General features: G+C 56.6%; 44 protein-coding genes and 2 tRNA genes (1 of these 46 running past the window's edge). 22 read left to right on the top strand and 24 right to left on the bottom strand.

From position 1 onward, the window contains the following. Window positions 1-634: 634 nt before the first annotated feature. Window positions 635-889 carry a hypothetical protein gene (locus tag P1X16_RS11190; protein WP_277228805.1) on the bottom strand — a complete coding sequence of 85 codons (255 nt, stop codon included), beginning with the start codon at window positions 887-889 and terminating at the stop codon, window positions 635-637. Window positions 890-1,144: 255 nt separating this feature from the next. Then, window positions 1,145-2,149, bottom strand: coding sequence for a chemotaxis protein CheB (locus P1X16_RS11185; protein ID WP_277228803.1), 1,005 nt, complete (start codon window positions 2,147-2,149; stop codon window positions 1,145-1,147). 226 nt (window positions 2,150-2,375) lie between these two features. Between P1X16_RS11185 and P1X16_RS11180 the strand changes: the two genes are divergently transcribed. Beyond that, on the top strand, window positions 2,376-5,429 hold the full coding sequence (locus P1X16_RS11180; protein ID WP_277228801.1) for a CheR family methyltransferase: 3,054 nt from the start codon (window positions 2,376-2,378) through the stop codon (window positions 5,427-5,429). Between the two features lie 365 nt (window positions 5,430-5,794). Beyond that, the gene (locus tag P1X16_RS11175; RefSeq protein ID WP_277228799.1) at window positions 5,795-7,786 is read left to right on the top strand and encodes a PAS domain-containing sensor histidine kinase; all 1,992 of its coding nucleotides are present in this window, start codon (window positions 5,795-5,797) and stop codon (window positions 7,784-7,786) included. Window positions 7,787-8,190: 404 nt separating this feature from the next. Here the strand turns inward: P1X16_RS11175 and P1X16_RS11170 are convergent, their stop codons facing one another. Both P1X16_RS11170 and P1X16_RS11165 read right to left on the bottom strand, forming a co-directional pair. Further along, window positions 8,191-8,481: a GIY-YIG nuclease family protein gene (locus P1X16_RS11170; RefSeq protein ID WP_277228797.1), complete on the bottom strand. Its 291-nt coding sequence runs from the start codon at window positions 8,479-8,481 to the stop codon at window positions 8,191-8,193. Window positions 8,482-8,801: 320 nt separating this feature from the next. Then, on the bottom strand, window positions 8,802-10,958 hold the full coding sequence (locus P1X16_RS11165) for a hypothetical protein (RefSeq protein ID WP_277228795.1): 2,157 nt from the start codon (window positions 10,956-10,958) through the stop codon (window positions 8,802-8,804). 477 nt (window positions 10,959-11,435) lie between these two features. On the opposite strand from P1X16_RS11165, the gene P1X16_RS11160 reads away from it, so the two are divergent. Then, window positions 11,436-11,945 carry a YetF domain-containing protein gene (locus tag P1X16_RS11160; RefSeq protein ID WP_277228793.1) on the top strand — a complete coding sequence of 170 codons (510 nt, stop codon included), beginning with the start codon at window positions 11,436-11,438 and terminating at the stop codon, window positions 11,943-11,945. 97 nt (window positions 11,946-12,042) lie between these two features. Here the strand turns inward: P1X16_RS11160 and P1X16_RS11155 are convergent. Together P1X16_RS11155 and P1X16_RS11150 are read right to left on the bottom strand one after the other, a co-directional pair. Next, window positions 12,043-12,114 (bottom strand) — tRNA-Glu (locus P1X16_RS11155). A 66-nt stretch (window positions 12,115-12,180) separates the two neighbouring features. After that, on the bottom strand, window positions 12,181-12,879 hold the full coding sequence (locus P1X16_RS11150; RefSeq protein ID WP_277228791.1) for a TVP38/TMEM64 family protein: 699 nt from the start codon (window positions 12,877-12,879) through the stop codon (window positions 12,181-12,183). A 245-nt stretch (window positions 12,880-13,124) separates the two neighbouring features. On the opposite strand from P1X16_RS11150, the gene P1X16_RS11145 reads away from it, so the two are divergent. Beyond that, window positions 13,125-14,909, top strand: coding sequence for a glycoside hydrolase family 15 protein (locus tag P1X16_RS11145; protein ID WP_277228789.1), 1,785 nt, complete (start codon window positions 13,125-13,127; stop codon window positions 14,907-14,909). A 98-nt stretch (window positions 14,910-15,007) separates the two neighbouring features. Here the strand turns inward: P1X16_RS11145 and P1X16_RS11140 are convergent, their stop codons facing one another. The 4 genes from P1X16_RS11140 to P1X16_RS11125 form a co-directional block, all read right to left on the bottom strand. Beyond that, entirely contained in the window at window positions 15,008-17,182 is a 2,175-nt protein-coding gene (locus P1X16_RS11140; protein WP_277228787.1) for a bifunctional alpha,alpha-trehalose-phosphate synthase (UDP-forming)/trehalose-phosphatase, read from the bottom strand. 150 nt (window positions 17,183-17,332) lie between these two features. Beyond that, window positions 17,333-17,698: a DUF4260 domain-containing protein gene (locus P1X16_RS11135; protein WP_277228785.1), complete on the bottom strand. Its 366-nt coding sequence runs from the start codon at window positions 17,696-17,698 to the stop codon at window positions 17,333-17,335. Between the two features lie 70 nt (window positions 17,699-17,768). Further along, window positions 17,769-18,362, bottom strand: a complete 594-nt coding sequence (locus tag P1X16_RS11130; RefSeq protein WP_277228783.1) for a Crp/Fnr family transcriptional regulator — start codon at window positions 18,360-18,362, stop codon at window positions 17,769-17,771. Window positions 18,363-18,465: 103 nt separating this feature from the next. After that, window positions 18,466-18,537, bottom strand: a tRNA-Glu gene (locus P1X16_RS11125). Window positions 18,538-18,786: 249 nt separating this feature from the next. Between P1X16_RS11125 and gap the strand changes: the two genes are divergently transcribed. The 4 genes from gap to P1X16_RS11105 all read left to right on the top strand — a co-directional run bounded on the left by gap (window position 18,787) and on the right by P1X16_RS11105 (window position 21,946). After that, the gene (gene gap, locus P1X16_RS11120; RefSeq protein WP_277228781.1) at window positions 18,787-19,794 is read left to right on the top strand and encodes a type I glyceraldehyde-3-phosphate dehydrogenase; all 1,008 of its coding nucleotides are present in this window, start codon (window positions 18,787-18,789) and stop codon (window positions 19,792-19,794) included. 259 nt (window positions 19,795-20,053) lie between these two features. Next, window positions 20,054-20,920: a diacylglycerol kinase family protein gene (locus P1X16_RS11115; protein ID WP_277228780.1), complete on the top strand. Its 867-nt coding sequence runs from the start codon at window positions 20,054-20,056 to the stop codon at window positions 20,918-20,920. A 121-nt stretch (window positions 20,921-21,041) separates the two neighbouring features. Next, the gene (locus P1X16_RS11110; RefSeq protein WP_277228778.1) at window positions 21,042-21,386 is read left to right on the top strand and encodes a translation initiation factor; all 345 of its coding nucleotides are present in this window, start codon (window positions 21,042-21,044) and stop codon (window positions 21,384-21,386) included. A gap of 110 nt (window positions 21,387-21,496) precedes the next feature. Further along, on the top strand, window positions 21,497-21,946 hold the full coding sequence (locus tag P1X16_RS11105) for a DUF1622 domain-containing protein (protein WP_277228776.1): 450 nt from the start codon (window positions 21,497-21,499) through the stop codon (window positions 21,944-21,946). 4 nt (window positions 21,947-21,950) lie between these two features. Here P1X16_RS11105 and kdsB read toward each other — a convergent pair whose 3' ends face one another. Then, window positions 21,951-22,706: a 3-deoxy-manno-octulosonate cytidylyltransferase gene (gene kdsB, locus P1X16_RS11100; protein ID WP_277228774.1), complete on the bottom strand. Its 756-nt coding sequence runs from the start codon at window positions 22,704-22,706 to the stop codon at window positions 21,951-21,953. Between the two features lie 225 nt (window positions 22,707-22,931). Between kdsB and P1X16_RS11095 the strand changes: the two genes are divergently transcribed. The 5 genes from P1X16_RS11095 to rlmF all read left to right on the top strand — a co-directional run bounded on the left by P1X16_RS11095 (window position 22,932) and on the right by rlmF (window position 29,295). Beyond that, window positions 22,932-23,990, top strand: coding sequence for a LysM peptidoglycan-binding domain-containing protein (locus P1X16_RS11095; RefSeq protein WP_277228772.1), 1,059 nt, complete (start codon window positions 22,932-22,934; stop codon window positions 23,988-23,990). 157 nt (window positions 23,991-24,147) lie between these two features. Beyond that, on the top strand, window positions 24,148-24,906 hold the full coding sequence (locus tag P1X16_RS11090) for a TIGR02757 family protein (protein WP_277228770.1): 759 nt from the start codon (window positions 24,148-24,150) through the stop codon (window positions 24,904-24,906). A 126-nt stretch (window positions 24,907-25,032) separates the two neighbouring features. Beyond that, on the top strand, window positions 25,033-27,450 hold the full coding sequence (locus P1X16_RS11085) for a Smr/MutS family protein (protein ID WP_277228767.1): 2,418 nt from the start codon (window positions 25,033-25,035) through the stop codon (window positions 27,448-27,450). A 229-nt stretch (window positions 27,451-27,679) separates the two neighbouring features. After that, window positions 27,680-28,324 carry a Pr6Pr family membrane protein gene (locus P1X16_RS11080; RefSeq protein WP_277228765.1) on the top strand — a complete coding sequence of 215 codons (645 nt, stop codon included), beginning with the start codon at window positions 27,680-27,682 and terminating at the stop codon, window positions 28,322-28,324. Window positions 28,325-28,368: 44 nt separating this feature from the next. Next, window positions 28,369-29,295 (top strand): 23S rRNA (adenine(1618)-N(6))-methyltransferase RlmF, encoded by a 927-nt coding sequence (gene rlmF, locus P1X16_RS11075; RefSeq protein WP_277228763.1) that lies wholly within the window; start codon window positions 28,369-28,371, stop codon window positions 29,293-29,295. Between the two features lie 80 nt (window positions 29,296-29,375). Here rlmF and P1X16_RS11070 read toward each other — a convergent pair whose 3' ends face one another. Both P1X16_RS11070 and murB read right to left on the bottom strand, forming a co-directional pair. Beyond that, complete coding sequence (locus P1X16_RS11070; RefSeq protein WP_277228761.1) at window positions 29,376-31,655, bottom strand: phospholipase D-like domain-containing protein; 2,280 nt, start codon at window positions 31,653-31,655, stop codon at window positions 29,376-29,378. A gap of 542 nt (window positions 31,656-32,197) precedes the next feature. Further along, on the bottom strand, window positions 32,198-33,220 hold the full coding sequence (gene murB / locus P1X16_RS11065; RefSeq protein WP_277228759.1) for a UDP-N-acetylmuramate dehydrogenase: 1,023 nt from the start codon (window positions 33,218-33,220) through the stop codon (window positions 32,198-32,200). Between the two features lie 192 nt (window positions 33,221-33,412). Between murB and dctA the strand changes: the two genes are divergently transcribed. After that, window positions 33,413-34,717: a C4-dicarboxylate transporter DctA gene (gene dctA, locus P1X16_RS11060; protein WP_277228757.1), complete on the top strand. Its 1,305-nt coding sequence runs from the start codon at window positions 33,413-33,415 to the stop codon at window positions 34,715-34,717. A gap of 286 nt (window positions 34,718-35,003) precedes the next feature. Here dctA and P1X16_RS11055 read toward each other — a convergent pair whose 3' ends face one another. The 3 genes from P1X16_RS11055 to P1X16_RS11045 form a co-directional block, all read right to left on the bottom strand. Beyond that, on the bottom strand, window positions 35,004-36,425 hold the full coding sequence (locus P1X16_RS11055; RefSeq protein ID WP_277228755.1) for a sugar MFS transporter: 1,422 nt from the start codon (window positions 36,423-36,425) through the stop codon (window positions 35,004-35,006). A 153-nt stretch (window positions 36,426-36,578) separates the two neighbouring features. Further along, complete coding sequence (locus P1X16_RS11050; RefSeq protein WP_277228754.1) at window positions 36,579-37,055, bottom strand: hypothetical protein; 477 nt, start codon at window positions 37,053-37,055, stop codon at window positions 36,579-36,581. Between the two features lie 167 nt (window positions 37,056-37,222). Then, the gene (locus P1X16_RS11045) at window positions 37,223-38,248 is read right to left on the bottom strand and encodes a hypothetical protein (protein WP_277228752.1); all 1,026 of its coding nucleotides are present in this window, start codon (window positions 38,246-38,248) and stop codon (window positions 37,223-37,225) included. Between the two features lie 112 nt (window positions 38,249-38,360). Here P1X16_RS11045 and P1X16_RS11040 point away from each other — a divergent pair, with 112 nt between their 5' ends. Next, on the top strand, window positions 38,361-39,542 hold the full coding sequence (locus P1X16_RS11040) for a THUMP domain-containing protein (protein WP_277228749.1): 1,182 nt from the start codon (window positions 38,361-38,363) through the stop codon (window positions 39,540-39,542). A gap of 63 nt (window positions 39,543-39,605) precedes the next feature. Here the strand turns inward: P1X16_RS11040 and P1X16_RS11035 are convergent, their stop codons facing one another. Continuing rightward, complete coding sequence (locus tag P1X16_RS11035) at window positions 39,606-40,118, bottom strand: hypothetical protein (RefSeq protein WP_277228747.1); 513 nt, start codon at window positions 40,116-40,118, stop codon at window positions 39,606-39,608. 260 nt (window positions 40,119-40,378) lie between these two features. Here P1X16_RS11035 and P1X16_RS11030 point away from each other — a divergent pair, with 260 nt between their 5' ends. Beyond that, entirely contained in the window at window positions 40,379-41,761 is a 1,383-nt protein-coding gene (locus P1X16_RS11030; protein WP_277228745.1) for a DEAD/DEAH box helicase, read from the top strand. 383 nt (window positions 41,762-42,144) lie between these two features. On the opposite strand, the gene P1X16_RS11025 is transcribed toward P1X16_RS11030, so the two are convergent. After that, entirely contained in the window at window positions 42,145-42,651 is a 507-nt protein-coding gene (locus tag P1X16_RS11025) for a gluconokinase (protein ID WP_277228743.1), read from the bottom strand. A 166-nt stretch (window positions 42,652-42,817) separates the two neighbouring features. Further along, window positions 42,818-44,134, bottom strand: a complete 1,317-nt coding sequence (locus tag P1X16_RS11020) for a gluconate:H+ symporter (RefSeq protein WP_277228741.1) — start codon at window positions 44,132-44,134, stop codon at window positions 42,818-42,820. A 569-nt stretch (window positions 44,135-44,703) separates the two neighbouring features. Here P1X16_RS11020 and P1X16_RS11015 point away from each other — a divergent pair. Next, window positions 44,704-45,645 carry a TIM barrel protein gene (locus P1X16_RS11015; protein ID WP_277228740.1) on the top strand — a complete coding sequence of 314 codons (942 nt, stop codon included), beginning with the start codon at window positions 44,704-44,706 and terminating at the stop codon, window positions 45,643-45,645. A 297-nt stretch (window positions 45,646-45,942) separates the two neighbouring features. On the opposite strand, the gene P1X16_RS11010 is transcribed toward P1X16_RS11015, so the two are convergent. Then, a complete protein-coding gene (locus P1X16_RS11010; protein ID WP_277228738.1) occupies window positions 45,943-47,454 on the bottom strand; it encodes a biopolymer transporter TolR in 1,512 nt (503 codons plus the stop codon). A 184-nt stretch (window positions 47,455-47,638) separates the two neighbouring features. Here P1X16_RS11010 and P1X16_RS11005 point away from each other — a divergent pair, with 184 nt between their 5' ends. From P1X16_RS11005 to P1X16_RS10990, 4 genes are all read left to right on the top strand, one after another. Beyond that, a complete protein-coding gene (locus tag P1X16_RS11005) occupies window positions 47,639-47,989 on the top strand; it encodes a protein tyrosine phosphatase (protein WP_277228736.1) in 351 nt (116 codons plus the stop codon). A gap of 87 nt (window positions 47,990-48,076) precedes the next feature. Then, on the top strand, window positions 48,077-49,021 hold the full coding sequence (locus P1X16_RS11000) for a zinc-dependent peptidase (protein WP_277228735.1): 945 nt from the start codon (window positions 48,077-48,079) through the stop codon (window positions 49,019-49,021). A 121-nt stretch (window positions 49,022-49,142) separates the two neighbouring features. Then, window positions 49,143-50,999: a M2 family metallopeptidase gene (locus tag P1X16_RS10995; protein WP_277228734.1), complete on the top strand. Its 1,857-nt coding sequence runs from the start codon at window positions 49,143-49,145 to the stop codon at window positions 50,997-50,999. 189 nt (window positions 51,000-51,188) lie between these two features. Beyond that, window positions 51,189-52,046, top strand: a complete 858-nt coding sequence (locus tag P1X16_RS10990; protein ID WP_277228733.1) for an alpha/beta hydrolase-fold protein — start codon at window positions 51,189-51,191, stop codon at window positions 52,044-52,046. Between the two features lie 170 nt (window positions 52,047-52,216). On the opposite strand, the gene P1X16_RS10985 is transcribed toward P1X16_RS10990, so the two are convergent. The 3 genes from P1X16_RS10985 to recQ form a co-directional block, all read right to left on the bottom strand. Beyond that, window positions 52,217-52,936, bottom strand: a complete 720-nt coding sequence (locus P1X16_RS10985) for a pirin family protein (RefSeq protein ID WP_277228731.1) — start codon at window positions 52,934-52,936, stop codon at window positions 52,217-52,219. A gap of 275 nt (window positions 52,937-53,211) precedes the next feature. Continuing rightward, window positions 53,212-54,015: a LexA family transcriptional regulator gene (locus tag P1X16_RS10980; protein ID WP_245118429.1), complete on the bottom strand. Its 804-nt coding sequence runs from the start codon at window positions 54,013-54,015 to the stop codon at window positions 53,212-53,214. A gap of 371 nt (window positions 54,016-54,386) precedes the next feature. Beyond that, the gene (gene recQ, locus P1X16_RS10975; protein ID WP_277228729.1) at window positions 54,387-56,636 is read right to left on the bottom strand and encodes a DNA helicase RecQ; all 2,250 of its coding nucleotides are present in this window, start codon (window positions 56,634-56,636) and stop codon (window positions 54,387-54,389) included. Between the two features lie 170 nt (window positions 56,637-56,806). Between recQ and P1X16_RS10970 the strand changes: the two genes are divergently transcribed. Next, on the top strand, window positions 56,807-57,139 hold the full coding sequence (locus P1X16_RS10970; protein ID WP_277228727.1) for a four-helix bundle copper-binding protein: 333 nt from the start codon (window positions 56,807-56,809) through the stop codon (window positions 57,137-57,139). A 70-nt stretch (window positions 57,140-57,209) separates the two neighbouring features. Here P1X16_RS10970 and P1X16_RS10965 read toward each other — a convergent pair whose 3' ends face one another. Beyond that, window positions 57,210-57,671, bottom strand: the end of a protein-coding gene (locus tag P1X16_RS10965) for a YihY/virulence factor BrkB family protein (RefSeq protein WP_277228725.1). 474 nt of this gene lie beyond the right edge of the window; the window shows 462 of its 936 coding nt (coding positions 475-936); the start codon falls outside the window, past its right edge; it ends in the stop codon at window positions 57,210-57,212.

Here is a 57,671-nt window from a genome sequence, read left to right as displayed (position 1 = left end):
AAGCAAGGCTATCAATCCGCGGCCCTGATTTCCGTTGCGTCCGCAACAGATACAGCAATGAAATGCGGCGGAGAAGTAGGGAATCATCTTGTTAAGGAGCTTCCTCTACCAGCAGCTGGCTACCCTTCGTGACGGGAACTGCTACTCCGGCCGCATTTCGGGTGGGCAGCCAGCTCGCTCCTTAAACGCAGCCCTACCCTCGAAAAGTGGCTGAATTAGTACGGAAATAATCCTGTTAAAAGCACGTATTTTTCAACTCTGTGTTATGTCGCTTTTGCAGTTACGTTAAGTTATTTCGAGTATCAAATTTCCGACGACATCAAATCTGACGCCTCTTGGCTGTCGCTGGTCAGTATATCACGCAGCGCGCAGGTGGGCAGCGCCACAACAAAAAGGTTTCTGCTGTCGAGCTACCTCAGGGCACATAGTGTGGGAAGTCGTATCTGCGTTTCAAATTCTGTCAGCACTCAACCCGGCAAAGCAGTATAGTACGATTTGGCGGACAAGACCGCAGCGCACGCACATGGAGCGCTGTTTTAGACACGAATCCGCAGGCTATTAATTACTAGCCTGTGGGACCAATGGGCTAGGCAGCTATAGGTGTGGGTAGTAGGCGGGGGTAGCAGCTAGCTGCTTAGTTATGAACCGAGTGCAATAGGTCGCTCAGCTTGCGTGTGTCGCCAGCTGGCCAGTAGAAATAGGCTACAGGGTTTGTCCAGTCACCGATGAACGCCTCCACTTCTTCCGAATACTCAAGACAAAGCACGTAGGCCGGGCCCTTGGGCAATTCTTGCATGTATACGTCGCCGGCGAACAGCCACCCGTGCGGTGGGTGCGAACAGGGGCGGAAGCCGGCTTCCTGAAGCTGCGAAGGTGTAAGGCGTGACATAACAATAACAACTAGTTGAAGCGCAAAGCCTCAGGTAAGCTGAACGGGAGAAAAGTCCGGGCTTTGATAAGCCGTGCGGAGACCTACTCGCTTTACTTTACAATTATTCAAATAAAAACACAATTTAATCTACGTATAAACCCTATATATACTAGTGTAAATACGTATTTTCTGTACGTGGTAAATACAACGCCCCACCCAAATCGTACGTCTACGGTTTGGATGGGGCGCTGCTTATAGGCTGATAGTCAAGAGCTAGGCTTGCTCTTGTTCCGACGCTCTCGTGGCGCCGGTGGTGCCGTTGAGTAGAAACTCGCGGAGGCGGTTGATGTGGTTTTTGATTTCGTCGAGGCGCTCTTCTTGCTGCACGCTCCACTGGCCTTCGCCCCGCACGGCCATGCTGGTAAGCAGGTTTTTGCGTTCCTCCATCATGCGCAGCGCTACCCACAAGGTTTCTTCTAGGGCGTGCTTGGAGCTTTCAAACAGCGCATCGGCCGTGAAAGAGTGGCCGGTGTGGCAGCGGAACCGCAACACGTTGCCGTGCTCTAGCTTCCAAAGCGCCCCGCCACAATCAGGGCACGTAAGCGGCACTTGCTCGCCTATTTTATCGATGTCTTCCGTGCTCCCCACAACTCGTTCCGCAATAACGGCCTCCGCTTTTAAATCGTCTGGAATAGGTTTCGGAGGCGGGGCTTGGCTCGTCAACTCCTGCAAAAGGGCTCCTATATGGGAGAGTGGCACTACGTAGTCGACCTCGACGGAGCGAAGGGCGGTGTAGGGCATGCTAGGAAACTCAGCATCGTGGGGATCTTGCACTACGGCTTGGCCGCCACAACGCTTAATGAAATCGAGGCCGGCGGTGCCGTCGTGCAGCATGCCCGTCAGAATCACGCCAATAACAGCGGTGCCGTAGTTTACGGCCGCCGCCCGAAACAGGGCATCCACGGCGGGCCGGAAATTATTTTCCCGTGGGCCTTTCGTGACCAGCATCCGGCCGTCGTGCACCAGCAGATGCCGGTCAGCGGGCGCGAGGTACAAGTGCCCGGCCTCAATAAGGTCGTGATGGGCCGCCAAGTGGCAGCGCAGTCGGGTATGCTGGCTTAGGCGCGTCACCAAATGCTCCCCCGACGAGTCGGGGGATAGGTGCTGCACCACCAGTACGGCGGCGGGTAGGGCGGCGGGTAGCTGCGCTACCAATTGGGTGAGGGCCGGCATACCACCCGCGGAAGTGCCGACAACTATTATGTAAGACGGTTTCACTCAGAGAAGTTAAAGCAGGTACCAAGTCTTGATTAAGCGGTAAACCATCTGGCACGAAAGAAAGCCTTACGTACAAAAATGCGGTTTGGCTGCTCGTGCAAGCAGTTTTTTTGCAAGCTCGACTGTATCCGAGAGGTGCCAGAGCCCATTCTTTCTGCTTACTTTTGAAAAAGCAGATTTCCTGATTACTCTTTGCAGCCCCGGAAAAAAGGCTGTTTTTGTTGCTATGAAAATAAAAGCCGCGGAGTCAGATTCTCCATCGGATGCTGCCTTATCCGCTCCCAGTACATCAATCCCACTTTCTTCCGCGGCAGGTATTGAAGTCCAGCCCGGGCCCGACCGGCCCGGCTTTAGTGAGGCGCGCAACCCCATCAACTTTCCGGTGGTGTGTTTGGGGGGCTCGGCCGGTTCGCTGAGCGCCCTCGAACTTGTTTTGCACTCCATACCCGAAGGCAGCGGTATGGCCTACGTGGTGGTAACGCACCAGATGCCCAGCAGCCCCGCTGGCGAACTGCGGCAGGTGCTGCAGCACTTCACCAGCGTGCCGGTACTGGAAGTGACCGACGGGATGAGAGTGCGCCCCAACCACATCTATGTAATTCCGCCCGGCAAGGATATGTCGCTGCTGCATGGGGTGCTGCACCTCTTCGAGCCGCCGCCGGGCCGCGGCCTGCCCATCGACAATTTTCTGCAAAGTTTGGCCAAGGATGTGCGGGAGCGGGCCATCTGTGTTATTCTTTCGGGCATGGGCTCCGATGGCAGCATCGGGCTGAAGATGATTATGGAAAACTTCGGCATGGTGGTGGTGCAAGACCCCGAAACCGCCGAGTACGACAGCATGCCGCGGGCCGCCATTGCCACCGAGTTTGTTGATTATATCTTGCCTGCCGGCACCATTGTGCCCCAGATTATTGGGTACGTGCAGCAGCCGGTGTCGCGCCGCCCGCTACGCAACCTGATGTCCGCGCAGGACGCGCCGGCGTCGCTGCCGGCCCACGCCCTCCAGAAAATCTTTATTCTGATTCGCAATCAAACCGGGCACGACTTCTCGTTCTACAAGCGCAATACCGTGTTCCGGCGCATCGAGCGGCGCATGAACAGCCACCAGATCAAGGAGTTTACGCACTACGTGCGCTACCTCCAGGAAAACCCGCTGGAGGTAGAAAACTTGTTTAAGGAGCTGCTCATTGGGGTTACTAAGTTCTTCCGCGACCCCGAAGCCTACGCCGCCCTCAAGCGCCACTTGCAGCCCCTGCTGCGCCAGCAAGAGCCCGGCACGACCATCCGGGTGTGGGCGCCCGGCTGCTCGACCGGCGAAGAAGCGTACTCGCTGGCCATGACCCTGCTCGAAGCCTTTGATGCCGAACCCGACCGCAACCTTACCTTCCAGCTGTTTGCCACCGACATCAACGCCGATAGCATCGACGATGCCCGGACCGGGTTTTACCCCGCCAACATCACGGCCGATGTCAGCCCGGAACGGCTGCGGCGCTTCTTCACCAAAATCGACAACTCCTACCAGATCCGGAAGGACGTGCGCGACTCCATGGTGTTTGCCTTGCACAACATCAGCCGCGACGCGCCCTTCACCCGCCTGGATTTGCTGTGCTGCCGCAACCTGCTGATTTACTTGTCGTCGGAGCTGCAAAAGAGCTTGATTCCCGTGTTTCACTACGCCCTCAACCCCGGCGGGATTTTGTTCCTGGGACCCTCCGAGAACCTGACGGGCTTTCAGGATTTGTTTACGCCGCTGGACGTGAAATGGAAAATTTCGCGGGCCAACGAAACCGCCTCGCAGCTTGTGCGGCTGGCTAATTTCCCTTTCTCCACGTCGCGGCAGCAGCCCACGGCTCCCAATACTTCCAGCAGCATGATTCCCTCTGCCGTACCTCGCCGCGACAATTCGTTTGCTGCTCTTATTCAGCGCTTATTGCTGGCTTCCTACGCGCCGCCGTCGGTGGTTATCAACCCCAAAGGCGAGATTCTGTTCGTGAACGGGCGCACCGGCAAGTACCTGGAGCCGGCCCCGGGGCTGAGTGGCCTCAACATTTTCGATATGGCCCGCGAGGAGCTGCACTTCGAAATCAGCGACGCCGTGCACCGGGCCACGCAGCAGAAGCAGCAAGTGGTAAACGAAAATGTGAAAGTGAAAACCGAAGCCGGTTTTCAGTTGCTGCGCCTCACGGTGAAGTACCTAACCGAGCCCGATCAGCTCGCGGGCCTGCTGCTGGTGGTGTTTGAAGACACCCCTACCTCGCGCCGAGTGCGCCGCGGCAAGCCCGGCAACGACACGAACCAAGACACCCAGATTTCGTCTCTCGAAAAAGAGCTGCAATACACTCGCCACCGCCTCCAAACCACCATCGAGGAGATGGAAAGCAGCCTTGAAGAGCTGAAAAGCACCAACGAGGAGCTGCAAAGCGCCAACGAGGAGCTGCAAAGCACCAACGAGGAGGCCATGACCAACAAAGAGGAAATGCAGAGCCTCAACGAGGAGCTGATGACCCTCAACATGCAGTATCTGCACAAAACCGAGGAGCTGAGCCAGGCCGCCAACGACATGAAGAACCTGCTCGACGCCACCGAAATAGCCACCATCTTCATCGACAACGAAATGATTATCAAACGCTTCACCCCGCCGGTGGGGCGTATCATTCCGCTGATGCCCACCGACGTGGGCCGCCCTTTCACGCACTTTGCCAACAACCTGCGCTACGAGCGGCTGATACCCGACGTGGAGCAGGTGCTCGATCGGCTGGTGAGCGTGGAAACCACCATCCAAACCACTACCGGCGACTGGTACGCCATGCGCATCCTGCCCTACCGCACCCTCGACAACTACATCAGCGGCGCGGTTATCACCTTCACCGACATTACGGGGCTCAAGAAGCTCGAAGACCAGATGGAAAGCAGCCGCCGCTTTGCCGAAAGCATAGTGGAGACGGTGCGCGAGCCCCTGATGGTGCTCGACGGCGAGCTGCGGGTGCTTACCGTGAGTCCGTCGTTTGCCAGTGCGTTCGGCGTGAGCCCAACCAACGCCAAAGGCCAACTCCTTGCCACGCTCAGCAACGGGGCCTGGAACCAGCCCAATCTGCGTGGCCGCCTGCGCGCCCTCCTCGACAATGAAACCGCCTTCGATGACTTCAAGCTCGATGCCAACTTCCCCGGCGTAGGCCAGCGCGACGTGACGCTCTACGGGCGCCGCATCATGAGCGAAGGCCGCCACACCAGCCACATCCTGCTAGGCGTTCAAACCATCATAGAGCCGCACACTGCCTAGGCGGGGTGGGTTGCCCCCGAAAACACGTTTCTAGCCTCCAACCCGGCTTGCTTCGGCGTCGGCTGGTTGGGGCGCCCGGCCACCCGACACAACCAAACAAACCGACCTGCACGTAGCCGAACGGCAACGGGTTTCGTACTAGGTTTCCGCTGCGTGGCAGGTAATAGAAATGCAGGAGGCGAGGAGAGAAAGACCAGATTTTATATTGTTAGCTCTGCTCTTTAACCCCGTTCTTTCCGTTTTGCAGCGTGTTTCCTGTCTTCGGCTTTGTAGCTCAACCATGCCCCAAACAATCTGAACAAGGTAGGGAACGACTTTTCCAATACTCCGTTAGCACGTAGGTATAGCTTGTGCAGCTTCCGTCTATGAGTGACTTCAACCACAAGGGCCACATTAGTCCCAAGGAAGCCTTGTTGGCCTTGCGCGAGCGTGCCGAACGGTGGCGCAATCTCATTACGCGAGCCGTGGACGATGGCACGCCCGATGATGCCGTGCAGCGCCTCGTGCAGGAGTTGCAAACCCACCAGATCGAGCTGGAAATGCAGTATGAGGAGCTACTGATAGCCCAGAGCGAAGCGGAAACCGCCCGCGCCGAATACGTTGACCTCTACGATTTTGCCCCCATTGGCTACCTGACGCTGGATGCCCGCGGCACCATTCAGCAACTCAACCTAAGCGCGGCCCAGCTCTTAGGCGACGTCCGCCAGAAGCTGATACGCCGTCGCCTCGCCTTGTTTATTCCCGAACAGGAGCGCGCCGTATTTTACACGTTCCTCGACGCCATGCTGGCGTCGGAAGACCGGCAAACCTGCGAGCTGCGTTTCATTCGCGACAATGGCCAGGAGCTGTATGTTCAGCTGGAAGGCAACCGCGTGACAGCAGCGGAAAACGCGGTGCAGTTTCGCTTGGCCCTGCTCGACGTCAGCGCCCGGCGCGCGGCTACCGAGGCGCTGGCCATGAGCGAGGCCCGTTTTCGCCAGCTCTTCGAGCAAAGCGCCGATGCCGTGGTGCTTATCCGCAACCTGCGCATCGTGGATTGCAACGCCGCAGCCCTGCGCCTGATTGGCGCCACCGAAAAAAGCGAGCTGGTAAACAAGCCCCTCAATTTTCTGGTGCCCGAATTTCAGCCCGGCGGGGGGCGTTCCGACGACCTGATCCAGCAGCACTACAACCAGCTGCTGCGCGGCGGTGCCCACCGGTTCGAGTGGTACCGCAGCACCATGCGGGGCGAGTACAAATGGCTGGAAGTGGTAGCCACCTACATCAACGTAAACGGCGAGCAACTCGTCCATGCTGTGTGGCGCGACATCACGCAGCAGCGCGCGGCCCAGGAGCAGCTCCGCGCCGAAAAAGAATTCTCGGAGAACTTGCTCGACAACAGCGTTGATGGCATCATTGCCCTCGACCGTTGGGGCCGCGTTACGGCCTGGAACCGCGAAGCCGAGAAGTACTCGGGTTTGCTGGAAGCCGAAGTGGTCGGCCAGGAGATATTCGCCTTATTTCCGAGCCTCGACACGCCGGAGTGGCAGCAGCGCTTCGGGCAGGTACTGCATAGCGGCGAGCAGACCGTGTTGAATGGCCTTCCGTTTATTGTGCGCCCCGGCCACTACGACGCCTACCTTGTGCCCCTGCGCGGCGAGCAGCAAGACGACATCAGCGGCGTGCTGGTCGTGGTCCGCGACATGACCGAGCGCAACCGGCTCATCGAGGAAACCACCCAGCTCAAGCTTAGCCAGCAGCAAGAAGTGCTATCGGCCATTCTGACCACCGAGGAAGCCGAGCGCAAGCGCATTGCCGAAGCCCTGCACAATGGGGTGGGGCAGCTGCTCTACGCCGCCAAGCTGCACCTCGAAACCCATGCCGGCCCCGGCCGCCCGCGCCGCGACGAGGCCCACGTCCTCCTGAACGAGGCCATCCGCATGACGCGCACCATCTCGTTCGAGCTGACGCCCGGCATTCTGGAGGATTTCGGGTTGAAGTTTGCGCTAGAGGAGTTGGCCCGCCGGATTCCGCGCGGCAGCCTGTCGGTGCACCTGCACCTTTCCGGCCTCGAACAACCGTTGCCACGGCTCATGGAAGTGGCCGTCTACCGCATCGTGCAAGAGCTGTTCAACAACATCATCAAGCACGCGCGGGCCCAGGAAGCCTTCATTCACGTGGTGCGCGAAAACGATAAGCTGGCCATTTCGGTGGAAGACAACGGCCAAGGATTCGAGCCCACTCCCAACTTCGTTCCCCGCCACGGTATCGGCCTGCCCGGCCTCCAGAACCGGGTGGGGCTGCTCGGCGGCTCCTTCACCATCAACTCCCGCCCCGGCCAAGGCACCATCGTCAGCATCGAGCTACCCGTGAAGTAGACGCTAGCGCTGCCAACCCATCGCCTAATAAGCGATATCTACAAAGCAGTCAATTGTATCGTATGCTGCCGTTGTAAGGGTGCGTCATACCGAGCATATGGCGCTGGTACATCAAGCCTGAGGTGCACCAGGGGCAAAGTCAAAGCCTCTAGCGTGCCGCCGTTGCCAAAGTATACCGGTCATGCTGAGCGGAGCCGAAGCATCTCGCTAGTGTGGTAAACCCCTTATGAACTCAACGATTCGAGCGAGATGCTTCGGCTTCGTTACACTTCGCTCAGCATGACAATACTACTCTAACACAAACCGCTAGTACTAGCACTAGTACTTGAGAAGCTTGGGCTGCATCACTGGCTTGATGCGCCAATTGCTCTGGCTGTTTACTGAAACAGCCAATAAATAATCAGCTAACCTTCCCACGTCATCGGGTCAATAGTCGCCCATTCAGGATTGAAGTCAGAAATCAACTTTTCTTTCTTTGCTCGGGTCCAGCCTTTCAACTGCTTTTCCCGAGCTATAGCCTGTGCCGCGTCGGCACAATGCTCGAAATACACTAGTAAGTCAGTCTGGTAGCGGCCAGTGAATTTGCTGGTATCGCCTAGAGTGGAGCTATGCTCATAAACACGACGCTCAATGGCATTTGTCACGCCGATATATAAGACTGTGCGGATAGGATTGGTTAAGATATAGACGTACATATAACTGCCTTAAAACTACGCAGGTGCCACCGCACCAAGGTGTTCATCATAGGATCCTCTGCCACACTACCTGTCATGCTGAGCGCAGTGCAACGAAGCCGAAGCATCTCGCGTGCTGACGTTGTACAGACGATGACGCTAGAGTAACTGTCATGCTGAGCGCAGTCGAAGCATCTCGCTCGAATCGTTGCGGTAGTAAGGAGGTTACCACACTAGCGAGATGCTTCGACTCCGCTCAGCATGACAGTTACTTAGGCAATGGTAGAAGCTTCATCATGCTGAGTTTAGCATAGTAGCACGAGGCTTTTGCGCAAGTGTACCTACAGTCGTACTCCGATGCCGGGGCCTAGCAGGAAGAAGGGCTTGCCTTTCGAGAGCAGATAGCCACCGCCCAGATACAGCGGGAAGGTTAGCTTGGCTTCGCGGCGGGTGGGGTAGAGGGACCCCAGAATCACCACGCCCAGGTCCCGGTTGCCGCCTTCTTTGCTGAGGTCGAAGGCGTTGAGGGCCACGAAACCAGCGCCCACTTTGTAGGGACGCAGGCGGTTGATTTTTTCGGGGTGATAAAAGCTCAACTGCCCCAGCATGGCCAGCGAAATACCCCCGAACGACGTGTAGCTCGATTCGCCGCGATACTTAGTCAGCAAGCCGCCCGGGAAACTTACGTCGATATCAAACTTCACGCGGCGCTGCAACACCAGCTCCAGCTTCTGCGAGAAGCCCGGCTCCTGGTACTGTCCGGCCGTGTGCCTTACCGTGACAATCATGGTGCTCCAGTCGTCGAGGTCGTAGGTTTTGCGGGCGTTCAGCAAGCTGTTGAGGCTGATGTTGCCTACTTGGCACTGCTTGTCTTGGTAGAAGGCGGCGCGCACCGAGTTGTCGCCGGGGCAGACCACAATGTTGTCGATGGTACGCATCTCAATCAACTCGCCTTTGCTGTTCTGGGTGCGAATGTCGAAGGTGAGGTACTGCTTGCCGTAGAGCTGCTTGTCGGAGTCGATGCCGTTGGAATTGAAGCTGAACACCACGTCGCGGACGGTGCGGTTGTAGAGTACCGGCCCATTCAGGCGCGTGACGGGCCGGGGCGCTTCCCCAAAGGTTACGCTCACAAAGTCGAGCGGGTGCGGCCGCTGAAACTCCTTCACCGATAGGTTGTAGCCCGTCGGCTGGCCCACGTTGTAGATGGTGATACGCTTCTTGTCGATGGTGAGCGGAATTTGCACCCGGTACACCACTACGGCATCGGTACGCACGCTGGAGTCGGAAGGAACAATCTGCACGTCCTCGAAGTGAAACCGGGCCCGCTGCAACGATATTCCTTCCAGCCGCACGTCCACCGTTTCGCCGGGGCTCACGTTGGTGCTGTTCACCCAGTCGCCGCCGCGGTGCCGTACGCTCACCGTTGTGACCGTGGTTTTGGGCGAGATGTTGAGGTTGGTGATGTACTTGGCTTGGTCGTTTTCCTTGATGTAGAGGTAGCTGTCGGTGAGGCGGTGCGTGTTGTAAACGCGCAGCCAGCACAGCACCCGGTCGTTGGTCAGGTACTGGCGTGTGAACAGTTCGGCAATCAGGGCCCCGCCCGCTTCTTCCTGCTCCTCGATGCGGTAAGTCCGTCTTAGCTCAAAGGTGCGGCCGTTGTCGAGAATCAGCTCCACGCCTTTGCGCTGCGAAACATCATCGATGGTAATTTCCTTTTTATCGACGTTCAGGAAGCGCAGCCGCGACGCCTTCACCGTGAATTCCTGCCGGATGGTTGGCAGCGCGTAGCTGGCGCGGCGGTTGTTGTCGGTGAGGAAAGGCCGCTCGGTTTGGGGCCGCACCGTGAGTACCCGGGTGCCGAGGGCGTTGGGCAGCACGTGCAAGCGCAGGACGCCTTTTTCCTGCGTGATGCGGTAGTCGATGTCCTGACCTTTGGTCCAGTCGGCCCCGGCCCGAATGTTCTTGACGTTGTTGGTGCTCAGCTCGAACACCTTTTCCTCGCCCACATACAGATCGGTATCGGCGGGCCGCAAATCCAGTGTGGTGCGCGTTACGGGCAGCAGGTTCACGGTTTGCGTAACGGCGGGCCGGCCTACGGAGTCGGCGGTCTGCGTGAACGTGAACCGCAGAAACTGCACCGCTGACAACTCCTTGAACCTCACCTTGGCCCGGTAGAATTGTCCGTTTGGGGCAAGTGTTAGGGAGTCGAGTAAAGTGAAATCGGCCGAGCGGACGAGGCGCAGCGGCATACGCGGCTGTATAGGGTACACCTCTAGCTCGGCGGTTTCGTCTTCCTGGCGGTAGTAGAAGTACAAATTTTGCTCGCCTTGCACAGCTACCGTGTTGCGGCTGAGCTGGTAGCGGGTGGTATCGGTGCGCACCACCAATTCGCGCAAAAGCGGCCCGCTTTGAGCCTGAGAAGTGAGGGTGGTCAGTAGAAAACCCAATACCAGGGCTACGAAACCAAGATCAAAACGAAAGCTGAAAGGGAAGCGCACAGAGCAAACAGCGTCAGAAACCAAGCAGAAATAGCACCGCCCACAGGAAGAACGGCTCTTTAAGTGCGTAAAGTTAGCGGCTGAGCTGTTGTGACACGTAAGAATCTGTACTTTTCTTATTCTGCTATCCGTCTATGTCAAGTGCAAATTGAAATAGTACAGCCAGTGGTAATTCGGTGAGCAGCTTGGCGGTACGAAAAATAGATTTTGCACTCTACACCTGCCAGTACGAGTTTCTTGGTGGGTTGAGCGCCAAGCACAACAGTGCAGGGCAACCCGGTCCTACGCCCCAAACAGGCAACACCAACCGGCACAACCTGCGTCCGTAAGACGTCAGTCTACGGATGCTAGCTGCCGACGTGTAGTCGATTAATCACCGTCCAGGTATCGGCTCGGCAGGTCTTTTTTTCCGTGCCTCTTTCGTGTTAAGCGTGGCCGTGCCCGGCAGGCGCTAAGTCTACTTCCAAAATTCCCCGAATGGATACCAGCTTTTTCATAGAACTCTTCGGTTTGCATGCCGAAGCCAACAGCATCACAACATCACAGGTTGCCGCACGAGCGGTACTCGTTTTTTGCGCCGCCCTGGCCATGCTACGAGTGGCTGGTCCCCGCACTTTCGGCCGCGACACAGCCTTCGACCTAGTATTGAAAATCACGCTTGGCTCACTACTCAGTCGGGCCGTAATGGCAGCGTCGCCCTTGTGGTCGACGCTGCTAGCCTGTGCTATTTTTGTGGGGTTGCACCGCCTGCTGGCCATGGTGGCATACCGTTACGAATGGTTTGGCTGGCTTATTAAGGGCAAAGCCACGATGCTCGCAGAGGACGGGCAGATACTGCGCAACAAGATGCGCCAGAGCGACATAACCGAAAAGGAGCTGCTGGAAGGGCTGCGCGAAACGGCCAGTATCTCATCGTTAGACAAAGTCGAGTCGATGCACTTGGAGCGGAGCGGCAAAATCAGCGTGATAAAAAAGCAGTCGGAGTAAAATCGTATGCCAGCTGCCAGCAATTCTGCACTGGCTAGAAATGCGGCCATGAAAAACAAAAACGCCTCTCCGGTAGCGGAGAGGCGTTTAAGTAAAGTAGTCCGTAGGGGAATCGAACCCCTGTTGGCAGAATGAAAATCTGCAGTCCTAACCCCTAGACGAACGGACCGTGGTTCGTTTTGGTGGTGCAAAGATAAAGCACGAAAAAGATACGCTGCAAGTCCGTGGCAAGGATTTAGGTGCTTTTTTGCCGCCGCCGGTCCCACCACACGTAGGCCCCAAACAGCAGTAGACTTACCCCTGACACCCATAGTAGGCCGGTTTTCAGGCGGTTGCTGTCTTCGCCGAGGTAGGCTAGCAGCGCAATTAGGGGCACTACACCGACCACCGTAGCAGCAATAAATTTTAGATAGCCCATGCGCGCTACCCCGCCCACAAAGCTGATGGCGTCGTCGGAGAGGGCGGGGGAGAGGCGGGCAATGATGACGGCCCACACGCCGTAGCGGTGCACCACGTCGATGACTTTCTTCTCAGTTTTTTCGCCGAGTAGCCGGCTCACAAACGACTCACCGAGGGCCCGACCGAGCCCATAGCCCACCGTGGAAGCCACTACGCAGCCACCTAGCGCCAGCAATGATCCCCACCACGGCCCGTAGGCCAGTATGGCCACCAATATCAGCGCCACCACATTCACCACAAACAAAAACATTTGTACCACCATCAGCAGCACTAGCACCACCGGGCCCCAATACCCGAACTGTTGCATCCAGGCAGCAATGCGTTTTTGCTCGCCACTCTTAAGCACCGTGAAAGCCTCCTTGGCAGCTTCCTGAAAGGCGGGCCAAAGAAAATAGGCGCCCACGAGGGCAGCTAGCAAAGCCAGCGTGATATAAAGTGGGGTATGGTTGGTGTTTCGGGTTGAGGAGCTAGGCATGAGCAAGTTAGGTGCAGAGAAAACCGGGCGGAAAGACCACTCAGCCCCTGTACGTAGCTTCCGGCCGGAAAGCTACGGCAACCCCAACGGCCCCAATGGGGTACTTAATACCGAAATTGTGAGACAATGGCCTTGTGGAACGGTAAGTTTCGCGTTCTGGCTGCGCGCATCCGTGCTAGCCGAACGTGGAATTTGCAGGTGTACAAGCCCACTGTTTCACCTCTCCACAACTTCACCACTTCCTGATGATCAAGCACACTTACGACATGGGTCTGATTGGCAACTGCGCTTATCTGGCTCTTATTCGCAAGGATACCTCGGTGGCCTGGCTTTGCTGGCCCCGCTTCGATAGCAGTTTTGTGTTCGGCGACTTGCTCGACACCGCGAAAGGCGGCGAGTTCAGCGTGCGGCCCGGTGCGAGCGGCCCCTACGAAACGAAGCAGTATTACCTGACCAATACCAATGTGCTCTGCACCGAAATCGAGAACGAGGAAGGGCGCTACCGTGTCACCGACTTTGCGCCCCGCTTCGAGCAGCACGAGCGGTACTACAAGCCGCTCATGATTATTCGGAAGTTGGAGCCGCTGGTTGGTACGCCCCGCGTGCGCGTGACCTGCAACCCCGTGGGAGAATACGGCGAAAAACAACTCAGCCGGCGGCGTAGCTCCAACCACATTGCTTTCCTTGGCCTAGACGAGGAAATCCGCCTTACCACCGATATACCTCTTACCTACGTTCTGGAAGACGAGGATTTCGTGCTGAACATGCCGCGCTACTTGGTGCTGACCTATGGCGCGCCGCTGGAGGCTTCCTTGGAAAGCACCGCCGAGCGGTTTTTGCGGAGCACGATTGATTATTGGCGCAAGTGGGTGAAGAGCACCAGCATCAGCAACTTCCACCAGAGTGCCGTTATTCGCTCGGCGCTGGCCCTCAAAATGCACCAGTACGAAGACACCGGCGGCATTATTGCGGCCAGCACCACCAGCTTGCCCGAAGCGCCCGGCAGCACCCGCAACTGGGACTACCGCTTCTGCTGGATGCGCGACACGTACTACACCCTCACGGCCTTCAACAACATCGGCCACTTCGAGGAGATGGAGCGGTATTTCCATTACATCGCCAACATTTCCACCAAAGTGGTGGGCAAGTACCAGCCGCTCTACGGCATCAGTGGAGCATCGGAGCTAACGGAAATCGAGCTGCCGCTAGCCGGCTACCTCGGCAACCAGCCCGTACGCATCGGCAACGACGCCTTCACCCACATTCAGAACGACGTGTATGGGCAGGTACTAGTGGCCCTGCTGCCGCTCTACGTGGACTGCCGCTTCCTCGACCCCGAGCGCACCAACCCGAGCAAGCTGATCTACGAGGCGCTGCACATGATTCAGGCTACCATGGACCAGCCGGACGCTGGGCTATGGGAGTTCCGTCACATTGCGCAGTACCACTGCTATACCTACCTCTTTCACTGGGCCGGCAGTAGTGCGGCTCGGAAAGTGGCGCACTCGCTCGGCAACCCCGAAATGGAAGCGCTGGCGTTGGAACTCCAAAACGAAGCGGCCCGCCGCATCGAGCAGTGCTTTAATGAGGATCGCCAAGCGTATGCCAACGCCATCGGCTCGCCCCACCTCGATGCCAGTACCTTGCAGCTCATCATGATGGGCTACCTCGACCCCACCACCGAGCGGGCGCATACGCACCTGGCTGCGCTGGAAAAGGAGCTGATGACCCCCGAGGGCCTATTTTACCGCTACCGCCACGCCGACGACTTCGGTACGCCCGAAACCACCTTCCTGATTTGCTCTTTCTGGTACGTGGAAACCCTGGCCTGCGTAGGCCGCCTCGACGACGCCATCCGGGAGTTTGAGAAGCTGCTCACGTATACTAACCACCTGGGTTTGCTTAGCGAAGACGTAGACGCCAAAACTGGCTCGCAGTGGGGCAACTTCCCGCAAGCCTACAGCCACGTTGGTCTCGTGAATGCCGCCTACCGCATTGCCAAAAAGCTGGATCGACCAAACTTTGTGTAAAAACTAGTAGAAACTTCCAGCTTAAGACTAGTCCAAAAAAAGCGGCCGTGCATCAACAAGGATGCACGGCCGCTTTTACTTTGATAACCTACTACTGGCTACAACAGCTTCCGCAGCAACTGGCGCACCTCATTGGTGCCACGTACGTGGAAGCGGGCCAAGGACCGAGTGGCGCTACCCACTTTGATGGTGTACGCCTCAGGAGGCATGGCTCCGAAGGTATCTTCGTCGGTGCGGTCGTCGCCGATGGCAATGATGAAGTTGGGTTCGTAGTCGGTTAGCCAGCGTGAGGCCGCGGTGCCTTTGTTGATGCCCGCGTTTTTAATTTCAATTACTTTATTGCCCTCCATCACCTGCAAATCGGTGTTGGATGCCAGGAACGTAAGGTGGCTTACTAGCTCCCGGGCCCGCATGGCGCTTAGTTCGGCATCAGCACGCCGGAAGTGCCAAACCAGCGAGTACTCTTTGTCTTCGATAAAGGAGCCCGCCGTGCGGCTAACGTACAGTTCCAGAATTGGGCGCAGCTCTTCTTTCCAGTCGTTGCGTAAGGGCTGAAACAGCGTCCAGTCTTCGTCTTTGCGACGCAACCACACCCCATGCTCGGCAATAAACTCCAGTGGCAGATGCCCAAGCCATTTCTGCAAGGTGTTCCGGTCGCGGCCACTGATGATAACTACCCGGTTTCGCGGATTTTCCACCAGCCGTTGCAGCAGGTGCAGCATTTCGGCATCGGGTTGGGCGCGTTGCGGGTTGGTGTTGAAGGCGGCCAACGTACCGTCGTAGTCGAGCAGAAACAGGCGTCTGTCTGCAGTTTCAAACTCAGTGGTTAATTGCGTGAGCGTGGCCGCATCCATTGTTTCGGTGGCCAGCGTGAGCTGCTTGATCTTCGCGTACGAAAGCCGATCCATAAACAGCTTGGTCCACGAAAACACGTTGTATTGCTGCACCAAGGCCTGCATGGCGGCCATGCGTTGCATCTGCTCGTCTTCGGGCATCACCAGCGCATCGTGCATGGCCTCGGCCAGTTGGCCGGTATCGGTGGGGTTAATAATGAGGGCATCCGACAACTCACGAGCGGCACCAGCCCGTTCGCTCAAAATCAACACACCCTTCTGGTCAACTTTGCTGGCCACAAACTCTTTGGCTACCAGGTTCATACCATCGCGCATGGGTGTTACCAAGGCCACTTCGGCTAGGCGGTACAGTGCAGCCAATTCTTCCAGCGGAAACGAGCGGTAGAAGTAATGGATAGGCGTCCAGGAGATAGAGCTGAACTGAGCATTGATACGGCCTACCAGCTCGTCGATTTCCTCTTTCAGCGCCGCATACTGCGCCACTTGGTCGCGCGAGGGCACTACTACCATAATCAAGCTTACTTGGTCGCGCCACTCGGGATAGCGCTGCAAGAGGACTTCAAAGGCCCGCAGGCGCTGCGCAATCCCCTTGGTGTAGTCGAGCCGGTCGATTGAGAGAATAACGCGCGAGTCGCGCAGCGCCTCCCGGTACTCGGCCTCGTGGGCCAACGCCGCGTCGGAAGTGGCGGCACTCGCGTACCGGTTATAGTCAATACCCATCGGGAAGGCATCGACCAAGACCGTGCGGGTGGGCGTCTGGATTTGGCCGTTCTGGGAGTTGAGCCCGAGCAATTGCGAAACGGCGCTCAGGAAGTGCCGCATGTAGCCGTAGGTATGGAAGCCAATCAAATCGGCGCCGAGCAATCCTTGCAGCAACTCGTTGCGCCAGGGCAGCACCCGAATCAGCTCGTGGGAAGGGAAGGGGATGTGCAAAAAGAAGCCAATGGTGCAGTCAGGGCGGGCCCGGCGCAGCATTTCGGGCAACAGCAGCAACTGATAGTCGTGCACCCAGATGGTGTCGTCGGGGCCGGCTTGCTCTAGTACGGCTTGGCAGAATTTCTCGTTCACGGCCACGTAGGCTTCCCAGTGCTCTTGCTCGTAGGTGGCGTACTGCGTGAAGTAGTGAAAAGTCGGCCAGAGCGTGGAGTTGCTGAAGCCTTCGTAGAAATCCCGAATCTCGGCTTCCGTCAGAAAGACTGGCACCATGCTGTCTTTCACCAGTTCTTCCTGCACGTGCTGTTCTTCGGCTTCGTCTTCAACAAATAGTCCGGGCCAGCCTACCCACACGTTGTCGCCTTGCCGGTAAATGGAGCCTAACCCCGTGGCTAGGCCACCCTCGCTAGGCTGGAATGTAAGGCTGTTTTCAGTACGTAATATTTTGGTAGGAAGGCGGTTGGAAACAATAATGGTGCGGGACATGAGCCGTTTTTCAATTGATACACTCTTCGGTTTACGAGAGAAAACCTGGCACAGACATTATTTTTTTAAACACACCTGAACAGCAAGCAAGTAAAGTTGAGCTTACAAACGCCTTTTGGATAGGAATCTGAACAAAGAAATTTGTTGGTTTTAGGCGCTTGCCGGCTGCGCCCCGATAACGCCCAAATGCGTGTGCTTGAAGTGCGAAGGATACTTCAGGCCGTAACCCATCAAACGGTCGAAGGCGGTGTGGAAGAGCAGTACGCTGCCGGCCAGCAGCAACAGCGGTTGCATAAGCCACCAGCCCAGTAGGAGCACGCCAATAGCCAGCGCCTTGTGGTGGAGCAAGTTATACGCCGCGGCTCCGGCACGAGGACCTATCAGATACGCCAGCATGCTTAGGTCGGGCACCAAAAACAGAGCGGGCAGCCACCACCAAGCGAAAGGCAGTTGGCTGAAGACAACAACGGCAACTAGCAACTCGGCGGCTTCTTCTAGTTTCAGTAGGTTTTTCATGGCGCTTGAAGTGGTTGTGAAGTACCCTTCAAAGGTCCACGTTCAGGCAGCCGAAAATCGTTAACAAAAGCTAAGAAATGCGCCCATCACTCTCCATCAGTCGCGCCCGGATGCGGCTTAGCGACACCGGCGTTATTCCGAGGTAAGAAGCAATGTAGTGCTGCGGAACCCGCTCCAGAATCTTGGTTTTGTGACTGCGCAGCAAGGCTTGGTAGCGTTGTTCGGGGCTAAGCAGCAGCAACTCGGCCAAGCGGGCATCGGTGCCGAGCAAGAGGTACTCGGCCAGCAAGCGCCCAAACCGTTCATATACCGGCCACTCATCGTAGAGCGCTACAAGCAGAGCGTAGGGGAACACCAGCAGCTCGGTGGGCGCCAGCGCTTCAATGCTGAAAGCGCTGGGCTGGCCCGTAAGGCAGCTTTGGTAGGAGCCCATCAGATGGTTCTCGAAAAAGAAATAAGTGGTTTTCTCTTCCCCGTCGGGGCGTGTGTAGAAAAGCCGACAGGCCCCAGATAGCACCAGGCAGAGGTCGGTGCTGGGCTTGCCTTGCGTTACAAACAACTCGCGCCGAGCTAGTTGGCGTGCTTGCAAGCCTGCAGCCAAAGGTGCCCACTCAGCGTCGGTGAGCGATACAAAATGATGGATACAAGCCCGTAGTGGATGCATAGCTGCAAGATAGGGGCAGCTTGCTTATAAGGCGAGGCAAAACAAAAAACCCGCTTACCAAGTTGATAAGCGGGTTTTAAATGAAAACCTAACGGGAGGCAAGTAGTCCGTAGGGGAATCGAACCCCTGTTGGCAGAATGAAAATCTGCAGTCCTAACCCCTAGACGAACGGACCAGATAAGAGGCCTTTTCCGTTTTGGTGGTGCAAAGATAGAGGTTCGCTTCTTCTAGACAATCACCCGGACCTAAAAAATTTCTCTCTGAAAGCTAAACCAGTTGATTGTCAAGAGAAAAAATTTCCTTTTGAATTGAATCTATCGTAGAAAGCCTAGTGATTTGGCGAAGTACCCCGAGCCCTGTACCTTCGCTGCGCGTTTTTCACCCGGCCCTAGTGGGCCGTTAAACTCCCCATTCCCCTAACAATATGGCTAAAATCAAAGTCGCCATCAACGGCTTCGGCCGGATTGGCCGTCTGACGTTCAAGTCGCTGCTCGAGCGCGACAACGTAGAAGTCGTAGCTATCAACGACCTCACAGACAACAAGACGCTGGCTCACTTGCTCAAGTTTGACTCTGTGCACGGCCGTTTCAATGGTACGGTAGCATACGACGAGAACAGCCTGACCGTGAACGGTCAGCGCATTCAGGCCCTGGCCGAGCGTGACCCCAAGCTACTGCCCTGGGGTGACATGGGTATTGACGTAGTACTCGAGTCGACGGGCCGTTTCGTGGACGAGGCTGGCGCAGGTCAGCACATCACGGCCGGTGCCAAGAAGGTGGTTATTTCGGCCCCCGCTACTGGCAACATCCCAACCGTTGTGCTCGGTGTAAACGAAGACATCCTGACCGGCAACGAGACCATCCTCAGCAACGCAAGCTGCACCACCAACTGCTTGGCTCCTATGGCCAAAGTATTGGACGACGCTTTCGGCATCGAGAAAGGCTACATCACCACGGTGCACGCCTATACTTCCGACCAGAACCTGCAAGACGCGCCGCACAAAGACTTGCGTCGTGCTCGTGCCGCAGCCTATAGCATCATTCCTACCAGCACGGGTGCCGCCAAAGCCGTAGGCTTGGTGTTGCCTCAGTTGAAAGGCAAGCTCGATGGTATTGCCATGCGCGTGCCTATTCCGGATGGCTCTACCACCGACCTGACCGTAATTCTGAAGCAGGAAGTAACCAAAGAGCAAATCAACGACGCCGTGAAAGCTGCTGCTGAAGGCCCGCTGAAAGGCATCCTGGAGTACAGCACCGACCCGCTGGTGAGCATCGACATCGTGGGCAACCCCCACTCGTGCGTGTTCGACTCGCAACTAACTTCTGCCAACGGCTCGTTGGTAAAAGTGGTAGGCTGGTACGACAACGAGTTCGGCTACAGCACCCGCACCGCCGACCTCATCCAGAAACTCGGTGAGAAAATGAACGGCTAAGCTGTTTCAGAAGCAACAAAAAAGGCCTTCCCATAGTTGGGAAGGCCTTTTTTGTTGCTTCTGAAACGAGTAAGCGAGTGGCGGAGTAGCCGAGGATGGATAAGCTCCTTGTCGGTTGTAGCACACGCCAAAGCTTGGTACTTCGTTGCGCAACTCGTACTGCGCCTTTCACGGATGATGTTCAACGACTAACGAAGCGGCAGCTTCGTGATACTGCGCGCCGTACCTTTACCCCGCTACTCAGTTACTCTTTCCTAAAGTGCGCATCTGCTTTATTCTGAATCCAGCTTCTGGCACCAACCGCACGCAGGACGTGCCCGCCCTACTAACGCGCTATGCTACGGAGGTCGGAGCAGAGTTTGTTATCCGATTAACTGAATTTGCGGGTCATGCCGAAACGCTGGCCCGGCAAGCTGCGGCCGAGGGCTTTCGGGTGGTGGTAGCCGTGGGAGGCGACGGAACTGTAAACGAAGTAGGACGGGGGCTGCTTGGTACGGACGTTGCTTTGGGCGTGGTGCCGCGCGGTTCCGGCAACGGTCTGGCTCGGCATCTGAAGATACCGTTGGATATAGCTGGTGCCGTACGCCGGGCTTGCCGGCCCACGTTTCAGCGCATCGATGTGGGCTACCTCAATGGTCGGCCCTTTTTCTGCACGGCAGGGCTAGGCTTCGATGCGCACGTAAGTAAAATGTTTGCCCAGGCCGGTACTCGGGGCCTGAGCACCTACGTGAAGGTGGCGCTGCGCGAGTATCGCCGCTTCCGGCCGACCCCCGTTCAAGTGGAACTCAACAACCAAACCATCAATACGAGTTGCTACGTGCTGGCCTTCGCCAACGCTGCCCAGTACGGCAACAACGCCTACATTGCGCCCCTGGCCAATATCGAGGATGGCTTGCTGGACGTGTGTTTGATTGATGGCTTGTCGTTGACGCGGGCCGTGCGAGTGGGCATCGGGTTGGCGTTGGGTACGCTGGCTACTTCCGGCGGGGCCGTTTACCATACGTCGCACCATATTCTTGTGCGCTCCACCGCACCCATCGGCTTCCACATCGACGGCGACTATATCGAAGATGCAACTGCTTTTGAAGCCAAGCTGACCCCCCTGGCCCTGGAAGTAGCCGTGTGACGAGCAACTAGCTAGCCGAATAACTAAGTAAATTTGTTGGCTTTTAATCTGAAATAGGGAGTTGCCAGTTAAAGAACTTTCTACTCTTCATTCAGTTACTCCGCCACACAGTTACTCTTATATGAAAGCCGATAAAAACCGCCGGGAAGGAGTGGTGTACTCCACTAATCCCGATTTCGAATACCAATCAACCGGCGACCAGGAAGCAACTACGCTGCCCCCGCAGCAGCAGAATTTGCGCGTGCAACTCGACAAGAAATCCAGAGGCGGCAAACAAGTGACGCTGGTTACTGGCTTTGTGGGGCAGGACGCCGATTTGCAGGCGCTGGGCAAGCTTTTAAAAACCAAGTGCGGTGTGGGCGGCAATGCCAAAGACGGGGAAATCCTGATCCAAGGCGATTTTCGCGACAAAGTGCTGGCCGTATTGCTGGAGCAGAAGTACAAAGCCAAGAAAGCCGGCGGGTAATACGGTACAGCACCCTATCATTACCTCGTAGCAGTTGGTTGCGTATGAGTTTCTAGTACCTAACTATCTGGCTACTCCCACGTTGGGGTCCCGTTTCACTCTCGAAGAATATGCCCACTGAGCCCGTTACGTTGTTTTCTCAGGCCGAAACGGGTGTCGTGACGGTGGTGCAATGGCTGAAGCTCGGAGTGGAAACCATTGGAGCCCTTACCATTGCCATCGGTATTTTGCTGGCGGCCAAGCTTTTTGTGCAAGCCTTGCTAGCGCGACGCACCGCCGACTTTACGGCCATCCGGCTCACGTTGGCTCGGTACCTGGCGCTGGCCCTGGAGTTTCAGCTAGGCGCCGACATTCTTTCCACGGCCATTGCGCCTAGCTGGGACCAAATCGGCAAACTCGGCGCCGTAGCCGTCATTCGGACGGCGCTCAATTTCTTTTTGTCCAGGGAAATGAAGGAAGAGCAGCGGGATACGGCCGAGCAACACGTGGCGCATAAGGCTGAAAGCGGCGGCACCGATACCGGCCGGCTGCCGTCGTCAGAGCCGCCGCTGAACCGGTAGCCGCTTATTCCTCGCCGTTTGCTTTCAGTTGCAGGAGGGCTCGTTCCACATCTTCCGGCGTGTCGATGCCAAGGGTAGCTAGCTCGGTTTCGGCCGTCAGGATCCGGTAGCCGTTTTCCAGCCACCGCAACTGCTCCAGGCTTTCGGCGAGTTCTAGCGGAGAAGGAGAAAGCTGCGTGATTTCTTCTAGCACGTCGGGACGATAGGCATAAAGGCCGATGTGGCGCAGGTAGCGGTGGTGCAGCAGCCAGTCGGCCGATGGATACTGGCGCTGATAGGGCAGCGGATGGCGGCTGAAATACATGGCGTAACCCTGCGTATCGAGCACAACCTTGGGCAAGTGCGGGCTAAACAACTCCTCGTCGCTGACCACTGGTTTCACCAAGGTGGCGAGCTGCGGCGGGGCGGAGCGGTTGAAAAGCTGTACGAGGGCATCAATCTGCGCGGGGTGGATGAACGGCTCATCGCCCTGAATATTGATAATACAGTCGGCGGTAACGCCAAGCTGTTGGTAGGCGTCGCGGACCCGGTCGGTGCCACTCGGGTGAGTGGAAGCCGTGAGCAAGGCCTCGCCACCGAAACTTTCTACATGCTGCTGAATTCGCTCGTCGTCGGTGGCTACTACCACTCGGCTTAAGCTGGATTGTTGGGCTTGCTCTACCACCCGCCGAATCATAGACTTACCGCCCAGGTCAATCAGGGGCTTACCGGGTAGGCGAGTGGAGGCGTAACGGGCGGGAATAATGCCAATGGCGTGCATGTGAAGAGGAAGAAAGGCAGGATAATCAGCAAAACAAGCAATAAAAAATTTCCGTCGTCATATCCAAGCACAGGACTGCGGCCGAATCCCTAACTTTCGGCAGAGTTTCTGCACCAGAGCCATTCAGGCATTTTGGTTGATTGCAACTCTTGTCGGGTTGTTACCGGCCTTGCTTCGTTTTATTTGGGTTTTTCTGGTTGCCGCTGGTTTCGGCCAGTTTGTTTTATGTTTCGATTTTCCTTGCTGTCGGTTGCGCTTGTTTTTTCTGGTTTCTCGGCTCTGGCAGCCCCGGGCTTCGTTGCTCCTCCCGACTCGATTGGGGTGGAGTACCGCAACAACAAAATGCTCATCAAACACCGGGTAGCGGCCGGCGAAACGCTTTATGGCGTTGCGCGCCGCTACAAAGTGCCCGTTGAACAGATTGTGGAAGTGAATGCGGGCCTGAAAGGTGCGCTGGTAACGGGGCAGGTAGTGCTGGTGCCGCGTCAGCGGGCCGTAATGCCTAACCCGGCCGCACCCAAGCCGGCAACGCCCATCAAAGCGCCCGCCGCCACTGGTGCCGTGCGCACCTTGCCTCCTGCTACTCGTGGCAACCGCGTGCACAAGGTAGCCGCCGGCCAGACCCTGTTTTCTATTGCCCGCTTGTACAATACCACGCCGCAGGCACTGGCGCAGCTCAATGGCTTCGCCCCCAACTACAATGTGCGCATCGGCCAAACGCTTCTGATAGCACGCGCCGCAGCGGCTCCGGCGGCCCGGCCGGCAACTCCGGCGCCTAAGCCCGCAGCGCCTGCTACGCGCGAGCCCGCCGTAGCTGCCACGCCCGCACCTGCCAAGTCCACCCCAACACCTGCCGCAACCACTTCGCCTGTGCCTACGCCCGCCATTGTGCAGCCGGCACGGCCAGAGCAACCCGCTCAAAACGAGCGACCTCGCGATACGGCCACCACGTCGACTGTAGCGCCTGCCACGGAGAAAGAGGAAGAGCGGGCTCCGGAGCGGGCCAGTGAAATTGTGCGGCGCGTAACAGAAAGTGGTTTGGCAACCAGCATTGCCAACAGCAACACCGACAAGTACCTGGCCCTGCACAAAACGGCCGCCGTGGGCACCATCATGCAGGTGCGCAACATCATGAACGGGCAGTCGGTGTACGTGCGCGTGATTGGGGTGCTGCCTAACACGGGCGAAAACAACAACATCCTGGTGCGCCTCTCGCCCCGCGCCGTGCAGCGCCTGGCCACGCCCGATGCCCGCTTCCGGGTCGAAACCAGCTACGTGCCATAGGGAAAAGCAAAGACGACGTAAAGAGTAAAGAGGTGAGACTTTCGTTCTGATGCTTAACCAGCCCTTAGAACGCAGGTTTCACCTCTTACTTCTTACGTCTTGTTGGCCAATTATTGCCTCAGGCTTAGGCTCCCACTTTCATCTTGCTCCTCTACAAGTGAATCACGCTCAAGTTCGGACCCTGCTCGAAGAGCAGCACGACCATTATAACCGCCCGGCTTTCGTCCTCAACGACCCGATCAGTATCCCGCACCGCTTCACGCAACGGCAGGATATAGAAATCAGCGGAATGTTTGCGGCGCTGCTGGCTTGGGGCCGGCGGCCGACTATCATCAGCAAATGCCACGAGCTGATGCGGCGCATGGATGATGCGCCCTACCAGTTTATCACGCAGCACGAAGACGAGGATTTGAAGCGGCTACTTGGTTTCTGCCACCGTACCTTCTGCGACACCGACCTGCTCTACTTCGTGCATTGGCTGCGCTGGTTCTACACCAGCCACGACACGTTGGAAGACGGTTTCTTGCTTGGCACCACGCAAAAAGAGCGGCTGGAAAACTTCCACAATCTGTTCTTTAGCTTGCCTGATGCTCCCCAACGCACCCGCAAGCACGTAGCCACGCCCGCCCGTGGCTCGGCCTGCAAGCGCGTGAACATGTACTTGCGCTGGATGGTGAGGCAAGACGACCGGGGTGTAGACTTCGGCCTCTGGACTCGCCTACCCATGAGCGAACTAGTTTGCCCCTGCGATGTGCACGTGGAGCGCGTGGCGCGCCGCCTAGGGTTGCTGGACCGTAAGCAAATGGACTGGCTGGCCGCCGAAGACCTCACCGCCCACCTGCGCACCTTCGACCCCACCGACCCCGTGAAATACGACTTTGCGCTATTTGGGCTAGGAGTGGAAGGGGAGATGTAGCCCCTAACCAGCCAGCTAGGTTGGCACGTAACGTTACATTTCAATTAATGAATCTTTCCTGCCTTCTCGAGTGTTTATCTTCGTATTCTGATCTGAATACCAACTACCCATTACCATCTACCTGATTTGATTCTTCCTAATAACTTCGAGCAGAAAATAGGCTTCGCGCAATTGCGCGAGATGCTGGAGTCGATGTGTCTGAGTGCCTTGGGTCGCCAATTTGTGGCCAAGATGACCTTTCAGACCAAGCACGACCAGCTAGAGAAGCTGTTGCTGCAAACCGATGAATTCCGTGGCCTGCTCCACAGCGGTGCCGATTTTCCGGCCTCTCACTACCACGACGTAAATCCGCATTTGGTGCGCGCCAGTCTGCCCGGTGCTTTCCTGGATGTAGCGGCCTTTTTTGCCGTGAAAATGAGCTTGCGCACCATTCGGCAGGCCCTGACCTTCTTCAGCCAAGCGGCCGAAGAGCTATATCCGACCCTGCGCCTGCTTGGTATAGGTGTACAGGTTGACCGCAACCTGTTGGCCGCCCTCGACAAAGTGGTGGACGACGAGGGCGCGGTGCGCGACAATGCTTCGCCGCTGCTGAGCCAGATTCGGCAGGAGTTGATTGCGCGGCAGGTGCAACTGCGCAAGCAGATTGCGGGTATCCTGCGCCATGCCAAATCCGAAGGATGGGTGCCCGGCGATGCCGAGCCGACCATCCGCGGTGGCCGCCTCGTGCTGCCCGTAGTTGCCGAGCACAAGCGGCGGGTGAAGGGCTTGATTCACGATGAATCGGCTTCGGGCCAGACCGTGTATATCGAGCCGGAAGCAGTATTCGAGCTGAACAACGACATCAAGGACCTGGAAAACGCTTATCAGCGCGAGCTGATCCGTATTCTGACGGCCCTGACCGACCAGTTGCGGCCACACATTCCGGACTTGCGCAAGGCCTACCAATACCTCGGCCTGATTGACTTTATCCGGGCCAAGGCTCGGCTGGCCATTGAGCTGGAAGCCACATTGCCGACCTTGAGCGCCCGGCCGGTGGCGCGCTGGAAGCAGGTGCGGCACCCGTTGCTGTATCTTGCCTTCCAGAAGCACGCCAAAGACGACCCGCGCGAAGTGGTGCCGCTCGATATGGAGCTGAACTACGAGCAGCGCATCCTCTTGATTTCGGGCCCGAATGCCGGTGGTAAGTCGGTGACTATGAAGACCGTGGGCTTGGTGCAGTACATGCTGCAGTGTGGCTTGCTGATACCGGCCGGCGAAAATTCGGAGGCGGGTATGTTCGACGACATCTTCCTCGACATCGGCGACGAGCAGAGCCTAGAGAACGACTTGAGTACGTATTCGTCGCACCTGCTGAGCATGAAGCAGTTTGTGACGTTGGCCAATAAGCGCAGCCTCGTGCTCATCGACGAGTTCGGTACGGGTACCGAGCCCTCACTCGGTGGCGCCATTGCCGAAGCAATATTGGAGCAGCTTAACCGGGCCCGCAGCTTCGGGGTCATCACTACGCACTATACCAACCTCAAGAACTTTGCGGAGCGTACGCCGGGCATCGTGAACGGGGCCATGCGCTACGACCCCGAGCAACTACAGCCGCTTTACCGCTTGGAAATCGGCAAGCCCGGTTCGTCGTTTGCCATCGAAATTGCCCGTAAAATTGGCTTGCCCAAGCAACTAGTAGAGCGGGCCACGCAACTCGTTGGTAAAGACAAAATCCGCTACGACCGGCTGCTGGAAGGTCTCGAAAAAGAGAAAACCGACCTTGAAGCCAAGACTGCCGAAGCCGTCAAGCAGGAGCGTCGCCTCAAGAAAGCAGCCCAAGAGTACCAGGACCTCAAGAAGTATCTCGACGATACCACCCTCGACGTGCTGCGCGATGCCAAGCAGAAGGCCAAGGCCTTGCTGAAAGACACCAACCAGCAGATCGAAGCGACCATCCAGGAAATTCGCTTGGGACAGGCCGATAAGGAGCGCACCAAGGAAGCCCGCGGTAAGCTGGATACGTTTGTGCGCGAAAAGCTGCAAATCGAGCCGCCCAAGCCCAAGGGCACCCGGGAGCTAGCTGAAGCGGGCACGCTGAAGCCCGGCGACAAAGTAGCCCTGATTGGGCAGGAAGGCTACGGCGAGCTGATGAGCGTGAAAGGCAAAACCGCCGAAGTGAGCTTTGGCGGGATGAAAACCATCGTCAAGGTCAGTCAGCTCGAGAAGCTTACGCGTAACGAAATCCGGGAGCGGGAGAAGGAAGCGGCCCGCAAGGCACCGGCGCAGTATTCCGGCTTCGACACCACGGGCAAGATGTCGAGCTTTAGCCCCACGCTGGATTTGCGCGGCGAGCGGGCCGAAGATGCCCTCAACAAGGTCATGGCCTACGTGGATGATGCCGTGATGCTAGGCGTGCCGGAAATCAAGTTTCTGCACGGCCGCGGCAACGGCGTACTCCGCCAGGTGGTGCGCGACTACCTGCACCGCACCCGCCAAGTAGCCAGCGTAGCCGATGAGCACGCCGACCGGGGCGGCGACGGTGCAACGGTGGCCGTATTGAAGTAAGCGTAGCAATTAGGTAAGTGTATATTAGCTGAAGCATAGGTATGCTTCAGCTAATTTTTTGCCTTGGCGTGTCAACACTGGATGCACGGCAAGCCATAGAGCATTACCTATTCTGCTGTGGGGAGAAGGTCCTGTATGCTTGCTGCGCTGCTACCTAGGGCCAGGCAAACCAGGTCAGATACCAAAGCGCAGGTTTGGGAACGGAGCCTCCATAATATAACGACCCAACATGGCTGAGAAGAACTATAAAACCGCTGTGGCGGGCATCGGAGCCCTGCTGGGCATCGCGGGTATTGCCTTGCAGTTTTACCTGACGTACAGCAATCGGCAACTGCCGGCAGGTGAGACGGTAATTCGCTTTTTCAGCTACTTCACTATTCTCACCAATGCGTTGGTCGTGCTGTACTTTCTGGCTGTTAGCGCAGGGGGCACTACTGGGCAGGGGCGGTTTGCCAGCCGGCCCGAAGTTGGTACAGCCGTTACGGTGTATATTCTGGTGGTAGGGGTGGTGTACCAGACGGTACTGCGGGGGCTGGTGCCGCTAAACGAGTGGGGCCGTGTGGCCGACAACATCATTCATGGGCTCGTACCTTTGTACATGCTTTGCTACTGGCTTTGTTTTGTTTCCTCGCAACCTGTGCGGCTGCAAACCTTGCCTTATTGGCTGCTCTATCCGGCAGCTTACCTGGCATACACCCTCGTGCACGGGCCGATAGCCAACTTCTACCCGTACCCGTTTGTAGATGTGGGTGCCTTGGGGTATTGGCAGGTGCTGGTGAATAGCTCGTTGGTGTTACTGGTTATCCTGCTCTTTTCGGTGCTCTTGAGCGCTGTAGCCAACTGGCGCCACCGAAAGCAAAGGTTGCCGGCTTAGCTGACCCCACTGTTTGTGCTTGTTTCTTTATTTCCTTTCTCACATTGCACTCCCGCAACCGCCTCTCCGCCCGCTACGATTTTCCGCAACTCCTGGCGTCCAGTCCCGACCTCGCCCCCTTTGTGGCCCGCAACGCCTACGGCGACGAAAGCATCGACTTTGCAAATCCGGCCGCGGTAAAAGCCTTAAATAAAGCGCTGCTAAAACAGTTTTACGGCGTGCAATTCTGGGATATTCCGGCGGGCTACCTGTGCCCGCCCATTCCCGGCCGCGCCGACTATATCCACCACGCGGCCGACCTGCTGGCGGCTAGCAACGGCGGAGAGGTGCCCCGCGGCAAGTCGGTGCACGTGCTGGATATAGGCGTGGGAGCCAACTGCGTGTATCCCATCATCGGGACGCGGGAGTACAACTGGCGCTTCGTGGGTGCCGACATTGATCCGGTGGCTATTCGGGCAGGCAAGCACATGGTAGCGGCTAATTCGGTGCTAGCTGGCCGCATCGATTTTCGGTTGCAGAACCACCCCGAAGATATTTTTGAGGGCATTGTAAAGCCGCGGGAGGAGTTCGATCTGACGGTTTCCAATCCGCCGTTTCATGCCTCGGCCGAGGAAGCGGCGGCCAGCAACCAACGCAAGGCGCGCAACTTAGGGCAGGCGCAATCCACGGAGCCTTCACCCAACTTTGGCGGCAAAAACACCGAGCTCTGGTACGAAGGCGGCGAGGAAGCGTTTGTGCGGCGCATGGTAGAGCAAAGCCTCCCGCTAGCCACGCGCGTTCTGTGGTTCACTTCCTTGATTTCCAAAAAGGAAACCCTGCCGAGCGCCTACCACTTTCTCAAGCAAGCCAACGCGGTTGACGTAAAAACCATCAACATGAGCCAGGGCCAGAAAGTCAGCCGCCTTGTAGCCTGGACGTTTCAGGACGAAGCGCAACAGCAACAGTGGCGCGAGCGGCGGTGGAAGCAATAGGAAGTTCGCTTAGGCACATCAACAAAAAAGCCGTTTCCAGTTAGAAACGGCTTTTTTGTTGATGTGCAAACGGGTGTTGCTTACTCCACTACCACGCGGCTTAGTTGCGTGGATTCGGGCGTTACAATCTGTACCAGATAAAGACCCGCGCGAAGTGCGGAAGCGTCAACCGTCACTTCCTGGCCGTTCATCTGGCGCTTTTGCTCGAGCACTACGCGGCCGGTTACGTCGCGCAGCGTAATGGTGGCAGTGCGGGCCTTGGTGGCGTCGAGGTGCACCGCAAAGGAGCCGTGGGTTGGGTTCGGATAGACCTGCACGGTGCTTTGCTGCACACTGGCCTGCTTGTTAGCTAAAATCAGGTTGCAAGGTGCTACGCCGGGCGCGTTCTGGTCGGTGATGCGCTGGTAGTACTCCTGGTAGTACTGATTTACAATGCGCTCATCGTGGATGATGAGCGTGTTTTCGTCGTTTTCGGTGTTGGCGGCGGCGCTCCAGTTGTGCGAGCCCACAAACAACGTCGGGTCCGAGAGTGAGGAGCGGGCATCAACCAGCACGTACTTGTGGTGCATGGTGCCGGGCACCGCATCAAACAAAACGCGGGTACCGAGGGCCGAGCGCAATGTGGCCACCACCCCGGCCTGCGAGTCGGGCTCATCGTCGAGCAGCACGCTCGAGCAGGCGGTGATATTGGCTGTTTGCACTTGGTTGCGAATGGCGTCGGCAATTTCGCCGCGTGTGATGAGCATGGTGGCTACGTGCAGATCGTTGTTGGCCGTTTGGATGGTTTGGATCAGGTGCTCCTGCACATTGTCGCTAGGAGAGAACCACGATTCCACCGGTTTGCCGGCAATGCTTAGGTAGTGGGGCGTGTTGTCGGTTTTGGCGGAGCCGAACCGGGTGGTACCGCTAGTGCCATTGCCCCACATTTCGTTGAACTCCATAGTATAAACGCGGGCCAGGCTTTGGTCCTGAACGGCAATGGCGCTGTTGCGGTCAGAGGCGAGCTGCGCTGGGGTCCAGTTGGTGGAGCCAGTCCAAACCCACGGGCGGTTGGGCTCGGTGCTGTTCGCGTCAATTACCACAAACTTGTTGTGCATGATGGCCGTCTGCGTGTTGCGAGCCACGCGCGGAATAGAAGAATCTAGGCCAGCCAAGCTTACGTTGCTGTTGCCCCCTTCCGAAATCACCCGCACTTGCACGCCGCGCGCTTTGGCCGCATTCACGGCACTTAGAATGACGGGGCTGTTCCAGTTGTAGATGGCAATATCGAGGGTTTGCTGCGCCAGGTTGATGTAGCGGGCCAGCGTGTCGGCAATGGTGCCGTTGGGCAGGTACACGGCATTGTTGCCGGGCAGCGCCGGGGTGGTGTTCACCGGGTTATTGAAGTAGCTGCGCATCTTGCCCGACGACGACGAAGCCGTAATCATAGGAGTAGGAGCTAGCTCCGAGCGGCCGTTGGCATTGCCGGAGCTTACCTTCACGTAGTAGATGGTGCTCGGTTGCAAGCCCGTAACAGCCAGCGTATGTTGCGTGCCCACCGTACTACTGTTCACCTGCTGCGTGAGCGTGGTGGGCGTTAGGCCGTACTCTACGCGGGCGTCGCCGGGATTCTGAGTCGGAAAGTTGACGGTAAAGCCGGCGGTGGTGATGTTGGTTGCCGACGGCGCCCCAACCACGTTGGGTGTGTTGCCGAGCACAAAATCAGAATAGAGTCGGGGCACCAATTGGTAGCCGCCCGTGCCGCTCATACTGAACTGGCTCATAATGCCGAGCAAGTCGAAGTTGCCGTTGGGAGCAATTTTACCAACCACGCCCGTGGGACCAGTAGACGAAGCACTAGGGCGCACCACAGCGTTGGTTGTACCGTTGAGCAGGTAGTTGGTGTTGCCGGAAAAGGTGTAGAACGAGCCACCCGCCGTGGTGGTCAGGCGCGTATTGCCGGTGATGCGAACTAGCTGGCCCTCATACGCTTCGGCGAAAACAGAACTCAGATTGGCTGCTGCCACCGTCACCGCGGGCCGAACAGCGCGGTTCTTGGCCAGCACGGTCACGGAAGCAACAGGGTCCATTTCCAGCAAGCCACTGAAGTTTTTCAACGTGCCGCTGATCTGGATACTGTCGCCGGGCACGAGGGCATCGAAGCCTGGCGCCACCGTGGAGTAGGCCGCCAAGCCCGCCGTACCGTCCTGGAGGTAACGAATTACGCCAAGCTCAGTGCCATTGGTGACGACGCCGCGCACCGTAACGGTGGCCCCAACGCCGGCGGTGCGAGCCGCGGCAATACTGGTAACCGTTTGGGCCTGAGCGGGCCGCAGGGAGGCAGCACCAAGTAACAAGGCCACAAGGGTAAATTTCTTCATATAGGCAAAAAGAGTAAAGGGGGAGTAAGCCAGAAATTATGGTAGAAAACCAAGCTTAAAGATCAGCTTTTTTGCTGGTAATAAGGTTGAGCTTAGAGGGTGAATAGAGAAGAATGCTTCTCTGAAATAGGGGGTACCCTACTAAGCGCCGCAATACTGAGCCCAAGCGTCTGACTTGCTGTCCTTGTAGTAGTAGAACCCTGCGGAGCAGGTGGCGCAGCAAGCTCAGCATGCAACGATGCCGTTGTAAAAGTAACTGTCATGCTGAGCGGAGCCGAAGCATCTCGCCAGTGTGGTATATACTACTCCTGCATCAGCACGCGAGATGCTTCGACTGCGCTCAGCATGACAATAGTAGCACAACCTCAGCACGCGAGATGCTTCGACTACGGCTGCGCCTGCGCTCAGCATGACCGATATAGTTTGGCAATGGCAGCACTACGCCAGCACACGAAGGCTTTGGCTTCGTTGCGTCTCTGGCTTGTTGCGCCACTTGCTCAGTGCCGATGCAGTAGTAGCATGACTGCCATGCGAAATATCACCTACATAATGTTCACTTCGGGGTGTAGCTCCACCCCAAACTTCTCGCGCACCGAGGCAATGATTTCAAAGGCCAAGTCGCGGATGTCCTGGCCTTGGGCGCCGCCGTGGTTGACGAGCACCAGCGCCTGCCGGTCGTGGACGCCGTGGGGGCCGCGGCGGAGGCCTTTCCAGCCGCACTGCTCGATCAGCCAGGCCGCGGGCACCTTCATGCCACCCGGTACGGGGTAGCCGGGCAGGTCGGGGTAATGCGCTTTCAGCTCGTCGTATTTGTGCTGCGAGATTTCCGGGTTTTTAAAGAACGACCCGGCATTGCCGATTTCGGCGGGGTCGGGGAGCTTGCTGCGGCGAATGTGCACGACGGCCTCGCTCACATGGCGGGGCGTGGGCTCGTCGGTGATGCCAAGGTCCTGCAAAGTGGTTTGGATGGCGCCGTAGCTGATGTTGGTTTGGGCGCGCCGGTGCAGGCGCAGCACCACACTCGTGACGATGTACTGGTTTTTGAGTTTCCCCTTGAACACGCTTTCCCGGTAGCCAAAGCCGCATTCTTCCACCGAAAACGTGCGCAACTGGCCGGTAGCTATTTCCAGCGCCTCTAGCTCCACGAACGTGTCTTTCAGCTCGGCGCCATACGCCCCGATGTTTTGCAAGGGCGCCGCGCCCACCGTGCCCGGAATCAACGACAGGTTCTCGATGCCGCTCAGCTCCTGGTCGAGCGTGTATTGCACCAGCCCGTGCCACGACTCGCCGGCCCCGGCTCGCACCAGCGCCGTGTCCTCGTCCTGGTCGATAATTTCCAGCCCGCGAATCTCGTTTTTCAGCACCACGCCGTCGAAGTCCTTGGTGAAAAGCAAGTTGGAGCCTCCGCCGAGAATGAGCCGTTCTGCTTGCTGCACTTCGGGCAGGGCCAGCAAAGCCCGTAATTCTTCGGTGGACGTGAAGCGGGCAAATAGCCGCGCCTTCACGTCCAGATTGAAGGTGTTATAGGGCCGAAGGGAAATATTGTGTTCGAGGGTAGGAGCCATGCGGAAAAGAAAAACCTAGACCGCAAAGATAGGGCGCCGTAGGATGGAGCCCGTAGAACCCAGCAACAAACCCCTTGGCAGCACTGCCGGATTATGGCGTCGGAGTGGCTTGTATAACTTTTTATCTGCTTGTTTGGGTAGGCGTTTCGCTTTCGTGCTTGTTTTCTAGTCCGCATACGTACTGTAGTATCCATGAAGAAATTAGTCACCAACCTTACCTTCTGGGTACTGACGGCCATAGTAGCCGGGGCGCTGCTCGGGCATTTTGCGCCCGCTACCGCCGTCAAGATGGACGTGCTGGGTAAGTCGTTTATCAACGTCGTTAAGCTGTTCATCAATCCCATTATCTTCCTCACCATCACGCTCGGTATCAGCAGCATGGGCGACCTGAAAAAGGTCGGACGCGTGGGAGGAAAGGCGCTGCTGTACTTCGAAATCGTTACGACGCTGGCGCTGGTCATCGGGGTTGGGGTAGCCCATGTCATTCAGCCGGGCGCGGGTGTAACCACCAGCAACCTCAACGGGCAAGCCGTTGGGCAGTACACCAAACAGGCGGGCAACTTCTCGTGGCTGCAGTTCCTGGCCGACAACCTGACCCTGCAAGTGCTGCTGGTGTCGATAGTGCTTGGTATGCTGCTAAGCCGCTACAGCGACCGACAAGCCATTATCGACAAGCTGAATGTGGCCTCGAAATACGTGTTTAAGGGCCTGCATTTCGTGATGGTGTTTGCGCCCATTGGCGCCTTCGGGGGCATGGCCTACACCATCGGCAAATACGGGGTGGCCACGCTGATTCCGCTGGCCAAACTGATGGCCACCGTATACATCACCATGGCACTTTTCGTGTTTATCGTGTTGGGCGCGATTCTGCGCTACTGCGGCCTCCGGATTCTGTCGTTCCTGAACTACATCAAAGAAGAATTGCTGATTGTGCTCGGTACGTCCTCATCGGAGGCGGGGCTGCCGGGGTTGATGGAAAAGCTGGAGCGAATGGGGTGCGCCAAACCCGTCGTGGGGCTGGTGGTGCCGGCGGGCTACTCGTTCAACCTCGATGGCACGACCATCTACTTGTCCCTGGCTACTATTTTTCTGGCGCAGGTGTTTGGGGTCGAGCTTACGGTGGGCCAAATGCTGACTATAATCGGGATTCTGATGGTAACCAGCAAAGGCGCTGCGGGCGTCACGGGGTCGGGCTTCGTGGTGCTGGCCAGTACCCTCACGGCTGTGAAGGTGATTCCGGTGGAAGGGTTGGCGCTGCTACTCGGCGTCGACCGGTTCATGTCGGAAGCGCGCTCCATCACCAACTTCATCGGCAACGGCGTTGCCACCATCTTTCTTTCCCACAACGAAGGCGCCCTCGACCACGCGCAAGCTGCCCGCGTGCTAAGCGGCAACATGAGTGCTTCTATTCCGGTAGAAAACGCAACGAAGCACGATGTTGCATCATCCACACTGCCAGTGGAAGTAGAGCCAGTAAAATCTCACAATAAATCCTAGCTCACTTTAGCTGATCGGAGGGAAGTGCTGGACTAGGCCGCCCTACGCCCACTTACCAAAACGCGTTACTTACTAAATTCAAACCCGTCTGTCATCCTGAGCTTGCGAAGGATCTTCTCACCCAAGAACAAAAGTCGAAACAACGACTCGTCTTGACGTGAGAAGGTCCTTCGCAAGCTCAGGATGACAGACGGGTTTAAAAGATGACAGGTAAGTTTAAAAGCGAAAGTCAACCCATGGAAGATGTTGTGCTATTGATTAGCAGCTATCAACTAATCAACAAGCCTTACCGCACCCGGTACCCGCTCAGCGAGTAGAACAGCAAGTAGGCGTAGCACAGCAGAGGCACTACAAATGCTACCCGCAGCCCGCCACCGTGCGTCGCCAGCCAGCCCATGAGCGGTGGAATGATGGCGCCGCCCACAATGGCCATGACCAAGTACGACGAGCCTTGCTTGGTGAAGCGCCCAAGCCCGGTAATAGCCAGTGGGAAAATAACCGGCCACATAATGGAATTCATCAGGCCGCAGAGCACAATTAGCCACAGCGCCGTTTCGCCACTGCTCAGGATGGAAGCTCCCACCAGCGTCACGCCGGCGGCGCACACTGCCACCAGCAACGCACGGTTGTGGAACTTAAGCAACAGCGGAATGCCAACCACCCGGCCCACCAACGAGCCAAACCAGTACGACGACACCAGTACCGCGCCCACGGCCTTCGTGAAACCCGCCGACGTGTCAATAGGAGCTGGCGACTGGCCGAAAAGCGTAATGGCGTAGTTGGTGGCCACGTTCAGGCCCCGCACCAGGCTTTGCGTGAAAGCGGAAAGCTGCTGAATGCCCTGCGCCTCGCCATACCGAATCAGAAACGAGCCTAGTCCAACTTCCACCCCCACGTACACGAAAATAGCCCCAATGCCGAGCAACAAATGGGGGAATTCCAAGGCGCTTTTTCGGCGCACTATCCGCAAATGGCCTTCTTCGTCCCACTCGGCCCCGCGCGTTTCTTCCTCCACAGGCAAGCTTTCAATTTCCGGGAGCTTCACCACGAAAAAGAACAGCCCCGCCAGCAGCACCAGAAACGCCGCCAGTCCTAAATACGGCGCTTTCACCAACTGCGATTCTTCACCTAGCCGTTGGGCCAGCGGCAGCGCGGCTAACCGGGCCTTCAGCGCCACCGATCCACCAAACAGCACCAGTCCGCCCACCAGTGGCGACAATGCGCCGCCGAAGTTGTTGGCCACGCCCACAATACTCACGCGCGCTGCCGCCGACCGGGCCGGCCCCAAGACGCTCACGTACGGGTTGGCCGCCACTTGCAGCAGCGTAATGCCCGCTCCGAGTACCGCCAGCGCCGTCAGGAACAGTCCGAACGCGCGCGAATCGGCGGCGGGCACGAACAGTAGCGCCCCCGCTGCCATTACCAGCAACCCCGCCACAATGCCGCGCTGGTAGCCCAATCGTTTCAGCACCCAGCCTGCAGGAAGTGACATTAGAAAATACGCCCCAAAAAACGCCGATTGCACCGCCGACGACTGTAAATCGGTGAGTTGGCACACGTCCTTGAGGTAAGGCATGAGCACGTCGTTGAAATTTGTAACGGCCCCGAACAAAAAGAATAGGGCCGTCATGGCCACCATCGGCAGCGCATAGCTGCGCGCTGGAGCGGCGGTAGGAGTAGGAGGAGAGGAGGTGAGGGGAGTAGCCATACCGGCAAAATAGGCAGGAAAAAGAATAGCTGGAGGTTGGGTTGGCGCAGGCGAAGGAAGTAGCCCGCAATGCCACGGCGGTAAGTATGCGAAATACTTAGCTGACAAACATAGCTGGCCCCGGCTAAAATCATGTTAGTAACGGCCGGTAGTTCACTTATTGTCAGCCCGTAACAGCATTTTCTTTATCAAAATAATTTGTCCCAGATGGTAGTGGGTATGCTCAATAATGCCGTGGATATTTCGGTAGTAGGTTCCGTATTTCTTGTCCGAGAAGTCCTCCCAAAGCTTGTTTTCGGGCAGACGCTCTACCCAACCGGCAAATAGCTCGGCATCGGTCCAGGTCTTGTCTAACAAGCTCTCCCAGTCTTGCTGAGCGCGAATAGGCGGGTGGTTGAAACTATAGGCATCTTTGGCTTCAAGCGTTTTTCCTTGAAGCACCTGCAAGACTGCGCTTACATAGTAGGTTGTATGATAAACGAGAGCAGCAATAGTATTAAACGAATCGACCTTTGTTAAAGCTTGTTGCCAGCTTACGTCAGCCAAACTCTCTTTCAGATTTACGGCAGTCCAGTTTCCTCCGAAATAAACCTCTCTGAATTGCTTTGCTATTTGTTCTGGTAAGGCCATAGAGCTAGGAACATTGGAGAGCACATATGCGCAGTCACTATATTCTTATACATGGGTGTGAAACAGCCACATGACGTTTATTTGCCATTGTTAATATAAATCTCAGTAGCTGATAACGAACAACTTCGCTGCAAACGACAGAGCAACCTTACGACTTTACTATTTTCTCACAGTGGAAACTGCTTCCGCAATGCCTGATACGCGGGAGTATCGTCGAGGCTAGTGAGGCTTTCGAACATGCTAATGAAGGTGCGGACTAGTTCGGGGTCGGTGGTTTGCATGGCGCGGGCGTCGGCTACCCGGTCGAGGTTGTACTGGCCCAGAAATACAACCAGCGCCCGAAACGGCTCGTGTGCTTCGGCGTTGAAGCGAATTAGAAGTTGCAACGGCAGCACGGGCAGCGTGCGGTGAAAGGCCAAGCCCGCCGCTTTCTGCTCGTGATGGTCGGAGAGCGTGGCAAAGGTTTCTTGTAGTTGGTGGAGCGTGGCCAGGTGTTGCGCGCGGTGCTCGTTCAGGGTGTCGGCCGTGATGGGCGCTTCTGGGTGGAACTGCTGCCACACGCCTTGCACGTAGTGGTGGAACAGGCCGTTTGGATCTTGGGTGGGGGGAAAAGCTTCGGGAGTTTCGTCGGCGGCTAATGTGGCCAAGTAAAACTCGCGGGCGTCGCGGGCACGCTCCAGCAGCAGGTCGTGAATCTGGTTGGTAAGAACACCCAATTCCCGTTGGTTGAGGGGCGGGTGATGGTGGCGGACGTAAAACGTACCAATAGCGGCCGAATCGGTCATGACGGCGAGGTACTCGCTGTTTTCGGCTTCGGCCAAAAATTTCCGCACTTCCTGCATGATGGGCTGAAAGCCTTTGTACAGTTCCCGGGTGGCGTCGCTGATTGTTGTGACGGCGCTTTTGATCTGCTCTTCCACGGCGTTGCTGCTTTGCACCAGCTGGCGGGTTTCTTGGGCTAGTTGGTGCATTTCTTCGAGCGCCTTATCGGCGTTGCGGGAGGCATCGTCGGCCGCTTTCCAGCTCTGGAAGGCCACAAATAGCCCCAGAAATGAGGCCACGCTGCCGATAATAGAGTAGTGCCCGCTCATTGCCTCGGAAGCCGTGAGGCCGAGGACCATCAAGCTCAAAAACAGAATCAGGTAGAACAGCGAGCTTTTGTTGGGGTCGAAGAGAAACGATTCGCGGGCCATAACACGGGGAGCAGTGAACAGGACTGCAACCTAACAGGACTTTTCTATAGTCTCGCGTCGGTTGCCCGCCAACATTCCCGACCTTTGCGGTTTCACCTCACTACGCACCCCGATGGCTCAATCCCGCCGCTCCGCTCCGTTCTACATGACGGCCACCACCCAATTTGGCCTCGAAGAAGTGTTGGCCGAAGAGCTATATCAGCTCGGCGCCACCATTGATAAGGTGGGCCAGCGGGCCGTGGAATTCAGCGGCGACATGCAGCTCTGCTACGAAGCCAACCTGTGGTGCCGCACCGCCATCCGCATCCTGCGGCCCTTCGCCGGCTTCTACGCCCCCGACGAAAAAACGCTCTATCGTGAAACCGGCCGCATCAATTGGGCGGACTATATCCGGCCCGATCAGACGTTTGCCATTACGGCCGTCGTCAACAAGTCCAACCTAGAGCACTCCTTGTTCGTGGCTCAGCTCACCAAGGATGCCATTGTCGACCAGTTCCGCAACCGCACCGGCGAGCGGCCCAGCGTGGACGTGAAAAATCCTGATATTCGGCTGCACCTGCACATGATCGAGAACGAGGTGGTACTGAGCCTCGATTCCAGCGGCGACTCCTTGCACCGGCGCGGCTATCGGCAGCAAACCAACGTGGCCCCGCTCAACGAAATCCTGGCCGCGGGCATCCTGCTACTCGCCGATTGGGACGGTCGCAAAACCCTCGTCGACCCCATGTGCGGCTCGGGTACCATTCTGACCGAAGCGGCCCTGATTGCCCAGCGCATCGCGCCCGGCCTCTATCACCAAGGCAACTTCAGCTTTCAGAACTGGCCGGATTTCGACCAGGCCCTGTGGGATTCCGTGCGCCTCGACGCCGAGCAAGCCCGCATCGAGGAGCCCCAGGCGCTTATCGTCGGCTCCGATATTTCCGCTGAGTATATCGACCTAGCCCGCGAGAACGTGTCGGCGGCCGGCTTAGAAGATTTCGTGCGCCTGGCCGTGCGCGACGTGAAGGATGCCGCCGCCCCCAAAGGGGAGCCCGGCCTGGTAGTGATGAACCCACCGTATGGCGAGCGAATTGGGGAAGAAGCGGAGATGGATGCTCTGTACAAAACCATCGGCGATACGCTGAAATCCGGCTTCCCCGGCTACGATGCCTACATCTTCACGGGCAATCTGGAAGCTGCCAAGCGCGTGGGCCTGAAAGCTTCGCGCCGCATCCCGCTCTTCAACGGCCCGATAGATTGCCGATTGCTGAAGTACGAGCTGTACCAAGGTAGCCGCCGCCCGAAGTCTGCCTAACGGGAGCGTACAAAGCAGGCTGAAACAAGGTTTTAGGTTGCCTGGCTACAGCAACGAGTGGTCCTAATAAGTGGTGCCATCACAGTTGTTGGGGCATTTGTCGTCGCATTCAATTACCGTGCATTCTTTAAGAAGCCAAGTTCCCTTATCCTCGTAGGTGGTAATTTGGTCTAACATATCGCCATTAGGGCCAACTCCCACCCCAACCACAATTAGCCGTGGCTTGAAAGGTGCGGTTTTGCTGGCGTAGGCCGGGTATATCCGCAACCCCTTGCAATCCGTCTGCTTCAGTATCTCCTCGATAACGCTGCGGTCGATATAGAAGGCTCTTGGCTTATCGGCACTAGGCTTTTGGACAGCAGTGTAGTTAGCAGTCAGCTTCTTTAAAGCCTCCTTGTCTTCCTTTTTGGTGTGGCCTTTCCCGCCCGGATGGTCGGGCTTTACTAGGCTAATAGCATTGCCTATTGTTTGGGCTTCCGCCGTCGTTGGGGCAAACGGATTGGAAGTGCAGTACGCTACCAATAAGGTGAAAGCGACAAGTACAGGTGCACTTAGTTTGATGAAACGTGTTGCCATAGGTCTGTTATGTTAGGAAAGGTGAATTTCTCAGCTCGGTTAGCGGTCTAGAGCGAGAGATATAATGAATGTAAAATATTTGATAAATACTATCAATAAATATTGACGCGCTGAGTTAGCCTCCACCGAAATCGTAGCATCGATATGTTCGCTGATAGTAGGGTAGAGCGCACTCATCGACAGATAGTGCGTTTCTCTTTGGTCAGTAAACTAGTCGGTGAAGCGCTACCGCGTACCTTTGCAGGCTAATCCCTTGCCTCATGCCCTCATTCGTTGACCTTGGCCTCGCGCCCGCCCTTCTGCAAGCCCTGGAAGAACTCCAGTTCACTACGCCCACGCCCGTGCAGGAGCAAGTGTTGCCCCTCACGCTCGATGGGCAGGACGTGGCCGGTCAGGCACCCACTGGTTCCGGCAAAACGGCCGCGTATGGTTTGGCGCTGCTGCAACAGGTTGATTTGAAAAATGACGCGGTGCAGATGATCGTGCTGGTTCCAGCTCGCGAGCTGGCCCTGCAAGTGCGCGACGCCCTCAAGCGCATGGGCAAGTTCTTGCCTAATCTGCGCGTGGCGGCTTTCTACGGCGGCCACGCCTTCCGCGAAGAAACTTCCTCGCTCAAGCAGGCTCCTCACGTGGTGGTAGCCACGCCCGGCCGCTTGCTCGACCACTTCGAGCGGCGCACCATCATCCCGAACCAGTTGAAAACGTTGGTACTCGACGAGGCCGATAAACTTTTGGAACTAGGCTTTCAGGACGAGTTGGTGGAGATTGTAAAGCGCTTGCCCCGCCGTCGGCAGACGCTGCTGTTCTCGGCTACCATGTCCGACAAGGTGCTGGAGCTGATCCGCAAAAACCTGACGCGCCCTCGCGTAATAAACCTAGGCCAGGACGAAGACCGGCTGCCCGAAAACCTGAAGCTGATTGGCCACGTCGGACCCATCGAGCAGAAGCCGGCGGCCCTGCTGCACCTGTTGCGCCTGCCCGAAACCGGCCGCGCCCTCATCTTCTGCAACACCCGCGAGAAGTGCGTCGAACTGGCCCGTTTCCTACAGGGCCGCGAAGTAGCGGCAGAAGTGCTGCACGGCAAAATGCCTCAACCCGAGCGCGACAAAGCCTTACTCAAGCTCCGCAACGGTTCCAGCCAAGTACTAGTCGCCACCGATGTAGCCGCCCGTGGCCTCGACGTGACCCTGCTCGATACCGTAGTGCAGTACGACGCCCCCGACAAAGCCGACAGCTTCCAGCACCGGGCTGGCCGTACCGCCCGCGCCGGCGCTGAAGGCACGGCGCACCTGCTAGCAACGCCCAAAGAACAAGCCCACGTGCAAAAATGGCCGGTAGCCGCCAGCATTCAGTGGCGCGACATGAAAGCGCCCAAACTGCCGCCAGCTGCTCCCAAAGCCCCGAAGCCCGAAAACGTCACGCTACACGTATCAGCCGGTAAGAAAGACAAAGTGAGTGCCCACGATTTAGTAGGAGCCTTCGTGAACGTAGGCGGTGTTACGCGTGAGCAAGTAGGCCACATCGAAGTGTTTGACTACTACAGCTACGTGGCCGTACCCCGCCAGATGGCTCCCGAGGTGGTTCAGCGCCTACTCGGCGCGAAAGTGAAAGGCAAAAAGGTGCGCGTGTCGCTGGTAGAGTAGAGGATAAAGTTGTTTCGAGCCACAGCATCTTTGTGATATTCTGCTAGATAAGCTCTGACGAGGCTTCTATTCTGTGCGCAGAGTAACGAAGGTGAAGCATCTTATATGATGCCTAGTAATGACGTTGCCAAAGTAACCGTCATGCTGAGCGCAGCCGCAGGCGAAGCCGAAGCATCTCGCTCGAGTCGTTGAGTTTAGTGTTGCAATGTCAGCACGCGAGATACTTCGACTGCGCTCAGTATGACGTTCTGGTTGGTGTTAGCAACGGCAGCACGGTCAGCACGCGAGATGCTTCGACTGCGCTCAGCATAACGGTAACTGTTTTAGTGGCAGCGTGCTAAGTAATTTGATGTGCTCAGAACGAGAGGCTTCCTAATGGGTTGTTAGTTGGTACTTGGAGCATAGGCGCTAATAATCTTGTCTACTATGTCCTGCGGCTGTTGGCCCTCTAGGGGAAGCTGGAGGGCATAGGCTGGCTTTTCGAGCGTTGCCAACTGGGAATCGAGGAGGGAGGCACTCATGTAGTGATTTTTGCGGCCCAGCAGGCGGCTTTGTAATAGCTCCCGCGAGCCGTCTAGAAACGCCCACCGCAGCGGTAGTTGAGCGCCGGCTTGCAGCGTTTGACGATAAACTTCTTTCAGCGCCGAGCACGCCAATACCGCTCCCCCCGCTTTTTCCCACTCCCCGATGCCGGCGGCTAAATCGGCCAGCCAGCCCTGCCGGTCGGCGTCGGTTAGGGGAATGCCGTTGCTCATTTTGGCGATGTTGGCCTGCGAATGAAAGTCGTCGGCATCATGAAAAGGCAGGTTCAATTGCTTGGCCAGTAGGCGCCCAATGGTGGTTTTGCCGCTGCCCGACACGCCCATTACGATAAATACATTACTGGCCATAGCTTGTCGACTTCAGAAGTTGCGAGGCTGTTGTACGCATAAATTCAAGCTCCAGTGTAGTTCAGATGGATGGTGTTGCCAGATAATTGCTTGCGCTGGCGTTAAGGCTTTGTGAATCCACTACTTGCGCGTAGCAAACAAAGCGTATTTCTCTAACCAGAAGCGGCTATAGAAAAGCATTCATAAGCAGCACACCTGCCAACCCAATAAGTGATACTAGCGTTTCCATGACCGTCCAGGTAGCCAGGGTTTGGGGAATCGTCAGGTTGAAGTACTCCTTGAAAATCCAGAACCCAGAATCGTTGACGTGGGAACAGGTTAAGCTGCCGGCTCCTACAGCCAACACCATCAGTTCGGGCTTCACACTGGTGGTAGCTAGCACGGGTAGCATCATGCCGCCGGCCGTTAAGGAGGCCACCGTAGACGAGCCCAGGCAGATGCGCAAGATAGCGGCAATGGCCCACGCCATAAATAAGGGCGACAGGTGCATGTCGCTGAACAAGTTGGTGATATAAACGCTCACACCGCTGTCCACCAGAACCTGCTTTAAGGCCCCACCCCCGCCAACAATCAGTAGAATGGTAGCAATACCGGCAATGGACCCCGAAAACAAGTCCATGACCTCTTTCATGCTTTTGCCTCGGTTTAGGCCGAGCAGCACCATGGCCACGAGCACCGAAATTAGCAGGGCCAAGTTAGGGTCGCTGATGAATTCTATGGCTTGCCGAACCTTGGAATCGGCCGGCAACGTCAGGGTGGCTACGGCTCCGAGCGTCATGAGCATAATGGGCGTGAGCACCGTAAATAAGCTAACTTCGAAGCCAGGCATTTCTTCTTCGGTGAAGTGCTTGGGCATGGCAATGGTAGTGGGCGGGGCAGGATTGTAGCGCTTCAGAGTGCGAGAAAAGATGGGCCCGGCGATAATGACGGCGGGCACGGCAATAGCCAATCCGTAGAGCAGCGTGAGGGAAAAATCGGCCTTGAACAGCGCCGCAATAGCCGTTGGGCCGGGGTGCGGCGGTAAGTAGCCGTGCGTAACGGATAAGGCCGCCACTAAGGGCAGCCCTACATAGAGCAACGGCAGGCGGGTGGAAGCGGCAATAGAAAATACCAGCGGCAGCAGCAACACAAATCCCGCCATGTAGTACATCGGCAACCCCACCACGAACCCGGTGAGCAGTACCGCCCACTGAATGTGCTTGATGCCGAAGGTTTTAATTAGTTGATATGTAATTCGTTGCAGGGCCCCGCTTTCAATGAGAAGCGCGCCAAGCATAGCCCCAAAGCCAATAATCATCACCACCGAGCCGAGAATGCTGCCAAGCCCGTTCTGCACGGAAACCAGTACAGCCTTCGCCGCCATGCCTTCGGCCAGCCCGAGTACAACTGCTACCACAATCAACGACACAAAGGCGTTGAGCTTAAATACGATGGTTAGAATTAGCAGCAGAACAAGCGCCGCCACGACAATAAGTAAAGGCATAGGCTGAAAAACAATGAACGATGAGGACCTGCAAGCAAATAGAGGCTAGGGCTAACTGCATCTATAGCCCCTTATTTTAGGGCTATGAATGCGCTTAGGGCCTAGGGAAATACGTTTTAGCTTCCTGCTTCGTCCGGTGGGCGCCGGTTCGAGCAGGGGTAAGATCTACAGGTTAGGGCACGCTTCCGCAACAAGTCCAGTGTGGCGTTGACAGTGAGCCGGCTGCTTCTTGTACAGATGCTCGACCGGTAAGCGGAAGGATTGGTACTAAAATCAGTAAATTTATTGCTGATCTGTAGTTCATGCGCTGAATATACAAGAGTTGGGATGCAACGCTATACACAGAGGAACTCGACGGCCAAGAAAGAGACCAGAACAACGTCTCGTCTTTTCTCTAGATTGCCCGCTGTTCTGTGCGCTAGCTCTCTGTAGCCTTAGCCCAAGACCAAGGAAAACACAAACCCTAGTGGCCTTGTAGGCGCGGCAACTGGAAAACTTATTGCTGTGTGCTGGCTCGCAAAGACCAGTCGAGCCATTGATTCACTCTCTCCCACCCATACCTTCCTCACATGCTTACTTCTCGTCGTGGTTTTATCAAAAGCGCGGTGGCATTCACTGCTGCGGCCAGTGCTTCCCCGTATCTATTCGCCGAGAGTGCTACGGCAAAACCGTTTTTTGAAATTTCGCTGGCTGAATGGTCGCTCCACAAATCGTTGTTTGCCAAAACAATCAACAACCTCGATTTTCCGGTGATTGCCAAAAAGCAGTATGGTATCAGCGTGGTGGAATATGTCAACCAGTTTTTCAAAGACAAGGCCGAAGACAAAAAGTATCTGGGTGAATTGCTGCTCCGTTGCCGCGACAATGGCGTGAAAAATCACTTGATTATGATTGATGGCGAAGGCGAGTTAGGCTCCCTGAACGAGCAGGAAAGAATCAAGGCCGTTGAAAACCACTACAAGTGGGTGGACGCCGCGCACTATTTGGGCTGCCAAACGGTGCGGGTGAATGCCTTTGGCAAGGGCTCGGCCGCCGACGTGCAACAAGCTGCCGCCGCTGGCCTCAACAAGCTAGGCGAGTACGCGCAGAAAGCTGGCCTGAACGTAATAGTGGAAAACCACGGCAGCTACAGCTCCAACGGCGAGTGGCTGCTGGCCACCATCAAGAAGGCGAACCGCTCCAACGTGGGCATCTTACCCGACTTCGGCAACTTCTGCATCCGGCGCGATACCGGCGAACTGTACCAAGGCAAGTGCATCGAAGAGTACGACAAGTACAAAGCCGTGCAGGAATGGATGCCGGTTTCCAAGGGAGTCAGCGCCAAAACCTTTGACTTCGATACAGCCGGCAACTGCATCGAAACCGACTACAACAAGATGTTCCGGATCATTAAAGAGTCCGGCTTCAAAGGCTACGTAGGCATCGAGTACGAAGGCGAGACTCTAGGCGAAGAAGAAGGCATCAAGAAAACCAAAGCCTTATTAGAGCGAGTCGCCAAGACGTTGGGATAAGCGTAGCATACAAAATCGACAAGAACGTCATACCATGTGGCGCATCAAGCCAGGGATGAGCAGTAGGCGACATCACTGATACTCATTGCTGACATTATAATAGTATTGTCATGCTGAGCGCAGTCGAAGCATCTCGCTAGTGTGGTAAACTCTAACGCTTGCCCAACGAGTCGAGCGAGATGCTTCGGCAAGCTCAGCATGACAGGTAGTTTGACAATGTCAGCACGCGAGAGGCTTCGTTGCGCTGCGCTCGGCATGACGTTCCTATCGGAATGAAAACGGGCTCTTTGCGCCTGCTTACTCGCTGACGGTGGTGCTGTTGCTGATGAAGGCGATGCGCTTGCTATCTGGCGACCAGGAAGGCGTGTTCATAGTGCCCTGGCCGCCGTACACATAGGCAATAACCTTGGGCTGGCCGCCGCCGACGGGTAGTAGGCGCAAATACACATGCTTGTAAAACGGATGGTCGCCGGACTGCACTTCTTCTTTCAGAAACGAGACAAACGCCAGCCATTTCCCGTCGGGCGATACGTGCGGAAACCAATCCTGGAAGTCGCCGGTGGTAAGGGCTTGTTGCTCGCTGCCATCGGCGCGCATCCGCCAGATTTGCATGGTGCCCGTGCGGTTGGAGTTGAAGTAGATGTACTTGCCATCGGGCGAATACTCGGCGCCATCGTCGAGGCCGGAGGCGCTGGTTAGGCGTACTTCCTTGCCGCCGGTGGCCGGAACCCGATAGATGTCAAACTCCTGGTTGCGCTGCCCGGTAAAGAGTAGGCTCTTCCCATCCGGCGACCAGCTATGCAGATAGGAGGGACCTAGGGGCGTTATTTGCGTGGGCGTGCCGCCACGGGTGGGCACCGTATAAACAATGGAGCCGCCTAGCTTCTCGACGCCGCTACTTAAGCCTAGCATGGTGCCATCAAAGGAAAGTACATGGTCATTATTGTTGTTTTTCACGTCGCCGGTGGCAATAACGGTGGGCTGCCCCGAGGCAAGGTTGAAGTTGTACATCAGCCCGTCGCTGTTGTAAATCAAGCTCTTGCCGTCCCGCGTCCAGTTGGGAGCCTGCAACGACTTCGGGGAGGTGTAGCGGACTTCGCGGTTGCCGGTGGCTACGTCCAGCAGTTCAATGCTGCTGCCCAAGTACTCGCGGTACTGCACCAGTCCTTCGTGCGCCGGAACCACAATCCGAACATCCCGAAAAACGCCCGTTTCGCTGACAGCAGCGTTGTGGGCGCAGACCGCTAGGCCCACGTACACGTCGTCGCCCAAATCCACTTCGGTTACTTGCTGTGTCTCGAACGGCTGCCCGAACTTCGCCACGCGCATGGTGTAGGTTTTGCCTTTTCTTTCCAGCTGAATGATGTCGGCGTGGGTGCTGGTGGCGCGCGTTTCTTCGGTGGCGGCCCCGGCGGTGCGGCGGTATTGCAGGGACGTCAGCCCGTCGCCGTGTTCGATGGCACTGAAATGGGGGGCGTTAGCTTGCAAGCTCTGGCGCACCATCCAGCCTAATTTGCGATGCGGGTCCACGCCCGTGGCTTTTGCAAACTCGGCCCGTGCGTAGAGCAGAAAGTCGCCTTTCATTTTCTTGTAGGCGTACTGAAACTCGTCTTTGTCTGCCCAAATATTAGCACCCGAACCCGTTATTACATACTGTTGCGTAGCGGGCTTGTAGGTGGTGGAGCCAGCCTTTACGCCCGTCCCCACGTCTTGACTGCCCTCAAACACGCCTAGTTTCTGCTGGCTGTAGCAAGGCCAGTGAAGCAATACAAACAGGCAAAGCAGGGCAGTTTGAAGGCAGGTTTTCATGTTGGGAAAGAGCGTGGCGTGGGTGATGCCAAAAGCAATTCAGCACCGGGTGGGAGACAGGTGGCAAGTAAAGCAGTTTTGCCACGGATAAGCGTGGAAGCACTGCAAAAGATTATGGGCATTGAAGAGACGTATAAACGACGGAATGCCTACTAGCTTTGGGCTTTGTAAAAGCACAACGCCCTTGCCAACCGTACCCACCGACGCTTCTCAGCTTCTCTTTGTTTGCAGCCAAAACCGCTGGCGCAGCCTCACCGCCGAGCGGCTCTTCGATGGCCACACGCACTACACGGCCCGCTCCGCCGGCACCGAGCCGGGAGCTAGAGTGCGCGTAACGGCCGGGCATGTGGGCTGGGCCGATGTAATATTCGTGATGGAGCGCAAGCACGCCGACATTCTACAGGCGAAGTTCAAGGAAGAACTGGCAGGCAAACCCATCATCAACCTGCGCATCCCCGACAAGTTTCAGTTCCTCGATGCTGTGCTGCAAGACCTGCTACGGGAGCGGCTAACCGAGCACCTGAAAGAGCTGTAAAGCGAAGCGCTGACGTCTGCGAACGAGCAGAGAAAATAGATTTTCGCTTTACTTAAACCAAAGCGTTAATCACCCGTTTAGCCGCCCATGCAATACTGGTTTTTTGCCGCTTTCGTCGCGGTTATTGTCTTTCTGTTTTATCGCTATGTCACCCGCGAATCGCGCCAAAAGGCGGCCGCGCTGGCCGAAGATTTTCCCGCTGCTTGGCGGCAGATTCTAAACGAGCGGGTTGCGTTTTACTTGTCGTTGACTGCTAAGGACAAATTGCGCTTCGAGAAGAAAATCCAGGTGTTTCTGGCGCAGACGCTTATCACCGGCGTGCAAACCGAAATTGATGACGTAACGCGCGTGTTGGTGGCTGCTTCCGCCGTTATTCCGGTGTTTGGTTTTCCTGATTGGGAATATGGTAATCTGAGTGAGGTGCTGGTAGTGCCCGATGCCTGGAAAGAGCAGCAGGACCCCAACAAAGAAGTGGCGCCACTGTCTGGCACGCTGCTAGGTAGTGTCCGCAACTTCCAGACCTCGCGCTACATGCACCTTTCCAAAGCCTCGTTGGAACAAGGCTTCCGCGATGCGCTGGATAAGCAGAATGTGGGCATCCACGAGTTTGCACACTTGCTCGATGCCGCCGATGGCACCATCGACGGGGTGCCTTCCGCCACGTTGCCGCCAGAACTACACGCCCCGTGGGCCGAGGTAATGGCGCGTGAAATCCAAGCCATCCGCGACGGTAACTCGGAAATCAACGATTACGCTGCCACCAACGAAGCTGAGTTCTTTGCCGTCGTGACCGAGTATTTCTTCGAGAAGCCCGAAAAGCTGCAGGAGCATCATCCCGAGCTGTACGAGCTGCTGCTGCGCGCTTTCCGCCAAAACCCCAAGAAGCGTTTCCTACGCTTCGCCGTGGACCCGCGAGAGTGGCTCAAGACCCTGCGGAGTCGTCGCAAATTCGGCCGCAACGACCCGTGCCCGTGCGGTAGCGGCAAGAAGTACAAGGACTGCCACTTGTTGCAGCAGCAGGCAGCCGCATAAGGCTACGACAAGGGAGAAGTAACTGAAGTTAAGGTGGCGACCTAATAGGAGTAGAAAAGGCATAGACAAGCAGCAAAAGATAGATGCCCCGCAATTCGGTGGGAGTTTTAGCTTTGCTGTAATGAAAAAGACCTTTTTGCCCCTTCTAACGGCTGTTTCGTTAGCGGCCTGCGCGCCTACGGCCAATACGCCCGCTACTACCACGTCCGCCACTACCCCCGAAACCACAGTTTCCACTCCGCCCGCCCCACCTGACTACCGGGCGCAGGCCGAGGAATTCTTAATCAATTACTCCAAGGAATATCAGCGGCTCTACACGCAGTCGAGCGAGGCCGAGTGGCGCTCCAACACGCACATTGTGGCCGGCGACACCAGCAACTCGGGCGCCACAGCCCGTGCCAACGGCCGTATGGCGGCTTTCACGGGTAGCTCCGAGAATATCGTAACCATCAAGACCCTGCTGGAGCATAAGGCCGACCTGACGGAGCTGCAAATCAAGCAGCTGCAAACCGCCCTCTACAACGCCGCCAACAACCCCCAAACTGTGGCCGACGTGGTAAAGCGCCGCATTGTCGCCGAAGCCGCCCAAACCGAAAAGCTCTACGGCTTCGACTACAAATACGCGGGCAAGTCCGTCACCACCAACGACCTCGATGAGCTGCTGCGCAAGGAAAAGAATGCTGCCAAGCGCCAGCAGGTATGGGAAGCCAGCAAGGCCATTGGCCCCACGCTCAAAGACGGCTTGCTTGGCCTTCGCGACCTGCGCAACCAAACCGTGCAGGCCCTCGGCTACCCCGACTACTTCACCTACCAGGCCTCCGACTACGGTTTGAGCCGAGAGGAGATGATGACGCTGGTACGCAAAATCAACGACGAGTTGCGTCCGCTCTACCGGGAGCTGCACACGTATGCCCGCTACGAGCTAGCCAAGAAATACGGTCAGAAACAGGTGCCCGATTACTTGCCCGCACACTGGCTGCCCAACCGTTGGGGCCAGGATTGGAGCGCCATGGTGGAAGTGAAAGGGCTCAACCTCGACCCTGTGCTGGCCAAAAAAGGCGCGGAGTGGCAGGTGCAGCAAGCCGAACGGTTCTACCAGAGCCTCGGCTTTCCGGCGCTGCCGCCTAGCTTCTACGAGAAAAGCAGCCTCTACCCGCTGCCTAAGGGCGCTACTTATAAAAAGAACAACCACGCCTCGGCCTGGCACATGAACCTCGATCAGGACGTGCGCAGCCTGATGAGCGTGGAAGGCAACACCGAGTGGTACGAAACCACCCACCACGAGCTCGGCCACATCTACTACTACCTCACCTACACCAACCCCGAAGTGCCGGTGCTGCTGCGCGGCGGTGCCAACCGCGCCTATCACGAAGCCATGGGCAGCCTGATGGGTCTGGCAGCCACCCAAAAGCCATTCTTGACTGGCCTTAACCTGGTCGATGCCAAAACGCAGACCGACCAAACCCAAACCCTGCTCAAAGAAGCGCTCAACTACGCTGCTTTCATTCCCTTTGCTTCGGGCGTGATGAGTGAGTGGGAAAACAGCTTCTACGCCGAAAAACTGCCCGCCGACCAACTCAATGCGAAGTGGTGGGAGCTAGCCAAGAAGTACCAGGGCATTGTGCCACCCACCACGCGCGGCGAGCAGTACCTCGACCCCGCCACCAAAACCCACATCAACGACGACCCCGCGCAGTACTACGACTACGCCCTGTCGTACGTCATCCTGTTCCAACTCCACGACCATATTGCCAAGAAGATTCTCAAGCAGGACCCGCACGCCACCAACTACTACGGCAGCAAAGAAGTAGGAGCCTTCCTAGCCGACATCATGCGCCCCGGCGCCAGCAAAGACTGGCAAGCGGTACTCAAAGAGAAAACCGGCGAAGACCTCTCGGCTCGCGCCATGGTAGAGTACTTTCAGCCGCTGATGGCCTACCTAAAGCAGCAGAACAAAGGCCGCAAGTACACGATGTAGCAAAATGCCTATCCACCTAGCGTATGTCATTCCGACATTCCACGCATCAAGCGGAGAGTGGAATCTGGATGAAATTATTGAAAGGACTTAAATCGGATTCCTCTTGCATCGGAATGACAAACCCTAGGTGGATAGGCCTTGTCAGAGGGCGCGTAAACCAGATAAATCACCAGTTTTAAAAACAGAGGAATGAGCATCAGGTATAATTCACTTAAACAGCTGCTCGTTCTTCTGTTTTTGTTGGTTGGCACTCCGGTAGGCTTTGTGCAAGCGCAGAGTAAAGACGCATCCATTGCCATAGGCAACACCTTCACGCTCGAGTCCAAGGTATTGGGCGAAGTCCGGCGGATTAACGTTTATTACCCGCCCGCGTACACCGAATCTGCCACGGTGCAGCTTCCTGTGCTCTATATGCCCGATGGAGGCATGGCGGAAGACTTCCTGCACGTGGCCGGGCTTGTGCAAGTGCTGGTTGGCAATGGCACCATGCGCCCGTTCATTTTAGTCGGAATTGAAAACACCGAACGGCGGCGCGACCTAACGGGCCCCACAACCAACGAGAAAGACAAGAAGATTGCGCCCCACGTAGGTGGCTCGGCCGCATTCCGTCGGTTTATTCGTCAGGAGCTAATGCCCCAGATTCGGCAGCGCTACCGCACTACAACCGAAACCGCCATTGTTGGCGAATCGTTGGCCGGCTTGTTTGTTGTTGAAACGCTATTGCAAGAGCCCGACCTGTTTGATACCTACCTGGCCTTCGACCCGAGCCTGTGGTGGAACAACAAGCAGCAGGTAAAACAGGCCAGCAGCTTCTTACAGACCTATACTGGTAAAAAGAAAACGCTGTATATGGCTACAAGCAGTGAGCCTGAAATTGCCACCGACGGCCGCCAATTCGCCGAGGTACTACAAGCCACTGCAAAGCCTATTATCAGCTGGCGTTTCGAGCCGATGCCTGAAGAAACACATGCAACTATCTACCACCCGGCCGCTCTGAAAGCATTCCGATATGTGTTTAAGCCGCCGGTGCAAGGTTCTGCGAAGTAGGTAGCAAGTCTATGCAGCTGAACAGGAGGGCAGTATCCTGATTTCTTGTGATGCAGACCACCAGACTTCAAACAAAGAAGGCCGAACCAAGTGGTTCGGCCTTCTTTGTTTGAAGTCTCATAAACATGCGCAATGCGCATAGTGTGCCGAGCGGCGTTGATACTATGGAGTTAGTAATTCGCCTCGTCAGCTGGCAAATCGATTAGTATGAACTGCGCATCCTTGGAAGCCCGAATTTCCAGCACGTGTTCATCGGTGGAACGTACTTGGTCGTTGGGCCCAATGTCGATGCCGTTGATGAAGAGGGAGCCTTCTTTCACGTAAATGAAGGTGTTGCGGATGGGGAAGGTTTTAAAGATAACCGTTTTGTCTTCGCGCAAATTGCACCAGTAGATACTCGTGTTAGAATTCATGTACACCACGTCCTCCAACACTTTCTGGCCTGACACCAGCGGCACCAACTCGTTTTTAGTATCCAGGAAGTTTACGTCCTTCTGTTCGTAGCTAGGCGCCAAGCCTTTTTGGTTGGATATAAACCAGAGCTGATACAAGTGCAACACCTTATCGGTGCGGTTGTACTCGGAGTGGGCTAAGCCAGTGCCAGCCGTCATGCGCTGCACGTCGCCTTTCTTGATAGTAGCTTTGTTGCCCAGCGTATCCTCGTGGTACAGTTCGCCATCCAGCACCAGCGTCACGATTTCCATTTCCGAATGCGGATGCTGTGGGAAGCCGGATTGGGCCTGCACCGTGTCGTCGTTGAAGACGCGCAACGGGCCAAACTGCACGTTCTGCGGGTCGTGGTAATCGGCAAAGCTGAAGAGGAAGAAACTATTGAGCCACGCTACAGGGGCAGCGTGGTGACGGTCGGCAGCAGAAACGAGCTTAATCATAGCGGGAGGAGATTGGGTTGTGTGCTCCCTTACGCAGCCCAACCACTGGAAGTTGAAGACGGCATAAGCTTTAGCTTATGCCATCTAGGAGGCGCACGCGTCTGTTTACCACTGGCTGGTTCCGGTCGTTAGCAACACAAGCACCTAACTAGCTGCCCTGCAAGTGGGCTTGTTCTTTCAAACAAAAACAAAAAGCCCACCGAACAAGAGGCTCGGTGGGCTTTCGTAAAACTTGCGCGAAACGGCACAAGCCAACAAATAGGCTACAACTTCTGCTACGCCTTCCGCATGGTAGACACCTGCTGCTGCAAGTCTAGTACGATGCTGGCAAGACGGTTCAGCGAGAGGTCGGCTATAGGGAAGGTGCTGCTGATATAGGCTTTGGCTTCCCAGATTTCCACTACATCCTCCACGTCGATTTCGTAGGGCGAGTACAGCGGATTGTCGGAGTGCAGGGCCAGCATGGCGCCTTCCTTGAGGCGGTTGAACACGCGCTTGAACACAATGCCTTCCTTGGAGCTAACCACGATGCAGGGCGTGCCGTCCTTGAGCGTCATCCAGTCGTCCACGTAGCGGCCCACGATAACGGTGCCGCTGGCAATGGGCAGCATAGAGTCGCCGCTGATTTCGAAGGCGCGGTAGGTGCCGCCCGTACCGAGCATAGGCAACCGGAACTTCGGCAGCTCCTCCAGGTACTCGGGGTCGGCGTAGCCATTGAGGTAGCCAGCGGCCGCCTTTTGGGGCACCAGTTCGATGTTTTCGTTTTGCTCTTTGTCTACCGTAAGCGCCAGGATGCGCAAGCCGTTGCCACCGCCCGGACGCGTCGGTTCGGTGGTAGCGGGCTGAAGCTGCAGCAGCGCGGCTTTAGCATTCTTCTTTTTGCTAAAGTCAGTGGTCACAAGGGCGTCCAGCGTGATGCCGAACAGGCGAGCCATGTTAACGAGAGTAGTCAACTTGGGCTCGGCACGCCCTTCTTCGTAAGCGCCCACTAAGGAGCGTTTGATACCTAGCTTTTCGGCCATCTGAGCCTGTGTAAGGGCCAGTTCACGCCGCCAGAATTTAAGATTGGTATTGATCATAGCGCAGGGGAGCCGGAAAAAGGCTTCATCGGTAGATAGTTACCGGCTCGTGAAAGTACGAACCCTGTTACGAGAATACTAATTCAATTAGCTGAAAATTTTTGCTAATTTTTTTTGGAACACTGCAAACTATCTACAGACTTAAATTGAGCCATTACAGCGCTTGGTTGAGTTCTTGGTTACTAGTTTCCCAAGAGCTATTCGAGCTATACAGCGACAACGTAACGGTCATGTTGCATCTACCGAAGCACCTCGACAGGTGTGCTTATCTCACAATACAATGATTTAAGCGAGATGCTTCAGCAAGCTCAACAGAACAATCAGTTAAATAACCTCCGTGGGCTCATTGTCAACTGTTGAGGAGCCTCCATTTATTCACCGCGTAGCTTCTTGAAATACAAGGAAGCTAGCCGGAGCTTGAAGTAGTCGTACTTCTCGCGCAGGTGGTCGTACAGGTCGCGGAGCATGGGGCTGCCGCCGAGTTGAGCTTGAGCAGTTTGGATTTCGGCCAGATCGGTGGGCGTTAGGAAATCGGCAATGCGCAGCTCGCTGCCCTTCGCATACGCATTGGTAAGGTGCGTTTGCACCGTCGATACCGTCAGGCCCCGGCGTTCGGCAATGGCTTCCAGACTCAGGCCCATGCGGTGCAACTGAAACGAGGTGTCCATCGTGCTGCCGGCTTCAGCTTTCGCCTCGCGCTTGCGGGTTGGGGCAGGAACACTGAAATCGTCGGGGTCGAGGTTAGTGGGCAGGTCATCGTCGGAATCGTCGAGTTCAGCGGGGTTGCCGCCGTGGGCCAAGATTTCCTTGATGAACACTTCGCCGTAGTTCTCGAATTTCTTCATGCCCACACCCGAAACGCCGAGCATAGCCATGCGCGAAACCGGCCGTTCGTTGGCCATTTCCTGCAGGGTAGCATCGGTGAAGATGACGTACGGCGGCACGTTCTGCTCGTCGGCAATGCGCTTGCGCAGGGCGCGTAGAGCTTCGTAAAGCTGCGCTTCGCGCGAGACAGGCGCAGTTGTTTCGGTGGCTGCTTTGCGGCCCCGTTTGGGCTTCTCGGCTTTCTCGGCGGGCTGGAATTTCTTGAGCGCCAAAGGCCGCTGGCCTTGCAGCACCTCGCGACCTAGCTCCGTGATTTTCAGAGCGTATCCTTCCTCATAGGCAATGTAGATCAGCCCATCATTCAGCATCTGGTGGATGTAGCTGTACCAGTCGAGGTAAGGAAGGTCGGAGCCGGCGCCGTAGGTTTTAATCTGGTCGTAGCCACCGCTGAGCACGGCTTGGTTGCGCATGCCGCGCAGCACGTCGATGAGCAGGCCGATGCCGGCTCTTTCGCGCATACGAACCACGGCTGACAGCGCCTTTTGGGCAATCAGGGAGCCGTCGAACGTGGTGGGCGGGTTGCGGCAGATGTCGCAGTTGCCGCAGTCTTTAGCCAGGGTTTCGCCGAAGTAGTGAAGCAGGATTTTACGGCGGCAACTGGCGGCTTCCGCAAACTGCTGCATGCGCTCTAGCTTGGTGAGATTGAGCTGCGTAAGCTGCGGGTTCTCTTTGGTAAGCATCTCGCGCAGCTGCAGCACGTCGGCGAAGCTGTAGAACAGCACCGCCGTAGCCGGCGCCCCGTCGCGGCCGCCGCGCCCGATTTCCTGGTAGTAGCCCTCGATGTTTTTGGGCAGGTTGTAGTGCATCACCCACCGCACGTTGCTCTTGTCGATGCCCATGCCGAAGGCGATGGTGGCCACAATTACTTGCAAGTCGTCTTTTAGGAATCCTTCTTGCACGGCTGCGCGCTGGTTGGGCGTCATGCCGGCGTGGTAAAAGCCCGCCTTGATTTTCTTCGCCTGTAGCTTCTGCGTCAGCGTTTCGCACTGCTTGCGCGAAAGGCAATACACAATGCCCGACTCGCCGGGGTGGCGCTCAATGAAGTCGAGGATGCCGCCTACACGGTCTTGGCCGGGGCGCACAATGAGGTTGAGGTTGGGCCTATCGAAGCTGGAGAGAAACACCTGCGGTTCGTGCAGGCGCAACTGCTTCTGAATGTCGCGCTGCGTGAGACGGTCGGCAGTGGCGGTGAGGGCAATGATGGGCGTGTTCGGAAACTGGTCGCGCAGCACGCGCAGCTGCGTGTACTCCGGCCGGAAGTCGTGCCCCCACGACGAGATGCAGTGCGCTTCATCAATGGCAAACATGCTTACGCGTAGCCGCTGCAAAAACTGCAGAAAGCCCGGCGACAATAGCTTTTCCGGCGAAACGTAAAGCAGCTTTAGGTAGCCGTTGGCGCAATCCGAACAAATAGCATTTTGCTCGCTCTGCCCAATGCTGCTGTTGATGTACGCCGCCGAAATACCGTTGGCCTTCAACGCTTCCACCTGATCCTTCATCAAAGCAATCAGCGGCGAAACCACTACGCACACGCCCTCACTAACTACCGCCGGCACCTGAAAGCATACCGATTTGCCGCCGCCCGTTGGCATGAGTACTACTGTATCACGGCCGCTCAGAATACTCTGGATGATGTCTTCCTGCATGGGCCGGAAGCTGTCATAGCCATAGTATTTCTTTAGGACGCGACGAGCAGAATCGAGCGTGGGAGCGAGGGGTTCGGCAGCAAATAACATCCGGTAAAAATACGATGGTAGAGTAGGACATGAAAGCTGAATGTAACCACAACCAGACGGAAATCGTGCCTTTTTCGAGTTAAATCCCGCATGGGCATCGTCATCAGGCGCACGCACAACAGATTAGCTTAGCGAGTCCACCTTAGCCTTTCCAACTGATGCAATAGCCCATGCCATCCGTCGCCAAGAATCAAACCGTTCTCGATGCCTTGAACCGCTGCGTAGCGGCCTGCGAATTTTGTGCTACCTCTTGTTTGCACGAGGAACATGTCCAGCACATGGTGGGCTGCATTGTCCTCGACCGAGATTGTGCCGATATTTGTGCCCTCATGGCCCGCTTTGTAGCCCGCGGCTCGGCGCATGCCAAGTACCTAATGCGCGAGTGCATCGAACTATGCCAACTCTGCTACAACGAGTGCGCTAAGCATAACGACACTCACTGCCAGCAGTGCGCCGCTGCTTGCAAAGCGTGCATAGAGGCTTGCAAAGCTTGGAGCAACTGAGCTGCGGAATAACTGAATGATCTGTAATGCTTTATATATAGAACACTTGTTCAGTTGCTCTGCTACTCAGTTACTCTTCGATATCAACCAGCCGATACCGCACAGCGGATTTCTTGGGCTTGATATCGATGCCAGCGTAGTGCGCATAGGCTTTGGTGAAACAAGCGCCGAAGTAGAAAATCATAGCCGAGTAGAACACGAACAGCAACACCAGCACGATGCTGGAGGCAGCGCCATAGATCGGGCCTAAATTGCTTTGTACTAGCAACCTGCCCAACACAAATTCGCCTAAGTCGATGAGGATGGCGGTAAGAGCCGCACCTCGGATTACGGCTCGCCACGGTACCTTGGCGCTGCTCAGGTTGCGGAACGTTACGCCAAACCAAGCCGCCAGAATCAAGAGGGACGTGAGCTGACTGATACCGATGAACAGGTAGTAACCCACGTTGGTGTCGAAGTCGCGGATGTAGTCGGTTACGAAAGCAATAACGGCGTCGGTCAGGAAGGTGAGCAACGAGAGCAGGCCAGTAGC

Origin of the sequence: Hymenobacter sp. YC55 (assembly GCF_029433095.1) — a bacterium.
Classification (GTDB): Bacteria; Bacteroidota; Bacteroidia; order Cytophagales; family Hymenobacteraceae; genus Hymenobacter.
The sequence above is the reverse complement of the archived record's forward strand: the minus strand, read 5'-3'. Positions and strand labels throughout refer to the sequence as shown.

Bases quoted from the DNA above. Each gene is read 5' to 3' on its own strand.
- P1X16_RS11190 (WP_277228805.1), bottom strand. From the start codon at position 889: ATGTCACGCCTTACACCTTCGCAGCTTCAGGAAGCCGGCTTCCGCCCC.
- P1X16_RS11180 (WP_277228801.1), top strand. From the start codon at position 2,376: ATGAAAATAAAAGCCGCGGAGTCAGATTCTCCATCGGATGCTGCCTTA.
- P1X16_RS11175 (WP_277228799.1), top strand. From the start codon at position 5,795: ATGAGTGACTTCAACCACAAGGGCCACATTAGTCCCAAGGAAGCCTTG.
- P1X16_RS11170 (WP_277228797.1), bottom strand. From the start codon at position 8,481: ATGTACGTCTATATCTTAACCAATCCTATCCGCACAGTCTTATATATC.
- P1X16_RS11160 (WP_277228793.1), top strand. From the start codon at position 11,436: ATGGATACCAGCTTTTTCATAGAACTCTTCGGTTTGCATGCCGAAGCC.
- P1X16_RS11150 (WP_277228791.1), bottom strand. From the start codon at position 12,879: ATGCCTAGCTCCTCAACCCGAAACACCAACCATACCCCACTTTATATC.
- P1X16_RS11145 (WP_277228789.1), top strand. From the start codon at position 13,125: ATGATCAAGCACACTTACGACATGGGTCTGATTGGCAACTGCGCTTAT.
- P1X16_RS11140 (WP_277228787.1), bottom strand. From the start codon at position 17,182: ATGTCCCGCACCATTATTGTTTCCAACCGCCTTCCTACCAAAATATTA.
- P1X16_RS11135 (WP_277228785.1), bottom strand. From the start codon at position 17,698: ATGAAAAACCTACTGAAACTAGAAGAAGCCGCCGAGTTGCTAGTTGCC.
- P1X16_RS11130 (WP_277228783.1), bottom strand. From the start codon at position 18,362: ATGCATCCACTACGGGCTTGTATCCATCATTTTGTATCGCTCACCGAC.
- gap (WP_277228781.1), top strand. From the start codon at position 18,787: ATGGCTAAAATCAAAGTCGCCATCAACGGCTTCGGCCGGATTGGCCGT.
- P1X16_RS11110 (WP_277228778.1), top strand. From the start codon at position 21,042: ATGAAAGCCGATAAAAACCGCCGGGAAGGAGTGGTGTACTCCACTAAT.
- P1X16_RS11105 (WP_277228776.1), top strand. From the start codon at position 21,497: ATGCCCACTGAGCCCGTTACGTTGTTTTCTCAGGCCGAAACGGGTGTC.
- kdsB (WP_277228774.1), bottom strand. From the start codon at position 22,706: ATGCACGCCATTGGCATTATTCCCGCCCGTTACGCCTCCACTCGCCTA.
- P1X16_RS11095 (WP_277228772.1), top strand. From the start codon at position 22,932: ATGTTTCGATTTTCCTTGCTGTCGGTTGCGCTTGTTTTTTCTGGTTTC.
- P1X16_RS11080 (WP_277228765.1), top strand. From the start codon at position 27,680: ATGGCTGAGAAGAACTATAAAACCGCTGTGGCGGGCATCGGAGCCCTG.
- P1X16_RS11070 (WP_277228761.1), bottom strand. From the start codon at position 31,655: ATGAAGAAATTTACCCTTGTGGCCTTGTTACTTGGTGCTGCCTCCCTG.
- murB (WP_277228759.1), bottom strand. From the start codon at position 33,220: ATGGCTCCTACCCTCGAACACAATATTTCCCTTCGGCCCTATAACACC.
- dctA (WP_277228757.1), top strand. From the start codon at position 33,413: ATGAAGAAATTAGTCACCAACCTTACCTTCTGGGTACTGACGGCCATA.
- P1X16_RS11055 (WP_277228755.1), bottom strand. From the start codon at position 36,425: ATGGCTACTCCCCTCACCTCCTCTCCTCCTACTCCTACCGCCGCTCCA.
- P1X16_RS11050 (WP_277228754.1), bottom strand. From the start codon at position 37,055: ATGGCCTTACCAGAACAAATAGCAAAGCAATTCAGAGAGGTTTATTTC.
- P1X16_RS11045 (WP_277228752.1), bottom strand. From the start codon at position 38,248: ATGGCCCGCGAATCGTTTCTCTTCGACCCCAACAAAAGCTCGCTGTTC.
- P1X16_RS11040 (WP_277228749.1), top strand. From the start codon at position 38,361: ATGGCTCAATCCCGCCGCTCCGCTCCGTTCTACATGACGGCCACCACC.
- P1X16_RS11035 (WP_277228747.1), bottom strand. From the start codon at position 40,118: ATGGCAACACGTTTCATCAAACTAAGTGCACCTGTACTTGTCGCTTTC.
- P1X16_RS11030 (WP_277228745.1), top strand. From the start codon at position 40,379: ATGCCCTCATTCGTTGACCTTGGCCTCGCGCCCGCCCTTCTGCAAGCC.
- P1X16_RS11025 (WP_277228743.1), bottom strand. From the start codon at position 42,651: ATGGCCAGTAATGTATTTATCGTAATGGGCGTGTCGGGCAGCGGCAAA.
- P1X16_RS11020 (WP_277228741.1), bottom strand. From the start codon at position 44,134: ATGCCTTTACTTATTGTCGTGGCGGCGCTTGTTCTGCTGCTAATTCTA.
- P1X16_RS11015 (WP_277228740.1), top strand. From the start codon at position 44,704: ATGCTTACTTCTCGTCGTGGTTTTATCAAAAGCGCGGTGGCATTCACT.
- P1X16_RS11010 (WP_277228738.1), bottom strand. From the start codon at position 47,454: ATGAAAACCTGCCTTCAAACTGCCCTGCTTTGCCTGTTTGTATTGCTT.
- P1X16_RS11000 (WP_277228735.1), top strand. From the start codon at position 48,077: ATGCAATACTGGTTTTTTGCCGCTTTCGTCGCGGTTATTGTCTTTCTG.
- P1X16_RS10995 (WP_277228734.1), top strand. From the start codon at position 49,143: ATGAAAAAGACCTTTTTGCCCCTTCTAACGGCTGTTTCGTTAGCGGCC.
- P1X16_RS10990 (WP_277228733.1), top strand. From the start codon at position 51,189: ATGAGCATCAGGTATAATTCACTTAAACAGCTGCTCGTTCTTCTGTTT.
- P1X16_RS10985 (WP_277228731.1), bottom strand. From the start codon at position 52,936: ATGATTAAGCTCGTTTCTGCTGCCGACCGTCACCACGCTGCCCCTGTA.
- P1X16_RS10980 (WP_245118429.1), bottom strand. From the start codon at position 54,015: ATGATCAATACCAATCTTAAATTCTGGCGGCGTGAACTGGCCCTTACA.
- recQ (WP_277228729.1), bottom strand. From the start codon at position 56,636: ATGTTATTTGCTGCCGAACCCCTCGCTCCCACGCTCGATTCTGCTCGT.
- P1X16_RS10970 (WP_277228727.1), top strand. From the start codon at position 56,807: ATGCCATCCGTCGCCAAGAATCAAACCGTTCTCGATGCCTTGAACCGC.